Annotated in this window: 52 protein-coding genes, 7 pseudogenes and 1 CRISPR repeat array; of the genes and pseudogenes, 30 read left to right on the top strand and 29 right to left on the bottom strand. The window is 68.4% G+C overall.

Going from position 1 to position 56,430, the window contains the following annotated elements; genetic code table 11:
- The 6 genes and pseudogenes from BW737_RS04090 to serS form a co-directional block, all read right to left on the bottom strand.
- The coding region (locus BW737_RS04090) for a hypothetical protein (protein ID WP_143233262.1) at positions 1–285 on the bottom strand (285 nt) is incomplete at its 3' end.
- Positions 286–591: 306 nt separating this feature from the next.
- Positions 592–1,935, bottom strand: a complete 1,344-nt coding sequence (locus tag BW737_RS04085; protein WP_086615297.1) for a DUF6571 family protein — start codon at positions 1,933–1,935, stop codon at positions 592–594.
- Positions 1,936–2,075: 140 nt separating this feature from the next.
- Positions 2,076–2,534 (bottom strand): hypothetical protein, encoded by a 459-nt coding sequence (locus tag BW737_RS04080; RefSeq protein ID WP_143233261.1) that lies wholly within the window; start codon positions 2,532–2,534, stop codon positions 2,076–2,078.
- A 176-nt stretch (positions 2,535–2,710) separates the two neighbouring features.
- Positions 2,711–4,393: an ABC transporter substrate-binding protein gene (locus BW737_RS04075; protein ID WP_086615295.1), complete on the bottom strand. Its 1,683-nt coding sequence runs from the start codon at positions 4,391–4,393 to the stop codon at positions 2,711–2,713.
- Positions 4,390–5,262, bottom strand: coding sequence for an HAD family hydrolase (locus tag BW737_RS04070; protein ID WP_420835701.1), 873 nt, complete (start codon positions 5,260–5,262; stop codon positions 4,390–4,392). The genes BW737_RS04075 and BW737_RS04070 overlap by 4 nt, the downstream gene beginning before the upstream one ends.
- A 188-nt stretch (positions 5,263–5,450) precedes the next feature.
- Positions 5,451–6,721, bottom strand: a pseudogene (gene serS, locus BW737_RS04065) (serine--tRNA ligase).
- A 647-nt stretch (positions 6,722–7,368) separates the two neighbouring features.
- Between serS and BW737_RS04060 the strand changes: the two are divergent.
- From BW737_RS04060 to BW737_RS17630, 3 genes are all read left to right on the top strand, one after another.
- Positions 7,369–8,310, top strand: coding sequence for a hydrogen peroxide-inducible genes activator (locus BW737_RS04060; protein ID WP_086615293.1), 942 nt, complete (start codon positions 7,369–7,371; stop codon positions 8,308–8,310).
- 396 nt (positions 8,311–8,706) lie between these two features.
- Complete coding sequence (locus BW737_RS17635) at positions 8,707–9,330, top strand: diacylglycerol/lipid kinase family protein (protein WP_257210449.1); 624 nt, start codon at positions 8,707–8,709, stop codon at positions 9,328–9,330.
- On the top strand, positions 9,270–9,869 hold the full coding sequence (locus tag BW737_RS17630; RefSeq protein WP_257210448.1) for a diacylglycerol/lipid kinase family protein: 600 nt from the start codon (positions 9,270–9,272) through the stop codon (positions 9,867–9,869). The genes BW737_RS17635 and BW737_RS17630 overlap by 61 nt, the downstream gene beginning before the upstream one ends.
- A 19-nt stretch (positions 9,870–9,888) precedes the next feature.
- On the opposite strand, the gene pheA is transcribed toward BW737_RS17630, so the two are convergent.
- The gene (gene pheA / locus BW737_RS04050; protein WP_086615292.1) at positions 9,889–10,845 is read right to left on the bottom strand and encodes a prephenate dehydratase; all 957 of its coding nucleotides are present in this window, start codon (positions 10,843–10,845) and stop codon (positions 9,889–9,891) included.
- Between the two features lie 63 nt (positions 10,846–10,908).
- Here pheA and BW737_RS04045 point away from each other — a divergent pair, with 63 nt between their 5' ends.
- The gene (locus BW737_RS04045; RefSeq protein ID WP_143233260.1) at positions 10,909–13,122 is read left to right on the top strand and encodes a hypothetical protein; all 2,214 of its coding nucleotides are present in this window, start codon (positions 10,909–10,911) and stop codon (positions 13,120–13,122) included.
- Here the strand turns inward: BW737_RS04045 and BW737_RS04040 are convergent.
- On the bottom strand, positions 13,110–13,553 hold the full coding sequence (locus BW737_RS04040) for a hypothetical protein (RefSeq protein ID WP_086615290.1): 444 nt from the start codon (positions 13,551–13,553) through the stop codon (positions 13,110–13,112). The two genes, BW737_RS04045 and BW737_RS04040, sit on opposite strands and share 13 nt — an antisense overlap.
- Before the next feature lie 161 nt (positions 13,554–13,714).
- On the opposite strand from BW737_RS04040, the gene BW737_RS04035 reads away from it, so the two are divergent.
- Complete coding sequence (locus tag BW737_RS04035) at positions 13,715–13,939, top strand: hypothetical protein (protein ID WP_143233259.1); 225 nt, start codon at positions 13,715–13,717, stop codon at positions 13,937–13,939.
- A 122-nt stretch (positions 13,940–14,061) separates the two neighbouring features.
- Here the strand turns inward: BW737_RS04035 and BW737_RS04030 are convergent, their stop codons facing one another.
- Positions 14,062–14,892, bottom strand: coding sequence for a glycosyltransferase family 2 protein (locus tag BW737_RS04030; protein ID WP_257210447.1), 831 nt, complete (start codon positions 14,890–14,892; stop codon positions 14,062–14,064).
- A 473-nt stretch (positions 14,893–15,365) separates the two neighbouring features.
- On the opposite strand from BW737_RS04030, the gene BW737_RS04025 reads away from it, so the two are divergent.
- From BW737_RS04025 to BW737_RS17615, 8 genes are all read left to right on the top strand, one after another.
- Complete coding sequence (locus BW737_RS04025; protein ID WP_257210446.1) at positions 15,366–15,980, top strand: sensor histidine kinase; 615 nt, start codon at positions 15,366–15,368, stop codon at positions 15,978–15,980.
- Positions 15,959–16,234, top strand: coding sequence for an ATP-binding protein (locus tag BW737_RS17625; protein ID WP_257210445.1), 276 nt, complete (start codon positions 15,959–15,961; stop codon positions 16,232–16,234). Before BW737_RS04025 ends, BW737_RS17625 begins: the two co-directional genes overlap by 22 nt.
- Entirely contained in the window at positions 16,234–16,956 is a 723-nt protein-coding gene (locus BW737_RS04020; protein WP_086615301.1) for a response regulator transcription factor, read from the top strand. Before BW737_RS17625 ends, BW737_RS04020 begins: the two co-directional genes overlap by 1 nt.
- A gap of 588 nt (positions 16,957–17,544) precedes the next feature.
- Positions 17,545–18,462: an ABC transporter substrate-binding protein gene (locus tag BW737_RS04015; protein WP_338063857.1), complete on the top strand. Its 918-nt coding sequence runs from the start codon at positions 17,545–17,547 to the stop codon at positions 18,460–18,462.
- Positions 18,441–18,608, top strand: a complete 168-nt coding sequence (locus tag BW737_RS19400; protein WP_338063856.1) for a hypothetical protein — start codon at positions 18,441–18,443, stop codon at positions 18,606–18,608. The genes BW737_RS04015 and BW737_RS19400 overlap by 22 nt, the downstream gene beginning before the upstream one ends.
- A 159-nt stretch (positions 18,609–18,767) precedes the next feature.
- Entirely contained in the window at positions 18,768–20,495 is a 1,728-nt protein-coding gene (locus BW737_RS04010; protein WP_086615300.1) for an ABC transporter permease, read from the top strand.
- Between the two features lie 122 nt (positions 20,496–20,617).
- Positions 20,618–21,292 (top strand): ABC transporter ATP-binding protein, encoded by a 675-nt coding sequence (locus BW737_RS17620; RefSeq protein ID WP_257210444.1) that lies wholly within the window; start codon positions 20,618–20,620, stop codon positions 21,290–21,292.
- Positions 21,244–21,795, top strand: a complete 552-nt coding sequence (locus BW737_RS17615; RefSeq protein ID WP_257210443.1) for an ABC transporter ATP-binding protein — start codon at positions 21,244–21,246, stop codon at positions 21,793–21,795. Before BW737_RS17620 ends, BW737_RS17615 begins: the two co-directional genes overlap by 49 nt.
- Positions 21,796–22,328: 533 nt before the next feature.
- Here the strand turns inward: BW737_RS17615 and nrdF are convergent.
- Complete coding sequence (nrdF, locus tag BW737_RS04000; RefSeq protein WP_086615287.1) at positions 22,329–23,303, bottom strand: class 1b ribonucleoside-diphosphate reductase subunit beta; 975 nt, start codon at positions 23,301–23,303, stop codon at positions 22,329–22,331.
- 173 nt (positions 23,304–23,476) lie between these two features.
- On the opposite strand from nrdF, the pseudogene BW737_RS19395 reads away from it, so the two are divergent.
- From BW737_RS19395 to BW737_RS03990, 4 genes and pseudogenes are all read left to right on the top strand, one after another.
- Positions 23,477–24,289 (top strand): annotated as a pseudogene (locus tag BW737_RS19395) (Na+/H+ antiporter NhaC family protein); the annotation flags it as partial.
- Between the two features lie 92 nt (positions 24,290–24,381).
- Positions 24,382–25,017, top strand: a complete 636-nt coding sequence (locus BW737_RS17605; protein ID WP_257210442.1) for a Na+/H+ antiporter NhaC family protein — start codon at positions 24,382–24,384, stop codon at positions 25,015–25,017.
- On the top strand, positions 24,996–25,124 hold the full coding sequence (locus BW737_RS17600; RefSeq protein WP_257210441.1) for a hypothetical protein: 129 nt from the start codon (positions 24,996–24,998) through the stop codon (positions 25,122–25,124). The genes BW737_RS17605 and BW737_RS17600 overlap by 22 nt, the downstream gene beginning before the upstream one ends.
- A gap of 300 nt (positions 25,125–25,424) precedes the next feature.
- Complete coding sequence (locus BW737_RS03990; RefSeq protein WP_086615286.1) at positions 25,425–27,176, top strand: DUF885 domain-containing protein; 1,752 nt, start codon at positions 25,425–25,427, stop codon at positions 27,174–27,176.
- Here the strand turns inward: BW737_RS03990 and BW737_RS03985 are convergent.
- Both BW737_RS03985 and BW737_RS03980 read right to left on the bottom strand, forming a co-directional pair.
- A pseudogene (locus BW737_RS03985) lies at positions 27,151–28,578 on the bottom strand (amidohydrolase). The gene BW737_RS03990 and the pseudogene BW737_RS03985 overlap by 26 nt on opposite strands.
- Before the next feature lie 101 nt (positions 28,579–28,679).
- The gene (locus BW737_RS03980; protein ID WP_086615285.1) at positions 28,680–30,080 is read right to left on the bottom strand and encodes an amidohydrolase family protein; all 1,401 of its coding nucleotides are present in this window, start codon (positions 30,078–30,080) and stop codon (positions 28,680–28,682) included.
- A gap of 289 nt (positions 30,081–30,369) precedes the next feature.
- On the opposite strand from BW737_RS03980, the gene BW737_RS03975 reads away from it, so the two are divergent.
- Entirely contained in the window at positions 30,370–31,335 is a 966-nt protein-coding gene (locus BW737_RS03975) for a helix-turn-helix domain-containing protein (protein WP_086615284.1), read from the top strand.
- A 67-nt stretch (positions 31,336–31,402) separates the two neighbouring features.
- A pseudogene (locus tag BW737_RS19825) lies at positions 31,403–31,906 on the top strand (Ig-like domain-containing protein); the annotation flags it as partial.
- A 680-nt stretch (positions 31,907–32,586) separates the two neighbouring features.
- Here the strand turns inward: BW737_RS19825 and BW737_RS19820 are convergent.
- The gene (locus BW737_RS19820) at positions 32,587–33,042 is read right to left on the bottom strand and encodes a hypothetical protein (RefSeq protein WP_420835700.1); all 456 of its coding nucleotides are present in this window, start codon (positions 33,040–33,042) and stop codon (positions 32,587–32,589) included.
- A gap of 651 nt (positions 33,043–33,693) precedes the next feature.
- Between BW737_RS19820 and BW737_RS03965 the strand changes: the two are divergent.
- A pseudogene (locus tag BW737_RS03965) lies at positions 33,694–34,408 on the top strand (nucleoside/nucleotide kinase family protein).
- A gap of 158 nt (positions 34,409–34,566) precedes the next feature.
- Positions 34,567–35,103 carry a TspO/MBR family protein gene (locus BW737_RS03960; RefSeq protein ID WP_338063855.1) on the top strand — a complete coding sequence of 179 codons (537 nt, stop codon included), beginning with the start codon at positions 34,567–34,569 and terminating at the stop codon, positions 35,101–35,103.
- Here the strand turns inward: BW737_RS03960 and BW737_RS03955 are convergent.
- Entirely contained in the window at positions 35,088–36,404 is a 1,317-nt protein-coding gene (locus tag BW737_RS03955) for a hemolysin family protein (protein ID WP_086615283.1), read from the bottom strand. The genes BW737_RS03960 and BW737_RS03955 overlap by 16 nt on opposite strands.
- A gap of 291 nt (positions 36,405–36,695) precedes the next feature.
- Between BW737_RS03955 and BW737_RS03950 the strand changes: the two genes are divergently transcribed.
- Both BW737_RS03950 and BW737_RS03945 read left to right on the top strand, forming a co-directional pair.
- Positions 36,696–37,304, top strand: a complete 609-nt coding sequence (locus BW737_RS03950; protein ID WP_086615282.1) for a DUF1269 domain-containing protein — start codon at positions 36,696–36,698, stop codon at positions 37,302–37,304.
- A 247-nt stretch (positions 37,305–37,551) separates the two neighbouring features.
- Complete coding sequence (locus BW737_RS03945) at positions 37,552–38,595, top strand: bile acid:sodium symporter family protein (protein ID WP_086615281.1); 1,044 nt, start codon at positions 37,552–37,554, stop codon at positions 38,593–38,595.
- Between the two features lie 578 nt (positions 38,596–39,173).
- Here the strand turns inward: BW737_RS03945 and BW737_RS03940 are convergent.
- From BW737_RS03940 to nrdH, 5 genes are all read right to left on the bottom strand, one after another.
- Positions 39,174–39,662: a hypothetical protein gene (locus BW737_RS03940; RefSeq protein ID WP_086615280.1), complete on the bottom strand. Its 489-nt coding sequence runs from the start codon at positions 39,660–39,662 to the stop codon at positions 39,174–39,176.
- Positions 39,663–40,222: 560 nt separating this feature from the next.
- Positions 40,223–40,697: direct repeats of the CRISPR family, unit length 37 nt; unit sequence GTCTTAATGCACCTGAAGGTGCGAGGTGCTTCCTGAC.
- Positions 40,698–41,383: 686 nt separating this feature from the next.
- Entirely contained in the window at positions 41,384–41,929 is a 546-nt protein-coding gene (locus tag BW737_RS17595; RefSeq protein WP_143233257.1) for a hypothetical protein, read from the bottom strand.
- Positions 41,930–41,955: 26 nt separating this feature from the next.
- Complete coding sequence (gene nrdE, locus BW737_RS03930) at positions 41,956–44,121, bottom strand: class 1b ribonucleoside-diphosphate reductase subunit alpha (protein WP_086615278.1); 2,166 nt, start codon at positions 44,119–44,121, stop codon at positions 41,956–41,958.
- Positions 44,106–44,516 (bottom strand): class Ib ribonucleoside-diphosphate reductase assembly flavoprotein NrdI, encoded by a 411-nt coding sequence (nrdI, locus tag BW737_RS03925; protein WP_180272049.1) that lies wholly within the window; start codon positions 44,514–44,516, stop codon positions 44,106–44,108. Before nrdI ends, nrdE begins: the two co-directional genes overlap by 16 nt.
- Before the next feature lie 16 nt (positions 44,517–44,532).
- Entirely contained in the window at positions 44,533–44,781 is a 249-nt protein-coding gene (gene nrdH / locus BW737_RS03920; protein ID WP_086615276.1) for a glutaredoxin-like protein NrdH, read from the bottom strand.
- Between the two features lie 610 nt (positions 44,782–45,391).
- Between nrdH and BW737_RS03915 the strand changes: the two genes are divergently transcribed.
- A complete protein-coding gene (locus tag BW737_RS03915; protein WP_086615275.1) occupies positions 45,392–45,892 on the top strand; it encodes a transcription repressor NadR in 501 nt (166 codons plus the stop codon).
- Between the two features lie 163 nt (positions 45,893–46,055).
- The gene (locus BW737_RS03910) at positions 46,056–47,195 is read left to right on the top strand and encodes a PTS sugar transporter subunit IIC (protein ID WP_257210440.1); all 1,140 of its coding nucleotides are present in this window, start codon (positions 46,056–46,058) and stop codon (positions 47,193–47,195) included.
- 64 nt (positions 47,196–47,259) lie between these two features.
- Here the strand turns inward: BW737_RS03910 and BW737_RS03905 are convergent, their stop codons facing one another.
- The 3 genes from BW737_RS03905 to BW737_RS16015 form a co-directional block, all read right to left on the bottom strand.
- Positions 47,260–47,574 carry a hypothetical protein gene (locus tag BW737_RS03905; protein ID WP_143233256.1) on the bottom strand — a complete coding sequence of 105 codons (315 nt, stop codon included), beginning with the start codon at positions 47,572–47,574 and terminating at the stop codon, positions 47,260–47,262.
- 266 nt (positions 47,575–47,840) lie between these two features.
- Positions 47,841–48,086 (bottom strand): hypothetical protein, encoded by a 246-nt coding sequence (locus BW737_RS03900; RefSeq protein WP_143233255.1) that lies wholly within the window; start codon positions 48,084–48,086, stop codon positions 47,841–47,843.
- 29 nt (positions 48,087–48,115) lie between these two features.
- A complete protein-coding gene (locus BW737_RS16015) occupies positions 48,116–48,280 on the bottom strand; it encodes a hypothetical protein (RefSeq protein ID WP_180272048.1) in 165 nt (54 codons plus the stop codon).
- Positions 48,281–48,504: 224 nt separating this feature from the next.
- Between BW737_RS16015 and BW737_RS03895 the strand changes: the two genes are divergently transcribed.
- The 4 genes and pseudogenes from BW737_RS03895 to BW737_RS03880 all read left to right on the top strand — a co-directional run bounded on the left by BW737_RS03895 (position 48,505) and on the right by BW737_RS03880 (position 51,242).
- Positions 48,505–49,143, top strand: a complete 639-nt coding sequence (locus tag BW737_RS03895; protein ID WP_086615272.1) for a LytR C-terminal domain-containing protein — start codon at positions 48,505–48,507, stop codon at positions 49,141–49,143.
- A gap of 60 nt (positions 49,144–49,203) precedes the next feature.
- Complete coding sequence (locus tag BW737_RS03890) at positions 49,204–49,566, top strand: DUF4190 domain-containing protein (protein ID WP_086615271.1); 363 nt, start codon at positions 49,204–49,206, stop codon at positions 49,564–49,566.
- A gap of 68 nt (positions 49,567–49,634) precedes the next feature.
- Entirely contained in the window at positions 49,635–50,375 is a 741-nt protein-coding gene (locus tag BW737_RS03885) for a glutamine amidotransferase-related protein (RefSeq protein ID WP_086615270.1), read from the top strand.
- A gap of 80 nt (positions 50,376–50,455) precedes the next feature.
- Positions 50,456–51,242: pseudogene (locus BW737_RS03880) on the top strand (Sir2 family NAD-dependent protein deacetylase).
- Positions 51,243–51,262: 20 nt separating this feature from the next.
- Here BW737_RS03880 and BW737_RS03875 read toward each other — a convergent pair.
- The 7 genes and pseudogenes from BW737_RS03875 to BW737_RS03850 all read right to left on the bottom strand — a co-directional run bounded on the left by BW737_RS03875 (position 51,263) and on the right by BW737_RS03850 (position 55,103).
- Positions 51,263–51,948 (bottom strand): annotated as a pseudogene (locus BW737_RS03875) (NAD(P)H-binding protein).
- A 166-nt stretch (positions 51,949–52,114) separates the two neighbouring features.
- Positions 52,115–52,846, bottom strand: a complete 732-nt coding sequence (locus BW737_RS03870) for a glutamine amidotransferase (protein WP_086615269.1) — start codon at positions 52,844–52,846, stop codon at positions 52,115–52,117.
- Positions 52,847–52,911: 65 nt separating this feature from the next.
- Complete coding sequence (locus tag BW737_RS19390; RefSeq protein WP_338063858.1) at positions 52,912–53,304, bottom strand: phosphorylase family protein; 393 nt, start codon at positions 53,302–53,304, stop codon at positions 52,912–52,914.
- A 2-nt stretch (positions 53,305–53,306) separates the two neighbouring features.
- Positions 53,307–53,726, bottom strand: a complete 420-nt coding sequence (locus BW737_RS19385) for a hypothetical protein (RefSeq protein ID WP_338063859.1) — start codon at positions 53,724–53,726, stop codon at positions 53,307–53,309.
- 132 nt (positions 53,727–53,858) lie between these two features.
- Positions 53,859–54,395 carry a hypothetical protein gene (locus BW737_RS03860; RefSeq protein WP_086615268.1) on the bottom strand — a complete coding sequence of 179 codons (537 nt, stop codon included), beginning with the start codon at positions 54,393–54,395 and terminating at the stop codon, positions 53,859–53,861.
- Positions 54,388–54,576 (bottom strand): helix-turn-helix transcriptional regulator, encoded by a 189-nt coding sequence (locus BW737_RS03855; protein WP_086615267.1) that lies wholly within the window; start codon positions 54,574–54,576, stop codon positions 54,388–54,390. Before BW737_RS03855 ends, BW737_RS03860 begins: the two co-directional genes overlap by 8 nt.
- Positions 54,577–54,716: 140 nt before the next feature.
- Entirely contained in the window at positions 54,717–55,103 is a 387-nt protein-coding gene (locus tag BW737_RS03850) for a hypothetical protein (protein ID WP_143233254.1), read from the bottom strand.
- A gap of 717 nt (positions 55,104–55,820) precedes the next feature.
- On the opposite strand from BW737_RS03850, the gene BW737_RS03845 reads away from it, so the two are divergent.
- A partial coding sequence (locus tag BW737_RS03845) for a DEAD/DEAH box helicase (protein ID WP_143233253.1) occupies positions 55,821–56,430 on the top strand: 610 nt, incomplete at its 3' end.

The following is a 56,430-nucleotide window of genomic DNA, read 5'->3' as shown; positions in this document are numbered from 1 at the left end:
GACCAATGCCGGCTCAAGAACAGAATGGAACCTCTCCACCTGCTCATCCAGACCCTCATCCGGACCCCAATAAGTCAACCTCGCCAACAGCACCTGGTTCTCGTTGTAACGCCAGGCCACATAGATACTGACATCAAAGGTCCAAACCCAACCCTCACCCTCCACACCCTCGAAAGTCACCTCCCGGACGGTGTCGGGATACGCAGAAGGAATATCGTCAAACTCCAGCGCGGGTTGCGCGCTTGCCCACACTTGACTGCCGATGCCGTAGCTGATCTCAAGCACCCCGAAAGGGTCACTGTCGGACCGTATGTCGCAGCGGTACCTGTAACCGGACACCCCGGTCTTCACATCCGAGTCGGGAGCAGCGTGATAGCTGTACCAGTAGGTGTCAAGCCCAAGGGTTTCCTGGAGGTCCTGGTTGGGGAAGACGCCGCAGATCGTCTCATCGGCGAGCGGAGTACTAGCCTCTCGGGTAGCTCATCGGAACCGCCAAAGACATCACACCCGCTCAGCGGCACAACCAAGCACAAGACCACGACAGCCTGAGCATACCTCCAGGCGGATTGGATCCAACTGTGATTGATTTGCCTACTTCTTCTTGATCGTGATCTCACGGTCCATGCCTTTACTGTTGTCACCCTCGATTAGGCTCCGCCCTTCATTGATACCGGCGTCAATGGCATCGTTCGCGTCCCCGAGCACGTCTTCGGGGTCGTGTTCGGAGTGGATGGCGTTGGCCCAGTCGTGGACACCGTCCTTCTGTTCGCTGGTCGGCGGGTTGTCGAGGTTAAAGGTGGTGGTGCCGTCCGGATTGGTGGTGTACCAGGAGTACGGCTGGCCAGAACTGTCCTGGAAGTATTCGGGGTTGAAGGCCTCCGGGTCGGTGATCAGCCCCCTGTTGACGGCGTCGGCGTAGGCCTGGGCCTCCAGCGTCCTGCGAGTGGACTTGGGAGTAACTGGAACGTCGACGTCGGGCAGGTCGTCCGGGGCGAGCTGGTCGACAATGATCGGCTTGGTCACGGTTGTCCCCACACTCCAGGCCAGCTTCACACCAGGACCGGCAATTCCGGCACCCAAGACAGTGGTCGTCACGCTAAATATGGTGCCCATGGCGTCCTTGGCGGCCTTCTTCTCAGCCGTCGAGGCCTTCTCGAGGTCGGTTAGACGCTCACTACCGATCGCGTTCAGGTACCCATACACATTCCCAACATTCCGGTACTTGTCCTCCAGTTGCTTGACGGTAGTAATTTCAGGATATTCAGCAACGGCGGCGTTGGTGAATGCGGAGGCGATGGTGGCGGCGGCGTTCTCGTTGTCAATGAGCCGGTATACCAACGTGGTGTACAGGCTCTTGGCGTCATCATCGGTCTTGCTGTCATCATCGCTGTACAGGCCTAGTCCCATAGTGGAACCGCTCGTTGCAATGTTCACGCCTTCCTCGGCGGTGTTAGCCACCACCACGGACAGGTTCTCCTTCATGGTGTCGGTGTAATCCGCGAAGGGAACGTTGTCGACGGCGAACTCCATGGACCTGGCGACAGTCCAGGTGGCTGCGGCGGCGGTGTCCGCATCATCGCTGCCGCGCATGGCGGAGTTCCCGGCCATGGCGGCGGTGAAACCGTCCAGCCCGACCTCGCTGTCCCACTCGCGGCCCGTCAACAGCTCCCACCGCTTCTTGGACTGCTCCCCGGGTGTCCACTGCCCGTCGTTCATCTGACCGTCGGGGTTGAGGTATTTGAAGGCGGCCTCGGGGTTGTTACCCATAGCCATGGTCACCCCATACAGGGGGTCCATCGAGTAATCGCGCAGCGCCTTGCCCTCGTCGTAGAGCACCCCGTAATCGTCGTCATACCAGCCTTGTAGCGAATCTGGGGTGCTGCTGGCCGCCGCCCCATCAAACGGCAGGTCCTCAAACCGGTCGGCCAGATCCACCGCAGAGCATCAATGAAACCCTGCACCCCCTCAGCGTCCATACTCACATACGTCAACCTCACTCACCCCTAATCCATCTGACGCGCACCGCACCCGCAGCACCGCGGTGCGAGCAAACCGTGCCTACGCGAACCAACAGGTCACCTCCACTTTGATTTGCCCTCATCACTACCCTTGGGAACCCGATCCTCCTGACCCCACCAGGCGTTATTGGCCTTTTCATAGATGTCGTCCACAACATCACGCACCGCGGTAACGCTCGTATCGATATCAGTACCGAAGTCATCGGCCAGCGGCGAGGACCACACCTCCGACAACCCACCGCTGAACGCACTCAAATCATCCGCCGACGACACCGAGCAAGATGCCGACGACATTCCGCCGTCGGCACGCAGCGCCGCGGCCAACGGCGACGTAGACGGGTTCACCGCCAGCACACCCTGCGCCGACTCCGCCCGCCCCCTGACCTTCTCAATCGCCTGCTTCTTCAGGTTCTCCACCATGCCCGAGCTGTCGGGCAAATTGAGATCCCATGATGAATCACTCAACGACGTAAAACCGGCAAACGAATCGTCATCAAGGTCAAACGCATTAGACATGAGCCGGCCGGACCCTTCCCCCGGGCCAGGGCCCGGACACGCCAACAGGACCACACCCGCGCCTAGTCGGGCAACGACCGGACGGGACGTGTTAGACACCTGGACGTTACCATGCTTGATCAACCCGGGAAGCACGAGCACCCAACTCCGCCCGCCTGCCCAGGACTCGGCCCCGCTCACTCGGGCCAGGCGGCCTCCGCCTGGGCCAGCGCCTCCTTGGAGTCCAGTTCACCGGCGGTCCACTGCGTCAGGGCGCTCCACAGCGCGTCCGTGCCCACGGTTGACGGCATCGAGTCCGAGGCGTCGAAGCGGATCACGGACTGGCGCGACTGCAGCAGCAGCGTGGCGCGCCTGGCGACGTCCGAACTCATCCGTGAGGCGTCCACGCCCCGGTTGGCGGTGGCCACACCGCCGAGGTCGACCCGGGCCTGCGCCCACTCGGCGCTGGAAAGATAGGTCATGACCGCCTCAACGGCCTCGGGGTCCGCCCCTTCGCCATCCTCCGCGTCCCCTCCCGCAGCGGCTGCGCCCGCGGAGAGCTGCACCAGGAAGTCGCCGCCCACGATCACCGGGGCGCCGGCGTCGTCGTCGACCACCCCGGGCACGAGGAACGCGGAGACGACGCCGCCCGTCGTCGCGGACGTCTGGGAAGCCGTGGCCTGCGCCGAAGCGCTCTCCTCCGGCGCGGCCGAGTCGCTCGCCCCCGTGCCGGCGGCGGTAGCAGTCCCGGATCCCGGAACACCATCGGCGGCGACGACTTCGGCGCCTTCGGGCAGCAGGTTCTCGTACCCGGAGGAGGCGTGCAGCATGTAGCAGGACCCGTCCAGCAGCTGTGCGCCGGCTTCCTCCACCGTGGTGTTCACGGCCTGCTGGCCGCCGCCGGGGACGTTCCCGTCGGTCAGAAGCAGGCTGCCCACCGCGTCCAGTGCGTCCACCGCGGAGGCGTCGTCCAGGGCGACGACGTGGCCCGCCCAGGCGTCATAGGCGCCGACGCCATCGGTGGCCAGCAGTGCCTCCTCCAGCCAGTCGCTGACGACCCAGCCGGTCGAGTCGCCGTCGGAAGCGCCCAGGCACCAGGGGGTGACGACGTCGGTCCCTGAGCCTTCCTCTTCGGCTTTGCCGTCTTCCGCGTCCTCGGTGCTCTCGCCGTCGCCGCCCTCGGAAGCATCGGCGGCATTGTCGGCGGCGATCCGCGCGGTGAGTGCGACCAGTTCATCCCAGGTGGTGGGTACCTCGTATCCGGCCTGTGCGAAGGCGACCGGCGAGTACCAGATGAAGGACTTCACCGACGCCATCAGCGGCGCGGCGTACAACACCCCGTCCACCGAGCCGACGTCCATCCAGGCGCGGTCCCAGCCCAGCTCGACGTTGGCGCCCACCGAGTCCGGCACCGGTACCAGCATCCCGGCGCGTGCCAGGTCGCCCACCAGGCCCGGCTGGGGGACGACGGCAAGGTCCGGCAGTTCCGCGTCCTTCTGCTTGCCTCCGGCGACGTCCGCGTCGTCCGTGGCCTCCGGCGTGGTCGCGGCGGCGTCAACCGCCTGCCGCAGCACAGATTCCAGATCATCCGAGCCGTGCTGGACGACGTCGATGCCGGTGCACTCCTCGAACTGCTCGACGGAGGCGTCGAAACGCTCCGCCTCCGTGCCGGTGAAGGCGGTGGCGATGGTGACCGTGGTGCCGTCGGCAAACGTGCCATAGGCGGCCAGTGCGGCGCAGGGGTCGGTGGCGGAGGCGGTGGGGTCGACGTCGTCGCCCGTAGAGCAGGCGGTCAGGCCGCCCGTGAGCAGCAGTAGTGCCGCCGTTGCGGGGGCGAGGTGGGCGGCGGTGCGCCGCAGGGCGGTCCGCGACGATCTCATGAGTTCCTCCGGGTCCTCTCCACGATTGCGTCCAGCACGGCCGCGCAACCATCGTGCCACACGGTCTCGGTGACGACGTCGCCCTGCTCCTGAACCCATTGCGGCGCCGAGCCCATGACGGCCCCGACGCCGGCCCAGCGCAGCATCTCGACGTCGTTGGTGCCGTCGCCCACGGCGATGGCGTGGTCGGCATCGGTGCCGAGTCGGGTCACCAGCGCCTCAAGGGCGGAGGCCTTGGTGATGCCCTGTGGGGCGACGTCGAGCCAGGCGGTCCAGCCGACCGCGTACTCCACCGAATGCAGGGCGGCCCGCCCGACGACGGCGCTGAACTCGTCCACCGGCATGCCCGGCGCCCGCAGCACCACTCGGGTGGCCTCTCCGCGACGCAGCTCCTCCAAGGGAACCACCGTCTGCTTCTCGATCAGCTCGCCGTCGGGGAAGGGCCGGGAGACGCGGAAGCCGGCGCCCAGCTCCTCCACCGCGATGATTCCGTCCGGGACCGCCTCCAGCAGGGCGTCGATGGCGGTGGCCGGGTTGAAGGTGCGCGAGTCGACGACCTCGTAACCGCCCGAGAAAGCCGGATCCATGCGCAGCGTGATGGCGCCATTGGCACACACCATCCACCCGTCGGTCAACCCGAGTCGGCGGGCCACCGGCAGGGCCGCGGAGATGCCGCGCCCCGTGGCGATGACCACCTGCACACCGTAGTGGCGCATGCGGGCGATCGACGCCATAACGCGCTCGGAGATGCCACCGTCCAGGTCCAGGATGGTTCCGTCCACATCCAGGGCCACCACCAACCTCCCGCTGGGAGCCAGGTTCGCCGTCCCGTCGGCGCCGAGCGCGTCCAGGCGGTCCAGGTCCGCCATGCGGGCACGCACCAGCGCGTGGTAGTCGTCGTGCGAGAGCGGGCGGTCGTATCCGGGCCCATAGACGCCGACCGTCTGGGAGTTCCAGGCGGCCGAGCCGATCAGCGGGGCGCCGTCGTCGTTCCGGGTCGACATGTCAGAGCGCCGGCCGGGCGGGAGCGGAGGGCGCGGTTCCACTGCGCATGGCGTCAGGCGACCGGCTCGATGACCTCGAGGCCACCCAGGTAGGGGCGCAGCCCTCGGGGACGACGACGGTCCCGTCCGCACGCTGCTGGTTCTCCAGGATGGCCACCATCCAGCGGGTGGTGGCCAGGGTGCCGTTGAGCGTGGCCACGGGGGCGGTCTTGCCATCGCGGCGCTCCCGGATGGACAGGCGGCGTGCCTGGAAGGTGGTGCAGTTGGAGGTGGAGGTGACCTCCATCCAACGGTGCTGGGTGGGCAGCCAGGCCTCGCAGTCGAACTTGCGGGCGGCGGAGGAGCCAGATCACCGGCGGCGGTGTCGATCACCCGGTAGGGCAGCCCCACCAGGGCGAGCATCTCCTCCTCCATGGCCAGCAGGCGCTGGTGCTCCTCTGCGGCGTCCTCGGGACGGCAGTAGGAGAACATCTCCGCCTTGTTGAACTGGTGCACGCGGATAATGCCGCGGGTGTCCTTGCCTGCGGCACCGGCCTCGCGCCGGTAGCAGGTGGACCAGCCCATGTACCGCTTGGGGCCGGCGGACAGGTCCAGGATCTCGTCGGTGTGGTAGCCGGCCAGCGCCACCTCGGAGGTGCCGGTCAGGTACAGGTCGTCGGCGGGCAGATAGTAGATCTCGTCGCTGTGGGCTCCGAGGAAGCCGGTTCCACCCATCACCTGCGGGGTCACCAGGGTGGGCGTGGTCATGGGGATGAAGCCGTGCTCTACCGCCTTGTCCAGGGCGGCGGTCATCAGCGCCAGTTCCAGGCGCATGCCCCAGCCCTTGAGGTAGTAGAAGCGGCGCCGAGACCTTGGCGCCGCGGCGCGTGTCGATGATGTCCAGGCCCTCACCGAGGGCCAGATGATCCGCCGGCTCGAAGCCCTCGGCGGCGAAGTCGCGCGGGGTGGGTCCCTCGTGGCGCAGGACCACGTAGTCCTCCTCGCCTCCGGCGGGGGCACCCTCGATGAGGTTCTGGAACTGGGAGGCGAGTTCGTCGAGCGTGGTGGCGGCGTCGTCGGCGGTGGCCTGCGCTTGGCGGACCTTCTCGGCCAGTTCCTTGGCGCCGCGCAGGGCGGCCTCGCGCTCCTCGGGGGTGGCGGCCTTGCCGACCGACCGGGAGACCGTCTTCTGCTCGGCACGCAACGATTCGAAGGCGGCGAGACTGCTGCGACGGACCTCGTCGGCCTCGATAATGCGGTCGACGAGGGTGACGTCGGCGCCGCGGGCACGCTGGCTGGCACGGAAGGGCTCGGGGTTCTCACGAAGCGCACGCAGATCGATCATGGGTGCGAGTGTAGCCAGGCGCGGGCCCGCCGCCAGTCAGCGGCAGTCCAAACCGGCTTTTCGCATTTGTGGGTGTGGTGGTTCGGGGTCGGGCTACTGCGTGGTGGTCGTGTTCGGGTGCGGGAGGACGACGTCGGGCGTGCGGAGCGTTCTCAGGTCAATGAGGACGACGTCGCGCGCCGGCGCCCTGGGCGCGTACGCCGATGCTTCGGGTGCGTAGGCCGCCCTGGGGTGGAACGGTTCGTATGTTCCTGCGACGGTTCGTCACCTAGCACCGACGATTCGGCATGAACGACGACGATTCGTACACCTACCGTGCGAACCGTCGTGGCAAATGCCGAATCGTCGACCAGAACACACGAACCGTCAAGCCAAGGCACGAACCCTCACACGAACACGCATAGCGCCGGGCCCGGTCCACCGTGCACACGGCGCTCCCACCGGGAGGCGCCCCACCGGCTGCCACCCGGGCAACCCTCACCACGCACCCGCCGCCAGTCAGCGGCGATCCCAGTGGGGATGGCGGTCAAGATGGTCCTACCCGCGAACCGCATGAGATCCACACGTGCGTGATCTAGAGTCAATACCAATAAGCCACCCCACAACTATCCGCCCGACCAGACCGCCACCTACATTCGGGACCCATCATGTCCAGCATTCCTCCCCCCTCCTTCTCCCAGTTGCGGGCCTTCGTCGCGCTGTGCGACCACCAGCACTTCGGTGAGGCGGCGTCGGCGCTGGGTGTGAGCCAACCCAGCCTGTCGCAGGCGATCACCGCCCTGGAAAAGCGCGTAGACGGCGAACTCGTCGAACGCACTACCCGCCGGGTCCTGGTCACCCCGCTCGGCCAAGCCCTGCTGCCCTACGCGCGTGAAGCAGTGCTCGCCGCGGAGTCGTTCAACGAAGCGGTTACCAACCAGGGGGCTGCTCTCGCCGGCGCCTTGCGACTGGGAATCATCCCGACTCTTGCCCCCTACCTGGTGCCGCTAGTGCTGGACGGCCTGAGCCACGAGCTGCCGCTGTTGAGACCCGAGCTGCGGGAGATGGTCACCGGGGACCTGCTCGACCTGCTCGGTCAGGGGCGCCTTGATGCGGCCATTATCAGCACCGACGTGGATCTGCGCCGATCCACGGCCATCCCCATGTACGACGAGCCCCTGGTCGCGCTCGTGCCGGCCGACCACCCTTGGGTGGGCCGCAACGACGTTGTCCCGGCGGAGCTCGACGGGCAGCGGTTGCTCCTGCTCGACGAGGGCAACTGCCTGCGCGACCAGACCCTCGCCCTGTGCCAGCGGTATGGCGCCAATCCGCCGGCCGCCGTCGCCACCACCCTGTCCACGGTGGTGCAAATGGTCTCCAACGGTGCCGGCGTGACGGTGATTCCGGAGGGGGCAGTGCGCCTGCTGTCCGGGAAGGGCTACGCCGTTGTCCGCTTCGCCGCTCCGGTGCCGACCCGGCGCATCGGTCTGGTACACCGCAGCTCCTCGTCCCGTGGCGCCGACTTCGCCCGCCTCGCCGAGATCCTCACCGATCTGGCCCGCCGGGCCGACCTGCCCGGCGCCGCAGGCACGTCCGAACAACGCGACTAACGCACCGCCCCCGAACCCAGTCGTTGGCGTGGTCGGCGCGCCCACTCGGCGACGCCGAGGGTGACAGGCCCGCACAACGCTGTCGTCCAAGACCCCTGCCCCGACTCCGCACACCCCAGAAACGACCCCAAAAACAGAAACCGCAAGATGGTGCCGATTCCACCTGCGACGCAAGTGTCATGACAGCGCTCCCGTGTGCAATGCGGGGCTGGTCGCACACGGGAGCGGCACCACCCACTTCGGGCCATGAAGTCATTTCCGCGTGCTTCCAAGGAGAAACAAGGATCAGTCAAGCCCACTCGGACGGCTCCCGTGTGCAACCACCCCCTGACACCACCAGGTCGGTCAAAGTAACGCCAGTAGGCAGCAGCACGACCGGACCGGTAGCCTGGCGCCATGACCGCCGGCACCGACCCGGCGCCCGTTGCCGCCGTCGTCATCAATCCCGCCAAACCAGCCGCCACCCTCGCCGTAAGGCAGCTGCTCGGCGACGCCCTGTCTGAGGCCGGCCACCGCATCGTCTGGCTGGAGACCTCCGCGCGGGAGACCGGCGCCATGCAAGCGCGCCTGGCGGTTGCTTCCGGGGCACGGCTCGTGATCGCCGCCGGCGGAGACGGCACAGTGCGCTCGGTCGGTGCGGGACTGGCCGGAACCGGAGTCGATTTGGGGGTCATGCCGCTGGGGACGGCCAACCTGGCGGCCCGGAATCTGGGGCTGCCGCTGCGACGCCCGGCGGAACTGGCCCGCATTGCCGCAGCGGGGAGGGCAACACCGACCGACCTGGTATGGGTGCGCACCGAGGCCGCAGGGCACACGGGTCCTCTTCCCGCCGCGGACGAGGCCGGGCCCAAGGAAGCCACGGAGGGCCCCCGGGGCGCGGGCAGCAGGGGCGACTTCGACGCCATCGCCGAGCCTCCGCAGGGGTGGGCCCGGCCCACTCTGGGAGCGAGCACGCCTGCATGGTGGTGGCCGGCATCGGCTTCGACGCCGGCCTGGTCGCCTCCACACGTCCGGCCTTAAAGGAGAGGCTGAGCTGGGGCGCATACGGGCTCGCCGCCTTGGAGAACCTGGGGCGACGGCGGATGGACCTGGTGCTGGGGCTCGAGGGTGGCACCATGGCCGCCGTCGCACAGATCTCGGATGAGGCCGCGACCTGCACCCGGGTTGCTCCCGAGTCGCCGCCGGTATCACCGTGGCCGGCGCGCACCGAGCGGCTGACAGCGCGCACCCTGCTGATCGCCAACGGCGGGAGGCTGCCCGCCGGTGTCACGCTGCTGCCGGAGGCCCGTCTTGACGACGGCCTGCTCGACGTCGCCGCCATAGACACGCTGCACGGCCTGTGGGGTTGGGCGTCGTTGGCGCGGCAGGTACTTCCGCCGCGGCCTGCCTCATACTCCGAGGGGCGTGCTGCACAGGTTCTTTTGCGTCGGGGGCGTGAGGTGACGGTGCGGTTGGACCTGCCGACGGCGGTGGAGATCGACGGGGACCTGGTAGCCCCTACGCGCGGTGTGCGGGCGCGCGTGCAGCCCGGGGCTTTGAGGGTGCGGCGCCCCGCATGAGTCGGACCGAGGCCGTCCCTCAGAGGGTGCGGCCGTCGAGCACGTCGGCGACCCAGGAGCGAGCCACCACGAAGTCCTTGTCGCTCGTGCCGGCGGGGACCACCACCGGCAGCGAGTCCAGGCGCGGGTAGGAGCCGAGGAAGCGCAGGAACGGGCAGGTTCGGTGCAGGCCAATGAAGGCCGCCTGTACGCGCTCTTCGCGGATGTGTCCCTCAACGTCGATGGAGAAGCGATAGCGCCCCAGCGAGTCACCAACGGGCCGGGACTCAATGCGCGTGAGGTTCACGCCGCGGACGCTGAACTGCTCGAGCATGTCCAGCAGGGCACCGGCGCGGTTGTGCGGCAGTTGCACCAGCAGGGTGGTTTTGTCGGCGCCGGTGGGTTCGCCTACACGTCCGGGACGGCACACCTTGACGAAGCGGGTGACCGCGTCGGGGTTGTCGGCCACGCCGCCGGCGATGATGTTCAGGTGGTACTGCTCTGCGGCGAGCGGGTTGCACAGCACCGCCTGGTAGTCCAGGGCGGCGTCTGCGGCGTCGTCGGCCTCCGCCAGGGCGCGCGCGGGCGCAGAGGTGGAGGTGCCCTCGATATAGACGGCCTCGGGCAGGTGCTGGTGGACCCAGCCGCGGCACTGCGCCCAGGCATGCGGGTGGGTGGAGATGGCACGCACGTCCTCCAGACGGGTCCCCCGGCGACCGGCCAGCACGAAGGTGATGGGCACGGCCATTTCGGCGGCGATTACCAGGGGGGCGCCGGCCACGAGGTTATCGAGCGTGGCGTTCACGCCGCCCTCCACCGAGTTCTCAATGGGGACGACGGCGGCGACGGCGGAGCGGTCACGCACGTGGTCCAGCGCGGTGGGGACGTCCTGGCAGGGGTCGAGGACGACGTCGCGGGGGGCCACCTGCCGCAGGGCGGACTCGCAGAAGGTGCCGCCGGGGCCGAGGAAGGACCAGGTGGGGGCTGGGGTCGTCATGGGGCCAGGCTATCCCGCGATTCGCCGCCGGGGCGCGCGAATGCCCCACGTAGGCTGGGCGGCATGACCGAGCCCCAGCGCACCCGACGACGGTTGCCACGTGCGGCTGCGATCCGAGCGGCGCTGGCACTGGTAGTAGGGGTGGTGCTGGGTGCGGTGGGGCCGGGCCCGGCTGTGCCCGCGGCGGTTTCGACCAGTTCCGCCCAAACCGCACCGTTGGTCGTGCTGGGCGTGAGCGGCCTGTCGTGGGCCACGGTGCAGGAGCTCGCCGCATCCGCCGACCCGCTGGTGGCCGCGGATGCCGCCGCGGTAATGGACTATGCGGCGGCGAATGCGCCGGTCAACCTCGTCCAGCGCACGGTCGGGGAGATCAGCTGCCCGGCCGATGGCTGGCTGACGCTGGGGGCGGGGACACGCGCCCGCGCCGACACCTCCCATCTGCAAGCCGAGTCGGTCTGCTCCGGCGGCACCTGGACGAGTGCCGTGCAGTTGGCGCAGGCCGACGGTTACGGGGCCGCACCGGGGACGCTGGCGACGGCGCTCGACGCGGCCGGGGTGAGCTACGCGGCCGCCGGAGAGGGTGCCGTCCTGGCATTGACCAATGCCGCGGGGCCGCCGGAGTCCGCGGATCCGGCGGCACTGCCGGCGTTGGCGGGCAGTGGTGTAGGCGCCGCCGATGACCGTGCCGGCGCGGCGCCGGATCTGATCCTGGTAGACCTGATGAGGGCAGCGAGCGCACCGGACTCGGGGGACGCGGCGAATGGCGAGTCGCCGGCGGCGCAGGCAGTCCGGGTGCTCGCGCAGACGCTCAGCGAGCTGGCGGGGTCGGCGCGTGTCGTGGTCGTGTCGGTGGCCGATCCACAGGACCCCTCCCCGCAGTTGGGTATTCTGCCTGCCGGCACCACCTCCCCGCGCGGCAGCGAGGGCGGCCTGCTGGTCGGTCCGACCACGCATCGGCGCGGCCTGATTCAACTGACGGACCTGGCACCCACGCTGCTGGCGGCCGTTGCCGGCGACGACGTCGTCGCCGCCTCCGGGCTCAATGGCGGGGTGCTGACGCTGCCGACCGCCGCATCCCCGAACACCGCAGACACCGCCGCGAGCGCTGCCAACCGCATATCCGCTCTGGCCGACGACGCCGTCCACGCCGTCGCTTCCAACCGCGCCGTAATCCCGGTGACGCTGGTGCTGCTGACGGCCGCATTGGCATTGTTGCTCGCCGTCGGCCTGGAGCTGCGCCGCCCGGAGCGTGGGGCGCTGGGTCGGCTGGGCTGGGCGGCCTGCTGGGTGACTGCCCTGCCGGCCGGGATCTGGCTGGCCAATCTGGTGCCGTGGTGGCGCGCGGGTGCCTGGGCGCCGGCGTTGGCGACGCTGGTGGGCGCACTCGGGGCGGGTCTGCTCACCGGCTTGGTGGCACTGCTGGCCCGAATGCGTCGCCGGGGAGTGGCGGACGCCGCGCTGACGCTGACCGCCGCCGCCCCGGTGGTGATCTTGGTCGATGCCGCGGTTGGTGCGCCGCTGGGCTTCAACGGGCCGTTGGGGATGAATGCGGTGGTGGCCGGTCGTTTCTACGGGGTGTCAAATACGGCCTTTGCGCTCGCGGCGGGGGCGTTGGTGATGGCTCTGGCCGCTGGCGCCGACCGTTTCGCCGCCGCCCGCGGCCATCGGCGCGCGGCCGTCATCGCGGCGGTGGGGGTGCCCGGGCTGCTGGTGCTCGCGGTCGATGGGGCGCCGCAGCTGGGAGCCGACGTCGGCGGCACGCTCACGCTGATTCCGGCGCTGGTGGCGCTGGGCGCGGGCCTTGCCGGGGTGCGGCTGGGGTTGCGGCGCTGGGTGGCGGTAGGTGCGGTGACCATGGGCGTGGTCGGCGGATTCGCGCTGGCCGACTACGCCACCGGCTCACGCACCCACCTGGGTGGCTTCGTCTCCCAGGTGTTGAACGGCACCGCGGGAACCACGCTGGTCCGTAAGGCGGGTGCACTAGTAAGCCCGTTCCTGTCCAGTCCGCTGGCGCTGGCGGCGCTGGCAGTAGCTGGTGCTGGCCGTGGTGGTGGCCCGATGGCTGCCGCGGACGGTGCGGGAGGCCCGGGATGGGCGCGGCGCCTACGCCTGGCTGGCGATGACGCCCGCACCGGCTTGGCTGTCCCCGGCGCTGCGCGCCCTGACGGTGCTGGTGGTGGTGGAGGTGCTCGTCAACGACTCCGGCCCCACCATGCTGCTGTTCTCGGCGGCCGCCGCGCTGCCGGCACTCGCGGCGCTGTTGCTCAAGCAGCCTGAAACTCGACCGCCTTCGCACTAGTGACTGCTTCGGGTGCAGCGGAAGAACCTAACTGTTTCGGCAGCACTACGCCGTGTTCCTGAGTCTCCAGATAGTCGAGGAACATGCCCATACTCGCCGACTCCGCCGGAGCCTCCTCCGTCATGTCGGTGGCTCCCAGATCGATGGCACAAGCCTCGTCCACGAAGTCGACGAACCGAACAGCGTAGGTGCCATCATCGCTGAGCGATCCACGCGAGAAGACAGTCGCATAACCCCCAACAGCAGCAACCCGTGCCATGACGTCGCTCAGGAGCTCGGAGTCGAGGCAAGCAACGACAGGCGATTCACCTCGGTCATTGGTGGTCGCCGTAGGAAGGTCGGATACCAGGACGTTGTACATCACGTCCACCGTAAAGCTTCGAAGCTCCTCATGTTCGCGCACGTTCATCGGGTTCCTCCTTCCCTACTGGCCAGGATACTCACGGAAGCGCTGGCGATGAACTCAATTGCCTTAGAAAGTCCATCTTGTACATCCTTCACCGTATCGAGCCGGTAGAGATGCTTGGCAGGTCCGTGTCGAGCCGTCTCCGTGGACTCATGCCAGTGCACATGCCCGTGGCCACAGTCAACCTCAATGGCATTGATCCACTGACCACCATCCCGTCCAAGGAGGCGCAGGGTGATCTGAAAATCCACGATCCTCCCGCCCTGTCTCCATACCGTCGCCTGATACTGGACCTGATCGCCGTCAGAGCCGGCGAACCGTCGCAGCGGCGACTGGTCACACATGCTGCGCGGAGGCGGCACGTATTCCCCCTGGTCGTCGTCGGATAAAGAGGCTTCGCGAGCCCGCGCAGCACGCGCCTCCTCTCGTTGGCGTTGTTGCCCCCGACGCACCATGAGTTGATTCTATGCGGCTACACCAACAGGCAATGCATATGTGCGTCGCGAACCTCTCAGGCCCCGTCGTCCATCCAGGCGCGGAAGGCGCGGAAGGGCAACTGGTCGTGGACGGCGGCGGCGTCGAGCTTGTCGGCGGGCACGCGCACGCGCCGCAGGCGGCGGTAGGTCACCGCCCGCATCACGTCCTTGTACTGGGCGGCCCGGTGCAGACGCCCGGCACGGTCGTTGCGGGAGACACGGTGGGTGATATCGCAGGGCACTTCGATCACGGTCATTCCGGCAACCAGCACATCAATGCTCAGCCCCACTTCGACGCCCCAGCCTTCGGCCAGCGGCGAGGCCGCCTCGTAGGCCTCGCGCGTAATGCAGCGCTGCCCGGACAGCGGGGCGACGGGGGCCCAGCCGGTTGCCGCGGCGATCGCGGCGCGAGCGGCGCGCACCACCCTGCCCCGGCCGCCGGCCCCTGGCTGCTTGGGCGGGACGGCAATGGACATGTCGGCCACGCCGTCGACGATCGGGGGGACCAGCTCGGCGCAGGCGGCGGCGGAGTCACCCAGGTCAGCGTCGATGAACAGCAACAGCCGGGCCGGGCCGTCCTCGTAGTCACGCATGGCGACCACGCTCGCGCCGGTCTCCATGGCGGAGGCCTTGCCGCGGGAGACGGCGTGGCGGACCGTTACGGCGCCGGCGGCGCGCGCGTGCTCCTGCGTGGCGTCCGTGGAGCCGTCGTCGACGACGATTACCAGGTCGACCCGCGGGATGGCCCGGCAGGCGCGCACCGTGCCAGCGATGCGTTCGGCCTCATCCTTGGCCGGAATGACCACGGCAACGCGTTGGTCAGGGAGCTGGTCGGGGTGCGACTCAGAGGGCGGCGTCGGGCTCACAACCCCAGGGTAGTCATATCGGAGGCGGGTCGTTCCTGAAGACATCACCCTCGGGTCACAGTCGCATCTCGCAGTACCGGCTGGCGACCGGCAGTCATGTCCGAGGAGCAGAGCCTCTGTGACCGCCATATAGGTCAAACGTCCGTCATGGGACAACGGTCCCGATCTCGGGGATGTAACCGCAGCAGAAATGTCTTGCTTTCGCCATCGCAGCGATTTCGTGTCGTTCATCACATCCCGGCGCGTCGGAAGGTGGCATGGTGCACCCATCGGGACGCGTCAAAGGCGACGGGTCCCCCACGTCGGTCTCCCCGCGTCCGCCCCACCCGCGGCCACGGGGACCACCGTCGGCTTCCCCCACCACACCGCCACGGCACCCACAGAGTTGCAGCACGCGCTCATGACTGCGCCGGCCGGATGCCTGCGTCACCACCCACCCGGACATACGACAACGAGCGGGCATGATGGGATCCATGAGCGTCTTTCTCAATGCGGCCGCCGGCTGCGCGCTGCTCGCCGCGGCGGTCGTGGCCACATTGCTGGCCGCACACTGGCGACGGGCGCTCACTCTCGCCCGCCGGGACAATGCCCGCCTACGGAAGGAAGCCCAGCAGCGCAGCACCCCGCGCGACGTCCTCGCCCACGAGATTCGCACCCCCCTGGCACTGATCAGTGCCTCCGCCGAGTTATTGGACGAGGAGACCCCCGGTGACCTCAATGAGGTCCAGCGCCGCTTCGTGACCACCATCCTCGACAATGCCCGTGACGCCTCCCAGATGGCCGAGGACTTCCTCACCGAGGCGCGCCTGGACCACGAGGTTCGCGGCCTGCGTCGGGAACGCATTGAGCTGCGCGCCCTCGTGCGTGACCTCATCCAGGAGATGCGCCGCTCCGCGCACACCTCGATCCGCCTGGAGGACCACGGGCGCCCGGTCCGCGTGGAGGCCGATCGCGGACTGCTGCGCCAGGCGGTCGCCAACGCGGTGACCAATGCCCTGCGTCACTGCGAAGGCGGTCCGGTGACCGTACGCATCAGTGCCGAAACCGACGACGCCTCATCACGGTCATGGACGACGGCGCCGGCATGAGCCGCCAGGAACGGCGCCGCGCCTTCACCCCCTATGCGACCTCCAACCCGCTGACGGCACCATCGAGCCGCGGCGCCGGGCTGGGCATGATGGTCACGCAGCGAATCATGGAGGCGCACGGCGGCCGCGTGCTCATCGATACGATCGCCGCTCGGGGCACGACCGTCTACCTGACGCTGCCACTGCACCCCGACGCGGCCCGGGCCGGCTCGCCCCCGCCGGAGGCGGCACCCACGAATGGAGCACCAGTGTGATGACGAGCGACCCCGCCCCCGGGCTACCGGTCCCGAAGCTGGTGGCGCTCGTCGTCGACGACGAGCCGCAGATGCTCTACGTGGTCACCTTCGCGTTGGAGACACAGGGTTTTGAGTGCCTGACGGCGCCCGACGCCGAGACCGCCTGGGAGATGGCCTCCACCCGCGACCTCGACCTGGTGGTCCTGGACGTCATGCTGCCGGGCGGCTCCGGCGTCGACCTGTGCCGACGGCTGCGGGGCACCGGCAGCCAGGTCCCGATCATCCTGCTGACGGCCATGCGGGACGAGCCGGATCGGATCGCCGGCTTGGAGGCGGGCGCCGACGACTACGTCACCAAGCCCTTCTCTCCCCGCGAGTTGGCGCTGCGGGCCCGTGCGGTCACGCGCCGCTCCGGCTCGGGTCCGGACGCGATCACCAACGGCCCTCTGCGCGTGTCGACGGCGACCGGCCGGGTCTCCTGGTCCGGGCGCAATATTCCCCTGCCGGACACGGAGGCCCGTCTGCTGGCCACCATGGCCAGGCGGTGCGACGCCGTCGTGACCTGGCAGGAACTGCTCAACGAGGTGTGGGGCACCAGCGACGACTCCGGGGGCCGGGAGATGGTGCGCACCACCGTCTATCGGCTGCGTCGGCACCTGGAGGCGCACGACGTGCCCGCAGACGTCGTCGTGGCGGTACGCGGACGCGGCTACCGCATGCCACCGCTCGATCGGGACTGAGCGTGACCAGCAGAACAGAGCAGAAAGGAGGCGGAACCGAGGCATGGCCCCAGCCGCTCCGGCAAAACGCGCCGAAGTCGGTCGAACAGAACCACCGTGGACCGCCTACCTGCGGTTGGACCGCCAACGCGCAGTTGGACCGCCTTAAACGCACTCTCAGACGGTCCAAGTGCCGGAGCGCGGTCCAAGTGCAGAAACCCGGTCCAAGTAGGGCGTCAGGCCCCGGGTTTGGCGAACCGGCGGGATTGTTTGACGGCGCGGGTCGGCTCCGACGACGTTCCCATAGTCCCGAAGACGTCCCCCTGTACCCGGACACGGCTCGGTACCGGAGGCTCTTCCCCGTGTAAGACGCCTACACGACGGCCGAAGGACAACCAGCATCCCGTACAGAACCGAACTCGGCACGTAAGTTCCACCGACCTCGGCGGTTATATCGACCGACCTCGGCGCGCCCGCGCGGCCCACGGGCGAAAATGACACCTCTGTCACAGTTCGCGACCGTCCTTCCATCGCCACCGCCGCCTACGCCATGCATGATGGAGGTGACTTGGCGCACAGCTGCGTCAACACTTCCCGAAAGGCATTCCCATGCGTACTTTCTCGCGGTACGGCACCGCGCTGCTTACGGCCGTCATGGCCGGCGGACTCGCCCTATCCGGCTGCGCTGGCTCCACCGACTCCGGCTCCTCCAGCACTGGCTCCGCCGAGGGCCCGATCACCATCGCCTGCGGCGCGATGGAGGATCTGTGCCAGGCCTGGACCGACAAGTTCACCGAGCAGACCGGCATCCAGGCCACCTACGTGCGCCTGTCCTCGGGTGAGACCGTCGCCCGCCTGGCCTCCGCCAAGGACAACCCCGAATTCGACGTCTGGCACGGCGGCCCCGTGGATGGCTACGGCGAGGCCGTCAACCAGGGTCTGATCGAGGCCTACACCTCCCCCGAGGCGGAGAATATCCCCGACGAGTACAAGGACCCCGACGGCAACTGGACCGGCGTGTACATCGGCGCGCTCGGCTTCTGCTCCAACCAGTCCCAGCTGGACAAGCTGGGCGTGGACGTCCCCGACTCCTGGGACGACCTGCTCGACCCGGCCTTGAAGGGCCAGGTCTCCATGGCCCACCCCTCCACCTCCGGCACGGCCTTCACCACCCTGTGGACGCAGGTCACGCGCCTGGGCAGCGAGGACGCCGGCATGGAGTACATGGCGCAGCTGCACAACAACGTGCTGCAGTACTCCAAGTCCGGCACTGCTCCCGGCCAGATCGCCGGGCGCGGTGAGGCCGCCGTCGGCCTGGTCTTCTCCCACGACTGCGTGAAGTACCAGGAGGAGGGCATGACCGACCTGGTCGTGTCCTTCCCCGAGGAGGGCACCGGCTACGAGGTCGGCGGCGTCGCCTGGTGGCCGGCTCCAGTCACAAGGAGGCCGCCCAGGCCTACATCGACTTCGCCATCTCCGCCGAGGGGCAGAACGTCGGCCAGACCGTGGGCTCCTACCAGGTGCTGACCAACCCCGACGCCGACACCAACGACAAGATGGCGAACCTGGACGACATCAACCTGATCGACTACGACTTCGCCGCAGCCGCCGCGGCCAAGCCCGACCTGACCGCTCGCTTCGACGAGGAGATTGCCGCCGAGCCCAAGGAGTAGTCCGACGCATGCCGGGTCGGCCGGTGCGGGCGCGTCAACATGCGCAGCTCGCGCCGGCCGGCGCCGCCTCGCGCGACCCTCCCGATCGGAGCCGGCCCCCGTCGCTCACTCCCCGCCCGACCCAGCCGAGGACCACCCATGACCTCAAGCGCGACCCCCATGACCGCCGCTTCCCTCACCCAAGCCCCACCCACCAAACCCTTCGCCACGGGCCGCACCCGGGTCAAACAAGACCCGGTGACGACGACGATCCTCGCCGTCGTCCTCCTGGTCCTCATCTTCCTCGTGCTGCTGCCGCTGGGCCGCGTCCTGGGCGAGGCCCTCTCCGCCGACGGACTGGCCGTGCTCAGCAAGCTCGTCTCCTCCCGCACGAACCGGGCCACGGTCCTCAATACGCTCGTGCTGGGCACGGTGGTGGGCACCGTCGGCACCCTGGTGGGCTTCCTACTGGCCTACGTGCAGGTGCGGGTGGCCTTCCGCGGCAAGCGCCTGTTCCACCTGATCTGCCTGCTGCCGGTGGTCTCCCCACCCTTCGCGGTGGCGACGGCGTCGATCACTCTGTTCGGGCGCAACGGCATCATCTCCACCCAGCTGCTGGGCCAGGAGTGGAACATCTACGGCCTGCCGGGGCTGACCCTGGTGCTGTCGCTGTCCTTCTTCCCGGTGGCCTACATGAACCTGGTGGGCATGCTGCGCAGCCTCGACCCGGCGATGGAGGAGGCGGCCGCCTCCCTGGGCGCCTCCAAGTTCACGGTGTTCCGCACGGTGACGCTGCCGATGGTGGTACCGGGCCTGGGCGCCTCCTTCCTGCTGCTGTTCACCGAGGCGATCGCCGACCTGGCCAACCCGCTGGTCATCGGCGGGGACTACACGGTGCTGGCCTCGCGCGCCTACATCGCCATCAACGGCGAGTACAACACGGCGGCGGGCGCCGCCTACTCCCTGGTGCTGCTGGTGCCCTCCCTGCTGGTGTTCCTGCTGCAGCGCTACTGGTCGGGCCGCTCCTCCACCGTGACGGTCACGGGCAAGCCGGCCGGCTCCTTCGAGCTGCTGCGCGCCAACGTGGCCCGTATTCCACTGCTGGCCGTCTCCGTAGCCGTGCTGGCGCTGGTGGTGACGGTGTACGCGGCCGTGGTGGTGGGCGCCTTCGTGGAGATCCTCGGTGTGAACAACTCCTTCACACTGCGGCACTTCCAGTACCTGCTGTCCGGCATCGGCAACGAGTCCATGATCGACACCACCATCCTGGCGCTGATCGCCACCCCGATCGCGGGCATTCTGGGCATGCTCGTGGCCTGGCTGGTGGTGGTGCGAATGCGCCGCGGCGCCGCCCTGATCGACTTCCTGGGCATGCTGGGCCTGGCGGTGCCGGGCACGGTCATCGGTATCGGCTACCTGGTGACCTTCAACCGCCCGGTGGCGCTGTTCGGCGTCAACATTATCGCCCCGCTCGCCGGCGGCAGCGCCATCGCGGGCGGCGCCATGGCCATCGTCATGGTGTACATCGCGCGTTCCATGCCCGCCGGGCAGCGCTCCGGCATCGCCTCCCTGCAGCAGATCGACAAGGCGATCGACGAGGCCTCGACGTCGCTGGGAGCCTCGGGTGCGCAGACCTTCCTGCGGGTGACGCTGCCGCTGATCCGGCCGGCGTTCCTGACCGGCCTGGTCTACGCCTTCGCCCGCTCCATGACGACGCTGTCCCCGATCATCTTCATCACCACCCCGCACACCAAGATCATGACCTCGCAGATCCTGGCGGAGGTGGACGCGGGCCGCTTCGGCAACGCCTTCGCCTTCTGCACCATTCTGATCCTGATCGTCATGACCGTGATCGGCGGACTCAACCTGCTGATCCGCGGCACCGGTGCGGGCCGCCAGCCCCGCTGAGCTGCGCCCGCTGAAAGGCGGCAGAACAGCACCGGGTCGCAGCGCCGTCGTCGTCCCTCCCAACCATCCGTCACCAGCCATGCCCCCAGTCAGCGGGGCGAGAGAGCCAAGGAGGCTCCCACATGACCACTTCCACCACCTCCGCGCAGACCGGACGCACCGGAAAGCCCGCCGCTGAGAAGGATGCGCCCACCGGGCACCTCGAGCTGCGCGACGTCGTCAAGGTGTTCTCGAACCGCGGCAAGGACGTGTACGCCGTGCACGGGGTGAGCCTGGACGTCGCCCCCGGCGAGTTCATCACCTTCCTGGGGCCCTCCGGCTGCGGCAAGACCACCACCCTGCGCATGATCGCCGGCTTCGAGAACGCCACCGCGGGGCAGGTGATCCTGGACGGGCAGAACATGGTGTCCCTGCCGCCCAACCGGCGCCCCATGTCCATGGTGTTCCAGTCCTACGCCCTGTTCCCGCACCTGTCCGTGCGCGACAACGTCGGCTACGGCCTGAAGCTGCGGCGCGTGCCCGAGGCGGAGATGCGCGAGCAGGTGGACGTGGCGCTGACCTCCATGAACCTGACCTCGCTGGCGGACCGCGCCCCCAACGAGCTCTCCGGCGGCCAGCAGCAGCGGGTGGCGCTGGCGCGCGCCATGGTGGTACAGCCAAGGTGCTGCTGTTCGACGAGCCGCTGTCCAACCTGGACGCGAAGCTGCGCGTGCGCATGCGCCTGGAGATCCGGCGCCTGCAGCGGCGCATGGGCATCACTTCGATCTACGTCACCCACGACCAGTCCGAGGCGATGACCATGTCCGACCGGATCGTGGTGATGAACGCGGGCCGGATCGACCAGGTGGCCACCCCGGAGGAGATCTATCGGCGGCCCGCCTCCACCTTCGTGGCGGACTTCATCGGCCGCGCCAACTTCCTGCAGGCGACGGCGCAGAACGTGTCTGCGGGCCGCTGCGGCGTGCAGGTGCTGGGGCGTGGCGTCGAGGCCGCCTGCCATGCGGACGTGCGCGAAGGTGACGCCGTCACCGTGGTGGTGCGCCCGGAGTCGGTGCGCCTGGAGCCGGTCGGGGCGCAGGATGCCGCCGCCGGTGCGGGCGAGCTCGTGGGTGACATGGGTCGGGTGCTGTCGGCCGTGTTCTACGGCGACCACGTGGAGTACGAGGTAGAGACGCAGGTGGGCACCATCGTCTGCGTGGAGTCCGACCCGGACGTCAGCGCCGTGCACGCCGAGGGCGACACCGTGCGCGTGGGCTTCGCCGCCTCCCGCGCCTGGGTGCTGCCCGACGACGGGGAGTAGGGCGGGTTGGAGCGTGGGTCGCGAGGCCGACATTGTCGCAAACGGTCACAAACGCCGGATTCGGCCGCCCGGCCCGATTCTGCAACCGCATGATTCCAACGATTGCCTGGTTGAGCATCGGTTCCATCGATGCGTTTGTGACCGTTTGCGACAATCCACCGCCGTGTCCAGAGCCTGCATGCCTGGGGATGCGGGCCGTTGGGGGCGCCGATTCGGGGTTTACTGCGCCAGTTGGCCGTCTGCTAAAGGGCGCAGAGGCATACGGGCAACCGCGCGCCGGCGTAGCAGACCACCAGGTGGCGCAGTAGACGATTTGTGCAGGCTGGCAATCGGGACGCCCCGAGCCCACCAAGCACCCCGCCGGCGGCAGGTGGCCTGCCGAGCACGCGGGGAAGCCCACGACGACGCCGGTCAGCCCGCGACAACGTAGCCCAGTACAGCGTGTTCGGCGGCTTGCCCGGGTCCTCGCCTGCAGACGCGCCTTCTCGACGGATCGGCGTGGGACGCCAACAGCGCCCACACCGACGACCGGTTTAGAAGTCCCAGTCCTCGTCCTGGGTGGCCTCGGCGGTGCCGATGACGTAGGAGGAGCCGGAGCCGGAGAAGAAGTCGTGGTTCTCGTCCGCGTTGGGCGAGAGCGAGGCGAGGATCGCCGGGCTGACGTCGGTGGTGTCGGCCGGGAACAGCGCCTCGTAGCCGAGGTTCATCAGCGCCTTGTTGGCGTTGTACCGCAGGAACTTCTTCACGTCCTCGGTCAGGCCGAGCTCGTCGTAGAGGTCCTCGGTGTACTGCTCCTCGTTGTCGTACAGCTCCATGAGCAGCTCGAAGGTGTAGTCCTTCAGCTCGGCCTGGCGCTCGGGGGAGGACTCGCGCACCGCCAGCTGGTACTTGTAGCCGATGTAGTAGCCGTGGACGGCCTCGTCGCGGATGATCAGGCGGATCAGGTCGGCGGTGTTGGTGAGCTTGGCGTGGGCCGACCAGTACATGGGGGCGTAGAAGCCGGAGTAGAACAGGAAGGACTCCAGCATGGTGGAGGCGACCTTGCGCTTCTCCGGGTCGTCGCCGCGGTAGTAGTCCAGGATGATGCGGGCCTTGCGCTGCAGGTTCTCGTTCTCCTCGCTCCAGCGGAAGGCCTCGTCGATCTCGGCGGTGGAGATCAGGGTGGAGAAGATCGAGGAGTAGGAGCGGGCGTGCACCGACTCCATGAAGGCGATGTTGGTCAGCACCGCCTCCTCGTGCGGGGTGCGGGCGTCCGGGATGAGGGACACCGCGCCGACGGTGCCCTGAATGGTGTCCAGCAGGGTCAGGCCCGTGAACACGCGCGTGGTCATGTTCTGCTCGGCCTGGTTCAGTGTGGCCCAGGAGGGGACGTCATTGGACAGCGGCACCTTCTCCGGGAGCCAGAAGTTGCCGGTCAGGCGGTCCCAGACCTCCAGGTCCTTGTCGTCGACGAGCCGGTTCCAGTTGATGGCCTGGACGCGGTCGATGAGCTTGATGGGCTCAGGCATGGGGGTCCTCCCGGGTGTGCTCAGTTGAGGCCCCTCATGCTACCGACGACGGCGCCGCCCACCCGGTCGCGCCGACGTGAGATGCCCCGCGGCCGGGGCCGCCGCATGCACGTAATGCGCGAGGCTTCCCGCAGACCCGAACTGCTGATGCCTTAGCCTGGTGCCCTTCCGGCATGCAACGAATGGAACTGTTGATGATCGAGTCCTACCCGGCACTGTCCCTCGTCCCGCCGCTCCTGGCGATCCTGCTGGTTATAGGGACGAAGAAGGTCATCTCGTCCCTGGCTGTGGGCATCGTTGCCGCCGCTTTCCTGGTTGCCGATGGCGGCATCCTCAGTACCCTGGCCAAGGTCTGGGAGGCCTTCTCCCAGATCTTCTGGTCGGAAGGCGCACCCAATTCCTACTACATCCTCATCCTGGTCTTCCTGCTGACTCTCGGCGTCATCACCTCCCTGGTGCTGATGTCCGGCGGCACCCAGGCCTTCGCCGAGTGGGCGATGACGCGGGTCCGCACCCGGAGGGGCGCCCAGGTCCTCGCGGCGGCGCTGGGAACCGCGATCTTCGTCGACGACTACTTCAATGCCCTGGCCGTCGGGCAGGTCGCCCGCCCCGTTTCCGACCGGCAGCGGGTGTCGCGGGCCAAGCTCGCCTACCTGATCGACTCCTCCTCCGCACCCGTCGCCGTGCTCGCCCCCTTCTCGAGCTGGGGAGCCTCGATCATCGGCATCATGGGGCCGATCGTCGCAGCTGTCGGCATCCAGGTCTCCGACGCCGGCGCCTTCATCCGCTCCGCAGGGATGAACTACTACGCCATCGCCGCCCTGATCCTGCTGTGGATCACCGTCGTCCTGGAGATCGACTTCGGCCCGATGCGCCGCGAGGAGAGCCGCGCCGTCTCCACCGGCGGCCTGTACGACCCCGACGAGCAGATCCCCGGCCAGCTAACCGACTCCCTGCCGCGGCACGAGCCGGGGGCGATGCGCGCCCTCATCGTTCCCTTCGCCGTCCTGGTCGCGGGGGTCATCGGTGGAATCCTCCTGACGGGGCATCACGCGTCCGCTCATGGTCCATTCTCGAAGTGCTCGCCAGCACCGACGTCGCCCTGTCCCTCAACCTCGGCGGCGTCCTCGGGCTCGCGACCGCGGCCTTCTACTACTTCCACTTCACCCACGAGGACCCGATCTTCGAGGCCAGGACGGCCGCCAAGGGTGTTGTCGAAGGCGCCCGCTCGATGCTTCCGGCCATCAAGATCCTCCTGTGCGCCTGGATGCTCGGCTCGTTGATCTCCGAGCTCGGTACGGGCGCATACCTGGGCTCGCTCGTCGAGTCGACCGCGGTGTCGGCGCGGTGGCTCATCCCGATGCTGTTCGTCGTCGCGGGGGCGATGGCCTTCGCCACCGGCACCTCCTGGGGCTCCTTCGGCATTCTCCTGCCGATCGCCGGGGAGATCATGGGCGCGGTCGCCGGCGGCGGCGAGTTGCTGATCCCCGCATTCGGCGCCGTCCTCGCGGGTGCCGTGTGGGGCGACCACTGCTCCCCTATCTCGGATACGACGATCCTGTCCAGCACCGGAGCGGGCTGCAACCACATCACCCACGTCAACACACAGCTCCCCTACGCGGGTGCCGCCGCAGGCGCGGCGCTGCTCGGTACGTGGTGTTCTCGGCGACGGGGTCCGGAGTACTCGGCGTTGTGGTCACCGTCGTCGCACTGAGCGGCTTCGCCCTCGCGATCCGCGCGTGGCTGCCGGCCATCGACGCCGCGAATGAGGACGCGTCCACGCCTGCCGAAGAACCCGAGGACGCATCAACCACAGCCTGAGTGCCCTCCCGGTTGCAGCCCACGAGGTGGCCATGACAGCAAATCACGACCTTGGGGTACGTTCCACGACCCCGGGGTGGTCGTGATTTGTACCCCAAGGTCGTAAACCGTCAGCTGCCGCCAGGTGCTCGTCGACCAACCTGCACGCCCCCGCACCTGAACCGAGACGACGGCGGCCGCTCGCTACACCCCGGAATCGGAGACTCCCGTTTGTTCAGCGATCCAGGGGCGGTGAGCCGGTGGCGCGCGACAAGTACATGCCCTTGAGCTGATCAAGCACCGGTGCCCTAGTCTTCGCCCATGACCGAGACTCCCTCCAACATCCCCGCGGTGCCGCCCACAGGCGCCCATCCCGTCGGCAGCTCCACCCGCCGCCCCACCGCCGTTGATGCCGTGGCGGAGCGCTACGTCGAGCAGCTGGCCGACCTGTCCCCCGAGTTCGCGGTGTCCGTGGGGCTTCCGGGCCGCCGCGGCGAGCTGGACGGGTACTCCCCGGAGGCCCTTGAGGCGCTGACGGATCTGGATCGGCGCGCGCTCGCCGAGCTGGAGGACGTCACCCCGGTTGACGCGGTCGACCGGGTCACCGTGGCCGCCATGCGCGAGCGGCTGGGCGTCAGCATTGAGTCCGCCGAGGCCGGTGAGGCGCTGCGCCGCCTGGACAACATCGCCTCCCCGATTCAGAACCTGCGGGATCTGTTCGACAACCTGCCCACCGCCACCGAGGCCGACTGGGCGGACTTCGCCGCCTGCCTGCGCGACGTGCCGCGCGCCCTGGACGAGTACGCCGGCTCCCTGCGCCTGGCCGCGAGCCGGGGTGACGTGGCCGCCCGGCGCCAGGTGGAGGCCTGCATCAGCCAGGCCCGCGATCAGGCGGCGGAGGCCTCCAGCTCCTATACGGCGCTTATCGACGCCGCCGCCACCGCCGACGGCGCGCCCCTTCCCGAGTCGCTGCGCGCTGACCTGCACGCGGCCTCTGCGCAGGCCCGCGCCGCCTACGGTCGTATCGCCGAGTTCCTGGGAGAGCAGATCGCGCCGCTGGCCGGGGAGGCCGACGGCGTGGGCCGGGAGCGCTACGCCCGCTTCTCCCGCGAGTTCCTGGGCGCTACGGTCGATCTGGACGAGACCTACGAGTGGGGCCGCGAGCGCCTGGCCGCCATCGACGCCGAGCAGCGGGCGATTGCCGCGCAGTTGTACGGCGAGGGCGTGAGCGTGCGCGAGGCGATGGACCGGCTCAATGCCGACCCGGCGCGCACCATCCACGGCACCGCCGCCCTGCAGGCCTGGATGCAGCGCACCGCGGACGAGGCCATCGCGGCGCTGGACGGCACCCACTTCGACATCCCGGCCCCGCTGCGCACCCTGGAGTGCCGGATCGCGCCGTCGGCCACCGGCGGCATCTACTACACGGGCCCGAGCGACGACTTCACCCGGCCGGGGCGCATGTGGTGGTCGGTGCCGGAGGGGACCGACACCTTCGCCGCCTGGCAGGAGCGCACCACCGTCTTCCACGAGGGCGTGCCCGGCCACCACCTCCAGGTCGGCATGCAGACCTATGTGCGCGACGAGCTCAACTCCTGGCGCCGCCTGGCCTGCTGGGTCAGCGGCCACGGCGAGGGCTGGGCCCTGTACGCCGAGCAGCTGATGGCCGACCTCGGCTTCCAGGACGACCCCGGCGACCGCATGGGCGTGCTCGACTCCCAGCGGCTGCGGGCCGCCCGCGTGGTGCTGGACATCGGCGTGCACCTGGGCAAGCGGCGCCCGCCGGAGCTGGCGGAGCTGCCCGGCGTCGGCGACGGCGTCTGGGACGCCGACTCGGCCTGGGCCTTCCTGCGCCACAACGTGGCGATGACGGAGTCCTTCCTGCGCTTCGAGCTGGACCGCTACCTGGGCTGGCCGGGGCAGGCGCCGTCCTACGCGGTCGGCCAGCGGCTGTGGGAGGCGACCCGCGACGAGGCGCTGGGCCGCGGGCAGTCCCTGAAGGACTTCCACACCCGGGCGCTGCGCCTGGGCAGCGTGGGCCTAGATGTCATGCGCGAGGCGCTGGCGGAGTAGCCGAGTGCACGGCCCGCCCGGCCTCACTCCTCCAGAATCCGGCGACGTCCACGGCCCCGCCGGCGCCTCGAAATCGGCGCGCACGGCCTCGCGCAGGTCGCGTCGTGCAGCCAGTCCAGGGCGACGGCGGCCAGCCCGTAGGCGCCGTCGACGGCGGCGGCGTCGCCGGTGGGCGAGCCGGCGGCCGCTGCCATCTCCCGAGTGTGCAGGGCGACGTCGTCGCGGTCGGTGACCTTGATCAGCGGGTGGATGCCGGGCACGCGCAGCGACACGTTGCCGAAGTCTGTGCCCGCCGCGATCGTCTCCGGCACCACGCCGGCCGGCAGCGGGTCGCGGCCGCGCTCCCGCTGGGAACGCACCCAGGCGGCCAGCAGCGGACCGTTGGAGCGCACCGGCATCTCGTTGGTGTTGGCGTCGGTGATGATCTCCACCCCCGTGCCGGTCATGAGCGCCGCCCCGCGCAGCAGGTCCTCCACGCGCCCCACCAGGTCCTTGAGCGTCTCGGGGTACTTGGAGCGGACCATGAGGTTGAGCTCGGCGCGCTCGGGGATCACGTTGGCGACCTGCCGCCGTCGTCGACGACGGCGTGGACGCGGTCCATGGGCAGGATCTGCTGGCGCAGCAGGCCCAGGCCGGTCAGGGCCAGGGTGGCGGCGTCCAGGGCGTTGCGGCCCATGAAGGGCTGGGAGGAGGCGTGGGAGGGGATGCCGGTGTACACCGCGCTCATGCGGCGCACGCCCAGCCAGGTCTGGTCGGCCAGGTCGTGGGCGTAGGCGTGGGTCTGGATCGCGGCGTCGACGCCGTCGAGCATGCCGCGCTGGGCCAGGATCTCCTTGGCGGTGTCGGACTCCTCGGCCGGGGTGGTCTGCAGGATGACGCGGCCGGGCAGCGCCCCGGGGCGGCGGCGCTGAAGCTCGGCCAGGGCGAGGAAGGCGCCCACCGAGTTGGCGCACATGACGTTGTGCCCGCAGCCGTGGCCGACGCCGGGCAGGGCGTCGTACTCCGCCAGGATCGCCATGGTTGGAACGCCGGGGTGGGCGGGCGCGTCTTCGGCCGCACCGATCTCCGCCCGCAGCGCCGTGTCCATGCCGTACACGCCCGCCTCCGAGTCGATGCCGTGGGTGCGCAGCAGCTCGGCGACGGCGGCCACGGCGTGGTGCTCGGCGTGTCCGACCTCGGGGTGGGTGTGCAGATCGTGGGAGAGCGCGACCAGTTCGGGAGCAAGCGAGTCGACGAGGTCGGCCAGTTCGGCACGCAGGTCGGCCTCGGCACCGGCACCCTCGGACAGTGCGGCGGCGGGGCCGGCCGTGGCGGCGCGGGCGGCGGTCTCCTCGGCCATGCGCGCCTGCACGGCGGAGCAGGGCGTGGTGGGCCGGGACAGGTCGCGGACGGGTTGATTCATGGCGCCGATTGTGCCGCGTGCAGCGGCCGTCATCGAGTCAACTTCCGCTCCAACAGGTACAGGCCCATGGAGCCAGGCGGGATACCGCGACCTTATGGGCCTCACACCTCCGGGTGACGAGCGCGCAGCAGGTCCCGGTTCCGCCAGGCGCCGAGCACCGAGCCCGGCCCGGGGAAGGTGTCGAGGCCGGTGCGGTGCGTGAGCCCGGGTATGCGGTCGGGGATGAACTCGCGCCCCCGGCTGACCACGAGCCGCAGGTCGCGCAGCACCCCCAGCCCGGCCCGCGGGTCACCGGCGACGGCGATCAGGTCGGCGTCGAAGTCGGGGGCGAGCACGCCGGTCACGCCCGCCAGGCCGATGCCGGCGGCGGCGCGGGAGGTGGCGGCGAGCAGGACCTCCGCCCGGGGCAGGCCGACGGTCTCCAGTGCCTCCAGGCCGCCGACGTAGCCGCGGGTCGGGACGCCGGGAATGCCGGCGTCGTGCCCGGCGACGATCTTCACGCCGTGCTCCCACAGCATGCGTACGGGCGGGGCGAAGGCGTCGTCGCGGGCGATCATGCGTGGCAGTTCGGCGGTGATGGTGCAGTCCACGTAGATGCCGGCGGCGGCGATCTCGTCGGCCAGGCGCGGGTCGGGTTCGGAGCGTGCGGCGGGGCTGATGAAGGAGGCGTGGGCGAGGTAGTCGACGCCGGCGCGCACGGCCCGCTCGATGCCCTGGGTGCCGTGGGCGTGGGCGGCGGTCCACTTCCCCAGGCGGTGGGCGTCGGCGAACAGGACGGTGAGCTCCTCCTGGCTGAACTGAGCCAGCCAGGGCACCGAGCCGGAGGTGGTGAAGCCGCCGGTGGTCATGGCCTTAATGGTGTCCACACCCCGCTTGTGGTGGAGCCGGACCTGGCGGCGGATCTCGTCCAGGCCGTCCGCCTCGCCGCCCGCGTGGTGGGCGTGCCCGCCGGTGACGGTTATCTGCGGTCCAGCGGCGGTGATGCGGGGGCCGCGCAGGTCGCCGTTGTTGATGGCGTCGCGCAGGGCGACGTCCACGTAGTGGCGGGCCCCCAGGCTCTGCGCGCTGGTGACGCCGAGGGACAGCAGCTCGCGGGCGGAGCGGGCGGCGTTCAGCGTGAGCCGGGCGACCTCATGCGCCCCGTAGTCGGGGTACTCCTCGTCCGTGCCGGAGGTGGGCAGGTGGGCGTGGGTCTCGATGAGACCGGGCATGAGGGTGGTGCCGGGCAGGTCGATGCGGCGCACCTGCGCGGGCACGGTCTCGGCCGCGGCGGCCAGCTCACTCAGGCGGGCGGTCAGCTCGGTGGTGGGGCCGACGGCGCGAATGCAGGGACCGTCGATGAAGACGGCGCCGCCCTGGGGATCGTCCTCGCCAATGCTTTCGAGGCTGCCGACGGCGTCACCACGGCGGCCGGTCAGCACGCGGTCGGCGGCGACCAGCGCAGCGCCAGCTCCGTCGAGGCGTTCACCGCCGTCGGTCGGCGGGGTAATCCAGTCCGTCATGGAGCCTCCTGGGTGCTCGGGTAGATGGGGAGGGACGCAGCGGTGCTTGGCTGCAGTGGCGCGGTCGGCGCCGCCCCACCCTCAGACAACCGTAAGTCCGACAGCAATAATCCATCTCGCGCGCCTCTTCGACGCTTCTCACCGGGGCGCGTTTCACGACCTTCGGCCGCGCTCCACGACCATCCCGGGGTCGTGGACAACGCACCAGGGTCGTGGAATGCGAGTCCGCGCCCAAGCCGCATACCTCTCCGCCCCCGACACCCCGGCACCAACCGCTAGCATCGCAGCTATGAGCGATTCGGAGCCCTGGGAACCCCGCCGACTACTCGCCGGACTCGGCATCAGCGGCGCCGCCGAATCCTTGTACTTGTCACTGCTGGACGGCGCATTCCATGCCGCAGACTCCGAGAGCCCCGCCCTCACCGAGCTGATTGAGGCGGGCTTGGTCACCGTCGCCGACGGGGTGGTGAACCCGCGCTCGGCAGCCCGCGCCCTACACGCCTTGGAACGGCGGCACCGCGAGGATGCCCACCGCGCGGAGACCGCCGCCCTCGAGCTGGATCTGCTCGAGCAGGGCGGCCGACGCCTAGTGGAGACGACTCGCTCCCCCCAGCGAGCCATCGTCATGTTCAACCAGCTCTTTGCCACCGCTCGCATTGAGTTCCGGGGAATGGATCGCCCGCCGTACCTGACATCCTCGGGAAAACAGGCGAGCCTGCAACAGGAGTCATTGCGCCACGGCGTACGTCACCGAGCACTGTACGAGATGGCCTCCCTGCACGACCCGGATTACTTCCGTGTGGTGGCCGCATCGATCCGCCAGGGCGAGGAAGCGCGCTTCGTGGAACGCCTCCCCTTCCGCATGCTCCTCGCCGACGAGACGACGGCGCTCATCCTGCGCCATGGCCCCGATGACGGCGTCATCGCCACCCGTGTCGCCAACGCTGAACTGGTCGCAACCTTCGGCGACCTGTTCGAGCAGCTGTGGCAGACAGCCGTACCGATGCCGCGCGCACTGACCACCGAGGAGGCATTGCCGCACAACCGCGAACTGATTTGGGCACTCGCCTCCGGCATGACCGACGAGGCGATTGCGCGGCAACTCGGGGTGAGCCTGCGGACCGTTGCCCGACGAGTCGCCGAACTCAACCGTCTGCTGGGGGCACAAAGCCGTTTCCAACTGGGTATGCAGGCGGTGCGTCTGGGCTGGCTGCCGCAGGCAGATGACACGGCGGGGCTGGGGCAATCCGAGTGACGCACGTATGACATGGCAGATTTTCGCCACTCGTCACTAGCAAACGCGTTACTAATCCCGTGTTTCGATGAGTTCCGTCTCCCATGACAGCTCCCCGACTCATCGAAGGGAAAACAATGAAGCGTTACGCTCACTCGCCTGTGCCGCGGCCCTGGTGCTCGCCCTCGCCATCCCGGGGTCCGCCGCTTCTGCCGACATCAGCGATGAGGTCTCCCCCTTGAAAGCCGCAGCGGCGGAGACTTGCACCGGCTCCGTCACCTCGGTCGCCTGGCGTGACGGTACCCATGTATCCAATGGAACCTACGTCTCCGACGCCTCCGGCCTGGTCCGCGCCGACCTGAGCTGGGCGGCTCCCGCCACCGCGAGCGCCGGGGACAGCTTCACACTGACCCTGCCGGCAGAGTTGGAGAACCGCGGCCCCAGCAGCTTCGACCTGACGGCCCCCGACGGCGCCGTCGTCGGCCAGGCCACCTGGTCCGGCAAGACGCTTACTTTCGTTCTGTCCGACTACGCCGACACCTACGGCGACATCACCGGCACCGCCTGGGTGACCCTGGGCTGGGACCGCTCGCAGGTCGATGAGGCGGGCGGCGACTACACGCTGACCTTCACCTCCTGCGGCCAGAGCTTCCAGCTTCCCGGAACCTATGTGGGCCCGGGGCCCTCCGGCGTCGACCAGGCCAGCGGCAAGACCGGTGTGTACGACGCCGACATCAACAGCTCCCGCTGGGTCGTGTACGTCGGCACCACCACGCAGGACGTGTACGAGCCCCTGGTCATTGAGGACCTCGGCGGCGAGGGGCTGACGCTGACCTGCGAGGGCGCGAAGATCTACGACCGCACACCCTACCCACACACCGAGGTCGTCTACGACAATGAGATCGACACCAACCGCTGGTCCTGTACGGAGACCGCCGGTGGCGGCGTGCGCATCGTCTTCAGCCCCATGGCCGACGGCCGCTACCAGCCCGCTCACGAGTCTCTCCAAATCGACCTGCGCGCGGACGTCGGCCCGGAGGTCGCCGACCTGGACGAGCTGGTCAATACCGCCACGATCTCGGTGGCCGAGGACGGCGAGCCGGCCACGGTGGTCGGACGCGTCGAGTTGCCCAACAGCGGCGGGACCGGCTCCGGTCACCGGGCCTCGTTCACTATTGAGAAGGTCACGACCGGAACCGCGGCACCGGCCGACGCCTCCTACCAGTTCTCCTACAAGTGCCTGTCCGCCGACTTCATTGACCTGCCGGCGATTCAGGCGGGGCAGACCACGACGTCGGTGACGACCAAGTCCTCCGCCACCTGCCAGATCGTCGAGAAGGATCTGCCCGAGGATGTGAGCGTCTCGTACGAGGTGGACGGGGCGACGGCGACGCCGATCGAGAACGGGGTGTCGCTGACATTCCCCATCGATGCGGCCGCGACGGTGAAGATCGTGGCGACCAATGCCTTCCCTGACGAGCCGATCGTCGAGCCCACCACCGAGCCGACCACGGAACCCACCACCGAACCCACAGTCGAGCCCACCACGGAACCCACGGTTGAACCGACGACCGAACCAACCGTGGAGCCCACCACCGAGCCGACCACGGAACCCACAGTCGAGCCCACCACGGAACCCACGGTTGAACCGACGACCGAACCGACTACGGAACCCACCACCGAACCCACAGTCGAACCGACCGTCGAACCTTCGGAGGAACCGACCACGGAGCCCACAACCGAGCCCAGCAGCGGATCCACGCCCGGAGTGACGCCGCCCTCACCCGGCAAACCGTCCAGCTCGGCCGCGAAGCCAACCTCGCGCGCAAAGCTCGCTAAGACCGGCGCAGGAACCACGTCACTGGCAGCGCTCGCCGCGGTTCTCCTGTTCGCTGGAATCTCGACCTCGGTTGCACGCAAGCGGGCTTAACCCGAACATTGCACCCGCGCAATCAGCTCGGTAGTCCTGCAAGGGACTATTTGGTGGCGGGCTCGGCTTCGAATGAAGCCGAGCCCGCCACGCACATATGCGGCTCTCTTCATGTGTTTGGTGGGCAAAGAGTCCCTGAACTGTGTCACTATGGGCCATGAGCACGCGGGCCTGTGGGATGGGCGTTGGGTACGCCCTTCAGCATCTACCACCCCTGTTGGGTGTCTGCTGATGAACTCGGAAGCCTTCAGCAAACACCTAACAGGCGTCGTAAACGACACCGACCAATCGTCAGGACCCTTCCGCGCGAAGGCGGTCTAGCGGCGGCCTCCCCACACCGTGGCATCCACCGACTTCCAGCCGCTTGGCGCACCTCCCGGGTGCCACCCTCTGAGCGATAATCGCCCCATGTCCACCTCGCCGATCGTCCGCGCCGCTCCGCCGAGGTGCTGGTCGCAGAGCTCGTGGACCGCCTGGCCGAGCGTTTGCATGAAACCGCAGCCGCCGACCACGACGCTGCGGCCGCCGGTCATCGCACCCGTCTCGACGACGGACTCGATGCCCGTGGCAACGGCCGCCTCATCCTCGGACTGACCGGGGCGCCCGGGGCGGGCAAGTCCACTTTCGCCGCGTCCCTGGAGGAGCAGCTACACCGGCGCGGACTGCTGGCCGGAACCGTGCCCATGGACGGCTTCCACCTGTCCAATGCGGTTCTGGATCAACTGGGTCGACATGACCGCAAGGGCGCCCCGGACACCTTCGACATCGCCGGCTACTTGTCCGTGCTCGACCGCGTGCGCGCCGCTGACGCCCCGGAGGTGCTGGCACCGGTGTACCGGCGGGACCTGCACGAGCCGGTTGCGGCGGGCACGCTGGTGCGCGGGCCGGGCGTGGTGGTCACCGAGGGCAACTACCTGGCGCTCGACGACGGCGGTTGGGAGACCGCCCGCACCCGAATCGACCTGCTCATCTTCCTGGACGTGCCGGAGGCGGAGCTCATCCGCCGCCTGGTGGCCCGGCATCAGAGCTTCGGTCGGGCCGCCGCCGACGCCGGACACTGGGTGCGCACCGTGGACCTGCCCAATGCCCGCCTGCGCGCACCGCTGCGACGAGATCTGGCAACTGCACGCCGTCCGGCACCGATCCGGCCGACCGCGCAGCTAGTCGCCGCACTCAGGCACAAACGCATCAGCCAGGTCTCAGGCAGTCCTCCGCGACTGCCGGGAACCCACCCACACACCTGTTCGCCCACGCCAGGGTCCCCTCCACCTCGGCTCAATAGCTGGATAAGGCAGTACTCGAAAACCGAGTACGTGAGAACGATGGAGGGCCATCCAATGGCACACCTGAAGATGAAAGCACTACTGACCACATCCGCGCTGGTTGCAGCAACCGCAGCGGTCGGTACGGCTGCCTCGGACCCCAAGGGCAAGTACTACGCCAACCTCAAGAAGCCGGACTGGAATCCGCCCGACGAGGTGTTTCCCGTCGTCTGGACCACGCTGTACACGGACATTGCACTGACCACCGGCATGACCCTGGCCGACCTGTGGCAGGCCGGCGAGATCATGGGCAGCAACAAAGAGGCCAAGCGGTTCCTGACGGCGACCGTCGCCAACCTGGCAATCAATGGCGGCTGGAGCTGGGCATTCTTCCGTGCCAAGCAACCGGCGTTGTCCGCCGTCTGGGCCGGAGTCCTCGCCGCCAGCTCGGCCGATCTGACTCGCCGCGTCTTCAAGGTCAACAGGGCACGCGGCGTGGTCCTGGCGCCATACGCGGCCTGGACCGCCTTCGCCACCGCATTGTCTTGCGCCATGTGGAAGCTGAACGAACGCGCAGCCGATCATCGCGCAGCCTGACCCCTGGTACCGGGGCGGCGGCCAGCCGACGCGTCGAGTTCGGCGACCGCCACCTTGTCCACCCGGCGGCCGTCCAGGGCAGTCACCCGCAGACGCAGACCGTCCCAGGCGACGACGTCGTCCACCCGGGGTATCCGCCCCAGTTCGGCCATGATGAAGCCGCCGAGGGTGTCGAAGGGGCCGGCGGGCAGTTCATGCCCCAGCGCCCGGCCCACCTCGGTGCGGGTGGCCAGACCATCAATCACGACGGTGTCGTCGCGGTGAACCACGGCGGACTCTTCACGGTCATACTCGTCGATGATCTGCCCGGTGAACTCCTCGACGACGTCCTCCAGGGTGACGATCCCGTCGGTGCCGCCGTACTCGTCCACCACCAGGGCGATGTGCGCATGGGCCGCGCGCATCTGCGTCAGCGCGGAGACGACCGGCAGGGTTTTCGGAAGCAGCAGGATGCTGCGGGCGATCTCGGCCACGCGGCGCGAGTCGTCAATCGGGGCGATCAGGTCGCGCAGGTGCACGTAGCCGACGACGTCGTCGTCATCCCGGCCCCGGCGCACCGGGTAGCGGGAGTGCTCCAGCCCGGACAGGGCGGCGCGGGCCTGGGCGATTGTTAGGTTCGCGCCGACGAATTCGACCTCGGTGCACGGTGTCATCGCCTCCACCACCGTCCGCTCGCCCACCGCCAGCAAATCCAACACCATGCGCCGCTCCTCCGCCCCGATGCTCTCCTGGGCCTGAATGAGGGCGCGCAACTCCACCAGCCCGATGGATTCTTCCCGCGTGGCCGGGTCCCGGCCCAACCCCCGCAACAGGACATTGGTGGACACGCCCAGCAGCCAGATCACCGGCCGCAGCGCACCGGTGATGGCCGCCAGCGGGCGGGCCGCCAACAGGGCCACGGTCTGGGCCGACTGCATGGCAATACGCTTGGGCACCAGCTCCCCCACCACCACCGACACGTAGGCGATCAGCAGGGTGACGGCGACGAATGCGAGCGTCGCTGCGGTCGTGCGCCCGAAACCCATGGCGTTCAGCACGGGTGCCAGCGCGGGCGCGATCTGCGCCGCCCCGAAGGATGCGGAGAAGAAGCCGGCAATGGTCACCCCCACCTGGACGGCGGACAGGAATTGGTTGGAGTCGGAGGTCAGCCGCTTGACGACTCTCCCGGCGCCGCCCCGCCCGGCCAAGTCTTCAATCTGGGTCGGGCGCAGGGACACCAGCGCCATTTCGGCGGCGGAGAAGCATGCGCCCACGAGGATGAACAACACCACCAGCAGGCAGTTGCGCAGCAATGGGTCCACGCCCGCGATTGTTGCGGGGTCGGCTGCCGGCTTTCTGCCGGTTCTCTGAATAACCACCTATAGGGAGCTTCAACCGTCATAAATCGCACGCTCGCCCCGACGGCTTCTGACCGCACACAATAAGACACGTGACAGTAACCTCAAACACCACTTGAGGGCGACCGGGAAAACAATACGAGTTTCCTGAATGGGGCTCGAATTCCGGTGAGTTGCCACCCCCGGAGCGGTTTACTTTCCTCGTCACAGATCCCCAGCGGGATCACCAACCACTACCAGGCAGGAGTCAGCATCATGACCGCGCACAATTGCATCGTGGTGACCTTCGCGGAGTCCAGTAAGGCGTATGAGGCGCTCAGCGACATCCGCCAGGCCACACAGGCGGACAGAATCATCGTCCCGGCGGCCATTATTGCCGAGCGGGAGCCGGATGGGCACCTGCATTTGGCCGAGGGCGCGGACGCCCGCATCGGCAACGGCGCCTTCTCCGGCGGACTGATCGGCATGGTCATCGGCATTCTGGGCGGACCGCTGGGCATACTGCTCGGCTGGGGCGCCGGCGCCCTGGCAGGAGGTTTCGTCGACATCGAACGAGTCAACCGCGCCGAAACCGCCATCGGTGAGTTCAGTTCACGCCTACCCGCGGGCACGACGGCGATCTTCGCGGAGGCCCGCGAGTACGCGCCCGAGGTGCTGGACGGGCTGGTCGCCCCGCTCGACGGCGTGGTGGTACGGCGTCCCGCCGCGGAGGTGCTGGCGGAGCTGGAGGCGGCGCAGGAGGCCGCCAAGGCCGCCCACCGCGAGGCGACACGCGTCATGCGCCAGGAGCGCCGTCAGGAGCGCAAGGAGAACTGGGATGAGCGCATTGCCCGGCTCAAGGAGCGCTTCCACCGCCAGGGCTGAGGCCCGGCCGACGGCCGACTCAGCTGGCTCGCACCCTGAGCTGCCCGCGGTGAGCGCGCCCCTGCCCTACCTTCCGCAGGGCAGGGGCGCGCGTCCGCGTCCACATGGGGTGGGGCAGGCGCGGACAGACGCATGGCGGCCGGCACCCAAGCACACGTCCACCGGTTGGACTGCGGCGTCGTCGGCGCGCGGCGGGGCCTACCGTGAAGGCGGACACCCACTCCACCTCCCGCATTCCGAGGATCCCATGACCCCCTCTGCCAACGACGCCAGCACGCGGCCCGCACCGTCCGTCACCGACGATGCACGTCAGGAGCGCAGCGCCCGCATCGCGGTCGCCGTCTTCCCCCTGATCATGTTCGCAGCCTTCCTGGCGGCCTTCTTCTCCCCCAGCACCTTCTCGCCGCTGGCCAACTACATGACGCCGCTGCTGGCCGTGACCATGCTGGGCATGGGCATGACCCTGTCGGTGCCGGACTTCACCCTGATCGTGCGGCACCCGGTACCGGTGTTGGTCGGCGTGTTCTCACAGTTCTCGGTGATGCCATTGGTGGGCTGGACGGTGGCGCACGTGGTTCCGCTACCCGACGAGTTGAAGGTGGGCATAATCCTTATCGGCTGTGTACCGGGCGGGACTACGTCGAATGTGTGCAGCTTCCTGGCCAAGGGAAACACCGCCCTGAGCGTGTCCATGACCGCGCTGTCCACCATGCTCGCCCCGGTCGTCACCCCGCTGCTCACCCTGTGGCTGGCGGGCACCTACATGGAGGTACCCGCGGGGTCGATGGCGCTGTCCATTGTGCAGATTGTGCTGCTGCCCGTGGGCACCGGACTGCTGCTGAACCTGTTCGCGCACCGGCAGGTCGCCCATATCCAGCCGATCATGCCGTGGGTGTCGGTGATCGCCATCGCCGGGGTGGTGGCCGCGGTGGTCTCCCGCAGCCAGGCGCTGATCACCACCGCTGGACTGCTGATGTTTGTGGCGATCGCCGTCGAGAACGCTATCGGCTACGGCCTGGGTTACGCGGTGGCGCGGCTCATCGGGGTCTCCCGCCGCGACCGGCGCACCATCTCCATTGAGACCGGCCTGCAGAACGCCGGACTGGGGTCCACCCTGGCCGCGACCTACCTCGGTGCCGCGGTGGCCGCGCCGTGCGCGGTGGCAACCTTCTGGCACACGATCACCGGTTCCGTGCTTGCCATGTACTGGCGCCTGCGCGGCTTCCCCGAGGGAGAGGACCCGCTGGCCACGATCCGCCAGCTGCGCGAGCAGGCCGCCGTCGGCAACTAGCCCCGACACCCTCCCCCGGTCGAGACAAGAGCGTTCGCTTTCCCGGTTTACCGGCTTTTCCGGTTTGGGGGTGTGGTGGTCGGCGGGGGTCTGGTGGTGGTTTGCGTGCGCTTCTCGGCGGCGCATTCTGGTAGGCACGATGGGTGGCGAAGGTTTGCGCGGTAGGTCTCGGTGGGCCACAGCGGATCACGTCGGATTGCGGCGGTTCGTACGCTGCGGATGTCAGCGGATAGGGCGGACGGTTGCCGGACAGGACGGTTCGGGAGCTTGCCCGACGGTTCGTACCTTTGCGTGAGGATTCGTACCCTCTGGTCGACGATTCGTACTTTGCTGCGTCGTTCGTACCTCTAGGTGCCGAACCGACGCGGAAAGTGCCGAATTGTCGAAGCGATATGACGAACCGTCAGCGAAACGTACGAACCGTCCACCCCGCCAGACCGCCCCACGCCGCATCCCCGCCATGGCCTGCGCACCAGAACCCACTCGAGGCCGCGCTCGGGCGCGGGACGCAGTCCTCGGGTTGACCAGGACGCACCACCAGCCACACCCCCAAACCGGAAGAGCCGATTTACCGCTTGCTACCGCACATTCCGGCCGAGCAGTTCCAGGCCGCGCCTGGCCAGGCGCTCCAGTTGCCTGTCATGGTCGATCCACACCTTGATGAGGCCTTCGTAGTAGCGCTCACCCCGCCGCAAGTACTGCACCGTGATGGCGACTTCGTATGCCGTTAGGCTCTCGATCGGCTTGTCCCTAATGCGGGCATAACGGTCGAACGCCGTCTCCTCCGATCGCAACTCACCACACGCGGCCGCGTCTTCACCGACTTCGGCCGCTGCGCCTGTCCGGCTTCCGTTTCCCCAGGCGTTGGCGGCAGCGTCACGACACATGCTGCCGACGCGCTGCAATGCGGCCAATCCCGAATAAATCACATCACCGTAGTTGACCCAGGGGGCGTGCAGGACGCCGTCATTAACCTCGCCGCCGCCCCACCCAGGGCTGTAACCATCGCGGAGCGCTACATACATCGCCATGATGTCATCGGTGCTGTCATTCTGTGCGCTGTTCATACCGTCGCTTCCGATTTGAGGTGTCGGGTCGTCCCGATGCTACTGGCGCTGACGCGGCCGTGGGCGGCGGATCACCTCTCCAGATGAGCGGATCAAGGAACCGGTCAGTGGTCGCAGGAGCCGGGAGGGCGAGGCGGGAGAGTTGGCGAGGCACCCGACGCGTCCGGCAGGGCCACGGCGCCTGGTCGTGGTTGAAGGCGGCGTTCCGCACGACCGTGACGAAAACTTCCATGATCTTCGTGACGTTTAACGACCTTGGGGTGTGTTCCACGACCACCCCGGGGTCGTGGAACACACCCCAAGGTCGTATTTCGTATTGCGCAAGTCGGGCATGCGCGTTTCGATATCGGTGCCGCGCCCTCAAGCACACCGGCCCGTCATCCGCTGGTCGTCGACACACCGTTCATGGGCCTCCCACCGGGACCAGCCGGAGAGCGTCATCGACGACGCCGCACGCCCGAGACCACCCGATCTCGGGTCATAGCACATCCCAGCCAGTAAGCAGTGCGAGGTGTTTCCTGACGGGCGAAGGCCGTCCGCGAGTGCATTTTCGCGGTCCTGTCTTAATGCACCTGAAGGTGCGAGGTGCTTCCTGACGGCCATCCACCAGGTCACCCACCCCGGCTGCACGTCTTAATGCACCTGAAGGTGCGAGGTGCTTCCTGACGATCCTGATGGTGTGCTTCGCCCCGGCCGGCTTGTTGCGTCTTAATGCACCTGAAGGTGCGAGGTGCTTCCTGACGGTTCCGGCACAGGCGGACACGTCACGGTTCGTGAACGGTCTTAATGCACCTGAAGGTGCGAGGTGCTTCCTGACGCGAGTCGGCGACGGCCATTGGCGCACCGTGTATGTCTTAATGCACCTGAAGGTGCGAGGTGCTTCCTGACCCAGTATTGGCCGTGACGTGATCGTCCTTCCCCCGGTCTTAATGCACCTGAAGGTGCGAGGTGCTTCCTGACTCATACAAGCGAGCCTTCGATCACCATGTCAAGAACACGTCTTAATGCACCTGAAGGTGCGAGGTGCTTCCTGACCCCTACCCCTAGAAACCGCGCCATACCGCCACTTCCAGGCTCGAGATCGCCACCGGCCCCGCAAGCACCCCACGAGACCGACTGGCACCACCCCAAAACTACCATTTTTCGTTGAAAACAAGCCAAGCGCCACCGACACCCCTCCAGGCCCCTCCAGCCACCAGCTTTCAACGAGGCCATGCGAAAAAGTCAGGGTCAAAACGTACCAAACTTTGTACCGTATATCCGACCGTGACTTTTCGGCGAACGCCACGCCACCCCCACACACGCCACACCACACCCGCCGACTACAGCCACACCCGGCGCGGCCGCCACGTCCTCCACCACCCCGCAGGGTCGTTTACAACGCCACTTCCCCGTTAACAACGCCAGTTAACGTTCTGTTGAAGGGCGCAGCGCTATACAGCAGACCGCTAAGTGGCGTAGTAAAGCACGAACTGGCGTTGCAAACGCGCCCCAGAGATCAGGAAGCATCCCCAGATGCCGTACGCGGCGCACCCGTCCCGCCAGCGATCACAGCATGCAGGAGACGCAGCCCTCCACCTCGGTGCCGGCGATTAGCCTGTCGGGACACTGGCACTGGCGCCATAGGCGCTGACGAAGTAAGCTATTCGGCGCTCGGGGCAATAGCCCTGCGAAGTGAACCCGGCAGCCTTCCGGACGGTGGGCGAGCCGGGTTTCGCGTATCAGCCTTCCAGATCAATGACGTCAAGCGTGACACTGGACAAGGCATTCCGCCACTGCCCACCCTTGTTCCAGCACCAGCGGACAGCATCGGCCAGCCAGAGCAGAGGCTCTTCGTGATCATGCAGATGATCGTAGGTGCCGTCCCAACCAGAGCCGAACGCTTCATGCAGCACGCGTCGATCAGACTGCATAACAGAGTCGTTCCGATCAAGCACGAGCTGTTGGCAAGCACCGTCGCGCAACGCCTCGGCCAAGGCACGTAAGCATCTTGGCCTCGCAATCCTTGGTCTTGCCGCACTCCGGTACACCTCAACCTTGATGGGCATCGCCACGACGTCGTCGATTACCGCACGGCGCACCTCATCACGTTCCTTGGTGAAGTGAATGGAGCGTTGTCCAGAGCGCAGATGGCCGCGAAGCGTCTTTCGGATCCGATGCGCATCGGACGGTCGCAGGCACACCGCGGTAATCGAGTAGCCCCTGACCTCAGACTCGTCGACAAACACACGATAGGGACGCAACGGATCCCAGTCGTCTTTACGCACCGCACTAGGCCCCTAGCCACGCAGCCTTACAGCATGCAGGAGACGCAGCCCTCCACCTCGGTGCCGGTCAGTGCGGCCTGGCGCAGGCGGATGTAGTACAGCGACTTAATGCCCTTGCGCCAGGCGTAGATCTGCGCCTTGTTCACATCGCGGGTGGTGGCGGTGTCCGGGAAGAACAGCGTCAGGCTCAGCCCCTGGTCCACGTGCTGGGTGGCGGCGGCGTAGGTGTCGATGATCTTCTCGGGTCCGATCTCGTAGGCGTCCTCGTAGAACTCGAGGTTGTCGTTGGTCATGTAGGGCGCCGGGTAGTAGACCCGCCCGATCTTGCCCTCCTTGCGGATCTCGATCTTGGCGACGATCGGGTGGATCGAGGAGGTGGAGTGGTTGATGTAGGAGATCGAGCCGGTGGGCGGCACCGCCTGCAGGTTGCGGTTGTAGATGCCGTCGCGCTTGATCTTGCCCGCCAGCTCCGCCCAGTCCGCGCGCGTGGGCACGTGCACGGACGACGCCGCGAAGATCTCCCGGACCCGCTCGGTGACGGGAACGAAGTCCTGCGTCAGGTACTTCTCGAAGAACTCGCCGGACGCGTACTTGGAGTCCTCGAAGCCGACGAAGGTCTCCCCGCGTTCCACGGCCAGCTCGTGCGAGGCGGTCAGTGCGGCGAACAACACGGAGGCGAAATAGACGTTGGTGAAGTCCAGGCCCTCCTCGGACCCGTAGTGGATGCGCTCGCGCGCCAGGAAGCCGTGCAGGTTCATCTGCCCCAGGCCGATCGCGTGGGACTCGCGGTTGCCGCGGTTGATCGACGGCACCGATTCCAGCTCCGTCTGGTCCGACACCGCCGTCAGCCCGCGCACGGCCGTGCGAATGGTGCGGGCGAAGTCCGGGGAATCCATGGTCTTGGCGATATTCAGGGAGCCCAGGTTGCAGGAGATGTCCTTGCCCACGTGCGCGTAGGACAGGTCCTCATTGAGCACGCTCGGCTCGGAGACCTGCAGGATCTCGGAACACAGGTTGGACATGACCACCTTGCCCTTGATCGGGTTGGCGCGGTTGACCGTGTCCTCGAACATGACGTAGGGGTAGCCGGACTCGAACTGGATCTCGGCCAGCGTCTGGAAGAACTGGCGGGCGTTGATCTTCTCCTTGCGGATACGGTCATCCGCCACCATCTCGCGGTACTTCTCGGTGACGTTAATGTCCGCGAAGGGCACTCCATAGACGCGCTCGACGTCGTAGGGGCTGAACAGGCACATGTCCTCGTTGCCGCGGGCCAACTCGAAGGTGATATCCGGGATGACGACGCCGAGCGAGAGGGTCTTGATGCGGATCTTCTCATCCGCGTTCTCCCGCTTGGTGTCCAGGAACCGCATGATGTCCGGGTGGTGGGCGTGCAGGTAGACGGCGCCGGCGCCCTGCCGCGCGCCCAGCTGGTTGGCGTAGGAGAAGGAGTCCTCCAGCAGCTTCATCACCGGGATGACGCCGCTGGACTGGTTCTCGATGCGCTTGATGGGGGCGCCCATCTCCCGCAGGTTGCTCAGCAGCAGGGCGACGCCGCCGCCGCGCTTGGACAGCTGCAGGGCGGAGTTGATGCCGCGGGCGATGGACTCCATGTTGTCCTCGATGCGCACCAGGAAGCAGGAGACGGGCTCGCCGCGCTGAGCCTTGCCCTCGTTGAGGAAGGTGGGGGTGGCCGGCTGGAAGCGGCCGGACATCATCTCCCCGATCAGGTCCAGCGCGAGGCCCTCGTCGCCGTCGCCCAGGGCCAGGGCGACCATGGTGACGCGGTCCTCGAAGCGCTCCAGGTAGCGCTTGCCGTCGAAGGTCTTGAGCGTGTAGGAGGTGTAGTACTTGAAGGCGCCCAGGAAGGTCTCGAAGCGGTAGTCGTAGGCGTAGGCGGCCTGGAAGGCGGACTTGACGAACTCGGGGCGGTAGCGGTCCAGCACTTCCTGCTCGTAGTAGCCCTCCCGCACCAGGTAGTCCAGCTTCTCCTCCAGGGTGGGGAAGGTGACCGTATTGCTGTTGACGTGCTGGAGGAAGTACTGGCGCGTGGCCTCGCGGTCGGCGTCGAACTGGATCATGCCGTTCGCGTCGTACAGGTTCAGCTTGGCGTTCAGGGCGTGGTAGTCGAGGTCCGGGGAGACCGTGCGCTTCGATGCGGTACTCGCAGGGGCCGTCAGCGTTTCTGCCAAAACTTGTCCAATCCTTCTTTGACGCGTTCGACGTCGGTGGGGGTGCCGAGCAGCTCGTACCGGTAGAGGAAGGGCACGTTCAGCTTGCTGGCGATGATGTCGCCGGCGATGCCGTAGGCCTCGCCGAAGTTGGTGTTGCCCGAGGCGATGACGCCACGGCAAAGCGACCGGTTGTGCGGGTCATTGAGGAACTTGATGACCTGCTTGGGCACGGCACCCTTGATGGCGCCGCCTCCATAAGTGGGCACGACGAGGATGTACTCCTCATTGACGTTCAGCGGCCCATCCCCGGGGCGCAGCGGGATGCGTGCGTTGGGATAGCCGAGCCGCTCGACGAAGCGACGGGTGTTCTCCGAGGTGGAGGAGAAGTAGACGAGGAGGGGGCGGTCACTCACGAGCGCCTGCCCCCACTCAGATGGCGGCGGCCTCGGCGGCGACGGAGGCGAGGGCCTTGATCTTGTCCGGGCGGAAGCCGGACCAGTGGTCGCCGCCGGCCATGACCACGGGCGCCTGCGCATAGCCGAGGGAGCGGACCTGCTCCAGGGCCTCGGCGTCGAGGGTGATGTCAACCGTCTCGTAGGACAGGCCGGCCTTGTCCAGGGCGCGGTAGGTCGCGGAGCACTGGACGCAGTTGGGCTTGGAGTAGACGGTGATCGCCATGTCAGTCACTTCCTGGCGTTAGGTGGATGGTCGGACGGTGGTCGATGCGATCCGGCCGGCCCCTGCGAGCGGGGACTTACCGGCGCGTAATCACATGCATGTAGTTTTCGGGAGGGCAAGCGCCCCCTGCTGTTCAAAACACTACCCCTAGGGGTCGGAGCGCGCCACCACCCCAAGATGATGTGTCTGGCGTGTCGCTGTGCATAGAGTCCCTCCGGTCTGTGGACGACGCGCCGATCGCTGTGGACGCTCCTGTGGAGCCGACGCCGTCCGTCGCGCCGGCACCTCCAGGAGCCGGAACGGCGACGTCGCTCCGACCGCCCCGGATCGGCTTTGCCATGGTCTCGCGTGGGTCCGACATGAATTCCGGCCGCTTACCCTCACCCTCTCCACAGGCCCGCACCCGCGCCGCCGCCTCATCAGCCCCCACCCTGGGGACAAACCCGCGAAAAATGCCGCCCGAATCACCGCGCGCCGGGCGTGTCGCGCCGTCGACCGGGAGTGCGCCCCGTTCCCCCGGCTGCGGTAACCGTGCTACGTTCCCATGAGACGACTCACAGGGGCCGACCACGCGGCAGCGCGAGGAACACGAGAGGACCGCGAGACGATCATGGACGCAACTGAACGCCGACAGGCGATCTTGAACCGCCTGCAGGAGGCCGATACTCCGCTGGCCGCGGCCTGGCTGGGCGAGCAGTTCGGCGCCTCTCGGCAGATCGTCGTCGGCGACGTTGCCCTCCTGCGCGCCGCCGGCCACGCCATCCGCGCCACCAACCGCGGCTACGTCTTGGCGCGGCCCAGTTCGCGCCCGCGCCGCGTCTTCCACGTCCAACACGGGCGTGACCAGGTGGCCGCCGAGATCGCCGCGATCATCGACGCCGGCGGCACAGCCCTGGACACGATCATCGAGCACCGCCTCTACGGCCAGATCACCGTGGACCTCCTCATTCACAACCACGCCGAGTTGGACCTCTTCCTTGAGCGCATGACCGAGTCCTCCACCCTGTCGGAGCTGACCAACGGCTGGCACGCCCACACCGTGGAGGCCGACACCGAGGCCCAGCTGGACGACATTGCGGTGCGCCTGGACGCGCTCGGCATTCTGCGCTGAAACCGAAGGACGGCGGGCGAGTCGGGCCCGTTGCCGACGCGCATGGGAGAGGCAACTCACGCAGCTTGTGTCATGACACCAGACGGGTCCCGGCTATCCTTTTAGTGTCTTGACACCTAGCGTGGGCGCGTCACCGCCGCACCGTCGTTCATGGGAGGTTCCCGTGTCCGCATCCCTTAACGCTCCTGCCGACGACGTCGCCCCCGCCGGCGGGCACGGCCCCCTGGACTGGTTGCGCGCCTTCGGCAATCGGTTCTTCATCGAGGGCCTGACCGGTATGGCGCACGGCCTGTTCGCCACGCTGATCATCGGCACGATCCTGAGCCAGCTCGGCGCCTTCATCCCCGGCACGGCGGGCGACTTCATCGTGCTGATGGGGCGGGTGGCCTCCTCGATCACCGGCGCCGGCATTGGCCTGGGCACCGCTCGCCGGCTGGGGGCGGACACCTTCGTGGTCATCTCCGCGGCCGCCGTCGGGCAGATCGGCGCCCAGGCCTCGGGCCTGCTGGCCGGCAGCGCCATCCTGACCGACGACGTTGGCACCGCCCTGCTCCTGCGTGGCCCGGGAGAGCCGCTGGGCGCCTTCGTCGCCGCCTGCGTGGCCGTCGAGTCCGGACGCCTCGTCTCGGGCAAGACGCCGGTGGACATTCTGGTGACCCCGCTGACCACCATCGTGGTGGGCGGCGGCGTCGGTCTGCTGGTCGGCCCGCCCATCTCCTCGGCCATGACGGCGCTGGGGCAGCTGGTCAACTGGGGGACCGAGCGGCAGCCGCTGCTCATGGGGGTGATCGTGGCCGTGATCATGGGGATGGTGCTGACCCTGCCGATCTCCTCGGCGGCGCTCGGCGTGATCCTGGGGCTGTCCGGCATCGCCGCCGGGGCCGCGACGATCGGCTGCACCACCCAGATGGTGGGCTTCGCCGTCGCCTCCTTCCGGGAGAACCGCTGGTCCGGGCTGTTGGCGCAGGGGCTGGGCACCTCCATGCTGCAGATGCCGAACATCCTACGGCGGCCGCTCATCTGGGTGCCGCCCACGCTGGCGTCGGCGCTGCTCGGGCCGGTGGCGACCGTGGTGCTGCACCTGGAGTCCAACGCCGTCGGCTCGGGCATGGGCTCGGCCGGACTGGTCGGTCAGATCATGACCTGGCAGACCATGAGCGCCACCCTGCCGACGGCGCGGCTGCTGGCCACGATCGTGCTGTTCCAATTCATCGCCCCGGCGCTGCTGACCCTGGCCATCAGCGAGTTCATGCGGGCCCGCGGCTGGATCCGTCCCGGCGATATGGCGCTTGCCAAGGCATAGTGGGGCAATCGAATACGGGGGGCTTGCCACATTCCGCCGGACTCTTACGGCTCGGTGCAGGAAGTCATTTGATGAAGGGGATGCCGCGGAAGGGGGCGACCCTGCCGCGGCTCGCCCGGACGCCGAAGGCGATACAGATGATCACGTGGAACAGGGAGACAAGCATCCATATAATGATGGGCAGCCCCCATGGCAGAACGCCTTTTGTGCCTTCGGGCATGAAGGTGAATTCGTAGACCAGAAAACCGCCTATTAAGACAATAGTGGTAAGCAGGTAGTTAATTCCCCAGCACGCCGCAGCGGTGCCGTTGCTTCGGGCGGGCTCGGGTCCCCTGCGGCATCTCAAGCCGACGACGATCATCGTGACGGATGCCACCACAGAACCGACGTAGGGAACGACGAGTGCGAGTAGCCCCAGGTACCAGACATGGGCGCCCGTGGGGCGAGACCGCACCAATTGGCTGTATAGATACAGCCCGTTGTAGGGCTGGTTCGGAGGCCGCTGCGGCATCCCGGACGGAACCGGGTACGGCGCCTGGGGTGCCGAGTGTGGGCCGCCATGCACGGGCTGCCCCGGCACTGGCGGCAACGAGGCCTGCTGCTGGGGAAACTGCAGAGAACCGGGATAGTCAGGGTATGGGGTACTCACTGGCTCTGCTTCATCCAGTCCGGGGTCGCCTTGGGGTCGCGCGGGAATAGTTCCAACTCCTGGGCGACGTCCTCTGCCGTGTAGGGCGGGTTGAGGACGGGCTCGTGGTCGTAATCGAAGTCGGAGATGAGCTGGTAGTCCTGCTTGTTCATGGTGAAAACGCCCCTGGTCCAGGCACCGCCGCCGGGCCGGGCCATGGCGATGCGCACCTTGACGGCGGGCTCCACGACCTCGCGGGGCACGATGTTGTCCTCCCAGCCGCCCCGGCGCATCAGCCGGAAGAGCGCAGTGCACGGCTGCGCACGCCGGCGCGGGCACCTACGGCCTGGACCTCGATGGACATCTCCTCCACATGAGCGGAGCGCATCCACCGGACGCATGCGTCGGACAGCGCCTCAATAGCCTGCATCTGCGCTTCGAAGGACCATTCAGTCATCAGTTCCTACCTCTACCCTGCTCGGAGCAAACCTGCGTCGGCGTTTACCAAAACGACACTACCGCGTATGTCTGGGCACAGTGCCCCCATGTGGGGTCATTCACTGGCCTCGCTCGCGCCGCTCAGTCTCTAGAACCGGCGAACTCGAGGCGTCATCGCGTTCCCATGGCATCCCGGGCCTGGCTGACACCCCGCGGAGCGAGGCCGTCCACTACCCTGAGGGGGTGAGCACTTCCGCCGACCCCTACGCCGAGTATCGGCGCCGTCTCAAGCACCGGCAGACGATCGTGATCGGCGGTGTGCTGGCGGTGATGGCCGTGTTGACCGTCGTATGCCTCATGGTCTGGAGCGGCTTGCTGCCGGCCATCTACGATCCGGGCTTCTCCAGCGCAGAGAACAACAACGAGTCCTCGGTGCAGCCCTGCCCGCCGACGGACGCCACCACCGTGGACATCACCTCGATCCCCGTCAATGTCTACAACGGCACCGACACCACCGGCCTGGCCGGCGGCGTCGCCGACACCCTGGGGGACGCCGGCCTGACCGTGAATAACACGGCCGACTGGCCCATGGGGGACTACTCCGGCGAGGTGCAACTGACCACCTCCCCCGCCGGCCTGACCAACGCCTACACGCTCAAGCAGGTATTCACCGGCTCCGTGATCGTGCAGCTCGATGAGACGCAGGAGGCCGACGACCCCACCGTCAGCGTGGTGCTGGGCAGCCAGTACTCCACCGGCATCCTGTCCACCGAGGAGATCGGCCAGCTCAAGTCCGGTCAAACCATCTCCGCCCCTGCCGGCTGCGTCGCGGTCACCCCCGCCGAAGAGACGGCGGCCGCCACCGAGAAGGCTGAGGACTGACCGGATCGGGCGCGCCCTGACGGCGAGACCTGAGCAACCTGGCGCCGCTCCCGCTGGTCCGTGGCACGATGGCGTCATGAGCCCGAGCCGCCCGACGTCGTCGACCCCACCCGGATCGTGCCGCCCGGCTTCGTGTTCCCGGGCACCGAGCAACTCGACCCACGCGAGGTCTTCGCCGGCCCCGGCTACCAGGCCCCGCGTCAGCGCACCGAACCTACCGCCGTCGCCGCCCTGGTCTGCGCCGTCCTCAGCCCCATCCCCGGCCTGGGCCTGGCCGCGCTCATCCTGGGCTACGTCGCGTTGCGGCGCCTGCGCGCCAGTTACGACACCGGCCACGGTCAGGCCTGGTTCGCAATCGTCGTCGGCGCCGCCACCACCGTCGGCTGGCTGTGGCTGTGGTGGCTGATAACACAGACAACCTGAGCGGAGGCTGCGCGGTCACATCCGACCAGGCCGCGCCCAGCAGTTGCAAAACCCCGTATGGTAATCGCGTGAAGCCCTTCATCATGGTCTCGACGCGTCCTGAGTTGGAAGCCGCGCAGAGCGAGTACGACTCCTTCCTCACCCAGGGTGGGCTACAGCCGGAGTACCTCCAGCACATCCTGCTGGAGGAGATCGACCTGTCCGGCTCTTTCGACGCCACGGACGTCTCCGGCGTCTTCATCGGCGGCAGCCCCTACGACATCTCCACACCGGAATCAGCCAAGACCCGCACCCAGCTGCGCGTGGAGGAGCAGGTGCGCGAGTTGCTGGCCCTGGCCCTGAAGGAGGGCGTGCCCGTACTCGCCACCGGCTTCGGCCTGGAGGTGCTCGCCGGTTACCTGGGCACCCCCACCTCTCGCGAGTTCGGTGAGTCACTGGGCACCGCGGACGTGTACCTGACCGCCGCGGGCCGCGAGGACCCGCTGCTGGCGGGGATGCCGCAGACCTTCAGCGCCTTTGTCGGCCACCACGAGGGCGCCGTCGACGTGCCCGAGCACGCCACCCTGCTGGCCAGCTCGGCGGACTGCCCGGTGCAGATGATCCGGGTCGGCAAGGCTGTCTACGGCACCCAGTTCAACCCGGAGCTCGACGCCGAACGCTTCGCCCAGCGCGTCTCGGTCTACTCCGACGCCGGCTACGGCGACCCGGGCCTGGTAGACAACATCCTGGCGGAGGCCCGCAGCTCGCAGGAGCACATGGCCGGCCGGGTAATCCGCAACTTCGTGAGCCATTTCGGCCGCGAGGAGTAACCAACCCAAACCAACTCCAACTCAAGGATCGGTCGTGACCACCCGTGACGCAGTCAGCAATCGAAACCGTCGCTGAGGTAATGGCCGGCCGCCGCACCCTCGCCGTCACCGGCGCCGGCATCTCCACCGACTCCGGCATCCCCGACTACCGGGCGTGGGCACCACGCCGATCGAGCCGGTGGACTTCCAGCAGTTCGTCACCGACCCGGTGTGGTACCGGTGGGTGTGGGCCCGCAACCACGCCACCTGGCGTCTACTGGAACCGCTGCGGCCGACGCGGGGCATGTGGCGCTGGCCCGGCTGGAGGAGGCCGGACTGCTGACCGGCGTGGCCACGCAGAACGTCGACCGGCTCCACTCCCGCGCCGGACAGCGCACCGTGTGGGAGCTGCACGGCGCCTACGACCGGGTGGTGTGTCTGAGCTGCGGGCGCATGACCTCCCGCGCAGACCTGGATGAGCGCCTGACCGCGCTGAACCCCGACTGCCCGCGCGAAACCGACCCGGCCCGCGTGTCCATCACCCCGGAGGCCGACCGCGCCGCGGCCGAGGCATGCGACTTCACTCCGGTCATGTGCGAGGAGTGCGGCGGCCTGCTCAAGCCGGACATCGTCTTCTTCGGTGAAGGCCTGCCGCCGGCCATGGATGAGGCCATGCGGGCGGCCGGCCACTGCGACGTCGTGCTGGTGGCGGGCTCCAGCCTGGCGGTACTGACGGGCCTGTGGATCGTGCGGCAGGCCCTGGCCAGCGGCGCCGAACTGGTGGTCATCAACCGGGGCCCGACGGCGGCGGACCAACTGGCTTCGGTGCGTGTGGAAGGCGGCACCAGCGAGTTCCTCGCCCCACTGACCGACCGACTCATCGGCTGAACTGCGGCGGCTCGGTCGGCTCAGCTATCCAGGTCGGCGTACTGCGCCGGCACGTCCGCAATCGCCTCCGCAATAGGCGTCTCGCCGTCGCGGAAGGGGATCACCTTCCCGACGGTGGCGGGATCGGCCAGCACCGCGGCGACCACCGCGGCCACATTCGCCCGCGAGGTCGGGGCCTGCACGTCGCCGTCGAAGCGGCCGACGTCGATGCGCCCGGTCGGCTCGTCGAGTGTCAGTAGCCCGGGCCCGAGGATCGTCCAGTCCAACCCGGAGGCGACCAGGTGGCGGTCGGCGGCCAGCTTGGCCATGGCGTAGGTGCGCAACGGGTGGTCGGCCGGAACCGGGTCCTGGCCGTGGGAACCGGCGAAGGAGACCATCACATAGCGAGCCACGGAGGCGCCTTGGCGGCCTCCATGGAGCGGATGGCGGCCTCACGGTCAACAGCCTCGGTGCGCTCGGGGCCGCCCTTGCCGCCGGCACCGGCGGACCAGACCACGGCGTCGGCTCCGTCGAAGGCGGCGGCGAGCTCCTGCTGGCTGGCGTCCTCGACGGAGACGACCAACGGGGTGGCCCCGGTGGCCTCGACGTCCTCGGCCTGCGCCGGGTCACGGATAAGGGAGACGACGTCGTCGCCGCGCTCCACCAGGAGCGGGGCCAACAGGAGGGCGACCTTGCCGTGGCCGCCGATAATGACGATGCGGGACATGATTAAACCTTCTTCCGTGCTCGAAGGCGGGTGATGCCTCCTCGCACTCGGGAATCCGTGAGCGTCCACCCACGGGTATCGCTTCATCCTGTCACCGCGCCACAGCCGGTGTCCACGTCTCGGAACACCCGCGAGCGCCGGTTACGCCCCGGCCGAACGGCGCCCCTCAGCGGGAATAGCGCGCCACGAAGTTGGACAGCACCTTCCAGGAGTCGGACACGTCCTGGCGGCGCACGTCCTCCTGGACCTCGGACAGGTGATCGTCGTCGAAGTAGCCGTGGCCGGCGTAGAAGGACAGGCGGTGAGCCAGGTAGTTGCCGTCCAGCTCGGGGTGGAACTGGGTGGCGTACAGGTTGGTGCGCATCCGCAGCAGCTGCACGGGGCAGGACGCCGAGCCGGCCAGCACGACCCCGTCGGCGGGCGGAACGGTGACGGCATCGGTGTGGGCCACGAAGGCGGGGAATGCCGCCGGAACACCCTCCAGCAGGGGGTCCTCGCTCCCGGCCTCGGTCAGTTCCACCTGCGGGTAGGAGACCTCCTCCTTGTAGGTGCCGTCTACGACGCCGCCCTGGTTGCGGGTGAGCAGGCCCAGCCCGTAGCAGGCCCCCAGGAAGGGGAAGTCCGCGTCCAGGAGACGGGTGACCAGCTCGTCCAACTCGGCCTCGACGCGCAGTTGCACCGGGCTCTTGCGCGCTTGCGGGGTGGAGACGTTGAAGGGGGAGCCGCCGACGATGATGCCGGACCAGTCCGCCAGGTCGATCTCCGGCATGGGTTCGGCCTCGAGGCGGTGGCGGATCAGGGAGGACTCGTCGAGTCCGGTGCGCAGCAGGAAGGCCTCGTATTCGGCGTCGGCCGGCTCGTCGTCGGCCCGGGCGGCCAGCATGAGGAAGGGTTTCACAGAGCAGAGACTATTTCCTGCCATGGGGCTGTTCACCCATTTGTCTCACGTATCACTACTGTCGTTTACAGACAGGCCAGCAGCTTCTCCGCCGCGGCGAGGACGACGTCGGGGGCGGGTGCCTGCTGGAAGGCGGCGCTGGCGCTCGGCGCGGCAGCGCGACGTCCCGGGGTGCGGCGCGCCGTGTCGGCGGTGGCGTCGATGTAGGCCAGCCCGGCCACGCGCACGCCGCGTGAGGCCAGGGCCATGGCCTCGGCGACCATGTCATTGACGACGACGTCGGCGCCCAGTGCCGCCAGCACTCCCGCCTCGGTGGGGCTCGGACGCACCGGGCCGGGGGTGAGGGCGACGACGCCGGGGGCGCGCACGCCGTCGAGCTCGGCGACGGCGGCCGTCAATTCCGCGTCCCAGGCCGCGTCCAGCGGGGCGGTGGCGGGGAAGAGCGGGGAGCCGGTCAGGTTCAGGTGGTCGCCGACGGCGAGGAAGTCGCCCGGGGCGGAGCCGCGAGGCTCGCCGCGCGGCCGACCAGCAGGGCGGCGCGCACGCCGGCGCCGGGGGCGATGCGGGCCAGCCCGGTGGTGCGGCGGGCGGGCTTGCCCTCGAAAAGACTGGTGTGGCCGCGGGCCACCAGCACGCCGCGACCGCCGCGGTCGTAGGAGTACAGGGCGTCCTCCTGGCCGGGGCCCGCGGGGGCGGAGACACCGGGCAGGAAGGACAGGCGCACGCGGGAGTTCGGGCGCCCCCAGGTCTCGTCGAGTTCGGTCAACAGTGCGGGCTCGGCAACCACCAGCAGATCGTGGCGCTGCCGACCGGTGGCCAGGACGATCGAGGCGCCATCGGGGTCTTCGTCCCATACTCCGGCTGCGGGCTGTGTGGCCACGGGTGCTCCCTCTTGCTTGTCGCGTGCGTCTTGCTCGTCCAACTGGAGAGCCTACCCGGCCCGCCTGGCATCAGGCTCCGCCCCGAGGATGAAACCGTGCCACAGGTGCGCCGGGCGAACCGGCGTTCGCCGCTACATGGTGCGCTCGAAGTAGAAACGCGAGCCGTACAGGGCGATGATGTTGACCCACAAGGCGATGATGGCGGCCGTGCCCAGCTCCAGCTCAACACCGAATAATGCGACGATCACCGCGCCCAGGACCAAGATCCAGTCCACCTTGCCGGTCAACGCCCAGGCCGACTTCCAGATGAGCTCGTCGCGCTCGTCCTGGGTGCCGTCGAGCGCGCGTGAGTAGGAGCTGCCGCCACGCCGCCGCACCCACCAGCCGATCAGCCAGAAGGCGCAGATCGCCATAGTCACACCGGTTACGTAGCCGCTCAGAGGCTCCGCCTCACGGTGCTCGGGATCGCGCAGCCAAGCGAACGTGAGGATTATCAGCAGAACGGCGGAGCAGGCCATGGCGAGCATCCGCACCTTACGTCGACGGGCTGCCTTGGCCGGCTGCGGGTTACTCGCCGCGGGGGTGCGTGCGTCATCGCCTTTCGGCGTATTGCGGTCGTCGGGGGTGTCGGCGGCGGGCGTGCTGGCGTCGTCGGGCAGGTCAGGCATGGAAGATCTCCTCGACTGTTTTGCCGAAGTAGCGGGCGATGGCAATGGCCAGCGGCAGGGACGGGTCGTAGCGGCCCTTCTCAATGGAGTTGATGGACTGGCGGGACACGCCGACGGCCTCGCCCAACTGCGCCTGGGTGAGACCCTTGGCCTCACGCAGGGCGCGCACGTCGTTCTCCATCGTTAACTCCTCTATAGCTCCAGCACGATGGTAGCGAAGAGCCCGGTGGTGGACGGCATCGCGCACGACGGGACTCACCGTGGTCCGGGATCGCGGCCGGCCGCCGCGGGAGCGGTCGACCCTACCGCGGCAAAGCCGGTTCACGCCTCCCCTTTTCCGGCCGCCCGGCCCCGGGCGGCAATGACTGTCGCATTGCCGGCGACGCTGGCAAGAAGCACCACGATTGCCGCGGCCCCGAGCACCAGACCCCCGGCATCCGACTCAATCCTCTGAGCCACCACGCTCAGGCCCATGCCAATCGGGAGCAGGGATGTCCATAGACCAACCATCGCGGGGCTCTCCATGGACAACGGTGCACCGCCCGCACCGTGCCGCACCCGGCGGCGGACAAGCCCATAGGCCGCTGCCACCGCCGCACTACCTGCGACCAGTCCGAAGAAGATCCCGAGCAAGGAGGAGCGAGAAGCGGGGAAAGCGCCGGCAATGACGACGCCCACCAGGAACACCGCGGCGAAGATCACTGCCATACGGGTCCTCATCGTTTGCAAAGTCAACCTGTTCATGCGGGTCTCCGTTCGGATCGGTTTTCATACGTTTGGGCCTGACATCACGCTCGCGCGGTCAAAGTCGACACCCAATGTCCAGCACCCTTGACATGACTAGCATGCTTTACATCCGCGGTCGCGTCAAGTTTGCTTACCTCCCATGCCGTACCGGTTCGCCGTGCCCGAGTCGCCGCCGGCATACCCGCGCCCGAGGCGGTTGCCGGCATCCCCTCGCCCGGAGGCGGGGCCGCCTGCTACGCCACTTCAGCGTCTGCAACGCCACTTCGGGGTTAACAACGCCTGTTAACGGTTTGCTGAAGGCTCCTGGGGTATACAGCAGACCGTTAAGTAGCGTTGTTAACGTCCGACCGGCGTAGTAGACGGCGGGCGCCGCCACATCTGGACGCCCCGGGTGCATCCCGCCCCAGTACCCGCCATCCCGTGGGCGGTGGATAGGCGGGCCGAGCGTGAGGGCATGTGGGTAACGCGGTGCGGGCATGATGGGCGGGTGAAGCAGACCGCGGACCCCGTCGCCCGACTCCTGGCCGACCCGCCGGACCTGCCCGTCGTCGCCGCAATGCCCGGGCTCCGCGCACTCCTGCTGGGGGAGCGCCCCGGCACCGACGCCGCCTCTGACGCCGACGTCACACCGGCCACCGCCAACGTCTCCCCCGGCGACCCCCACACGCACCGGCTGTTGTGGTCACCGCCCCTCCCGGCACCGGCAAGACCACGCTGGTGCCGCCACTGGTCGCCGACGCCGTCGCCCGCCCCGTCGGCGCCGAGGCACCCCGCGAGCGCACCCCGAGGCGTGTCATCGTCACTCAGCCGCGGCGCGTGGCCGCGCGGGCCGCCGCTCGACGCCTGGCCGCGCTGCTGGGCGAGGAGGTCGGCGTCACGGTCGGCTATGCGGTGCGCGGGGAGCGCCGCGCCTCGGCCCGCACCCGCATCGAGGTGGTCACCGCCGGGCTGCTGCTGCGCCGCCTGCAGGGCGACCCGGAGCTGCCCGGTGTGGCCGCGGTGGTCCTGGACGAGGTGCACGAGCGCTCCCTGGAGTCCGACCTGCTGCTGGCCCTCCTGCTGGATGCCCGCGCCGCCCTGCGCGAGGACCTGACCGTCGTGGCGATGTCCGCCACTCCCGACCTGACGCGCCTGCCCGGCCTGCTCGGCGGCGTCACCGCTCCGGCACCGGTGGTTGAGGTGCCCGGTGTGCTGTATCCGCTCGAGGAGATCTGGGCGCCACCGCCGTCGGGCACCTCCCGGCTCGGCCCGCGCGGGGTGCCGCGCCAGTTCCTCGCGCACGTGGCCG

This window comes from Actinomyces ruminis (assembly GCF_002154335.2).
Classification (GTDB): domain Bacteria; phylum Actinomycetota; class Actinomycetes; order Actinomycetales; family Actinomycetaceae; genus Actinomyces; species Actinomyces ruminis.
This window is presented reverse-complemented; position numbering and strand designations above follow the sequence as displayed.

Coding starts and splice junctions, on each gene's coding strand:
- BW737_RS04020 (WP_086615301.1), top strand. CDS start 16,234: ATGACGAGCGACCCCGCCCCCGGGCTACCGGTCCCGAAGCTGGTGGCG.
- BW737_RS03940 (WP_086615280.1), bottom strand. CDS start 39,662: ATGAACAGCGCACAGAATGACAGCACCGATGACATCATGGCGATGTAT.
- BW737_RS04080 (WP_143233261.1), bottom strand. CDS start 2,534: ATGTCTAATGCGTTTGACCTTGATGACGATTCGTTTGCCGGTTTTACG.
- BW737_RS03915 (WP_086615275.1), top strand. CDS start 45,392: ATGGACGCAACTGAACGCCGACAGGCGATCTTGAACCGCCTGCAGGAG.
- BW737_RS03975 (WP_086615284.1), top strand. CDS start 30,370: ATGAGCGATTCGGAGCCCTGGGAACCCCGCCGACTACTCGCCGGACTC.
- BW737_RS03855 (WP_086615267.1), bottom strand. CDS start 54,576: ATGGAGAACGACGTGCGCGCCCTGCGTGAGGCCAAGGGTCTCACCCAG.
- BW737_RS04070 (WP_420835701.1), bottom strand. CDS start 5,262: ATGGCGGACCTGGACCGCCTGGACGCGCTCGGCGCCGACGGGACGGCG.
- BW737_RS03860 (WP_086615268.1), bottom strand. CDS start 54,395: ATGCCTGACCTGCCCGACGACGCCAGCACGCCCGCCGCCGACACCCCC.
- BW737_RS04075 (WP_086615295.1), bottom strand. CDS start 4,393: ATGAGATCGTCGCGGACCGCCCTGCGGCGCACCGCCGCCCACCTCGCC.
- BW737_RS17635 (WP_257210449.1), top strand. CDS start 8,707: ATGACCGCCGGCACCGACCCGGCGCCCGTTGCCGCCGTCGTCATCAAT.
- BW737_RS03980 (WP_086615285.1), bottom strand. CDS start 30,080: ATGACGGACTGGATTACCCCGCCGACCGACGGCGGTGAACGCCTCGAC.
- BW737_RS03950 (WP_086615282.1), top strand. CDS start 36,696: ATGACCGCGCACAATTGCATCGTGGTGACCTTCGCGGAGTCCAGTAAG.
- BW737_RS03850 (WP_143233254.1), bottom strand. CDS start 55,103: ATGGCAGTGATCTTCGCCGCGGTGTTCCTGGTGGGCGTCGTCATTGCC.
- pheA (WP_086615292.1), bottom strand. CDS start 10,845: ATGACGACCCCAGCCCCCACCTGGTCCTTCCTCGGCCCCGGCGGCACC.
- BW737_RS04035 (WP_143233259.1), top strand. CDS start 13,715: ATGCCCGTGGCCACAGTCAACCTCAATGGCATTGATCCACTGACCACC.
- BW737_RS17630 (WP_257210448.1), top strand. CDS start 9,270: ATGGTGGTGGCCGGCATCGGCTTCGACGCCGGCCTGGTCGCCTCCACA.
- BW737_RS04060 (WP_086615293.1), top strand. CDS start 7,369: ATGTCCAGCATTCCTCCCCCCTCCTTCTCCCAGTTGCGGGCCTTCGTC.
- nrdH (WP_086615276.1), bottom strand. CDS start 44,781: ATGGCGATCACCGTCTACTCCAAGCCCAACTGCGTCCAGTGCTCCGCG.
- BW737_RS17620 (WP_257210444.1), top strand. CDS start 20,618: ATGACCACTTCCACCACCTCCGCGCAGACCGGACGCACCGGAAAGCCC.
- BW737_RS17625 (WP_257210445.1), top strand. CDS start 15,959: ATGGACGACGGCGCCGGCATGAGCCGCCAGGAACGGCGCCGCGCCTTC.
- BW737_RS03960 (WP_338063855.1), top strand. CDS start 34,567: ATGGAGGGCCATCCAATGGCACACCTGAAGATGAAAGCACTACTGACC.
- BW737_RS04015 (WP_338063857.1), top strand. CDS start 17,545: ATGCGTACTTTCTCGCGGTACGGCACCGCGCTGCTTACGGCCGTCATG.
- BW737_RS04040 (WP_086615290.1), bottom strand. CDS start 13,553: ATGAACGTGCGCGAACATGAGGAGCTTCGAAGCTTTACGGTGGACGTG.
- nrdF (WP_086615287.1), bottom strand. CDS start 23,303: ATGCCTGAGCCCATCAAGCTCATCGACCGCGTCCAGGCCATCAACTGG.
- BW737_RS17615 (WP_257210443.1), top strand. CDS start 21,244: ATGGGCATCACTTCGATCTACGTCACCCACGACCAGTCCGAGGCGATG.
- BW737_RS04025 (WP_257210446.1), top strand. CDS start 15,366: ATGAGCGTCTTTCTCAATGCGGCCGCCGGCTGCGCGCTGCTCGCCGCG.
- BW737_RS16015 (WP_180272048.1), bottom strand. CDS start 48,280: ATGACTGAATGGTCCTTCGAAGCGCAGATGCAGGCTATTGAGGCGCTG.
- BW737_RS04045 (WP_143233260.1), top strand. CDS start 10,909: ATGACCGAGCCCCAGCGCACCCGACGACGGTTGCCACGTGCGGCTGCG.
- BW737_RS03945 (WP_086615281.1), top strand. CDS start 37,552: ATGACCCCCTCTGCCAACGACGCCAGCACGCGGCCCGCACCGTCCGTC.
- BW737_RS04010 (WP_086615300.1), top strand. CDS start 18,768: ATGACCGCCGCTTCCCTCACCCAAGCCCCACCCACCAAACCCTTCGCC.
- BW737_RS03990 (WP_086615286.1), top strand. CDS start 25,425: ATGACCGAGACTCCCTCCAACATCCCCGCGGTGCCGCCCACAGGCGCC.